This is a genomic window from Pseudoduganella dura (assembly GCF_009727155.1).
Taxonomy (GTDB): Bacteria; Pseudomonadota; Gammaproteobacteria; order Burkholderiales; family Burkholderiaceae_D; genus Rugamonas; species Rugamonas dura.
Map to the genome: position 1 here is coordinate 5281323 of NZ_WNWM01000002.1, position 55177 is coordinate 5336499.

54 protein-coding genes and 6 pseudogenes (2 of these 60 only partly in view) are annotated in these 55177 nt (G+C 64.9%); 21 read left to right on the plus strand and 39 right to left on the minus strand.

All coding sequences use genetic code 11. The annotated features are described in order from the left end of the window. The 3 genes from GJV26_RS23205 to arfB form a co-directional block, all read left to right on the plus strand. Positions 1 to 199: the final stretch of a glutathione peroxidase gene (locus GJV26_RS23205; RefSeq protein ID WP_155711044.1), read on the plus strand. The gene continues 347 nt to the left of window position 1, outside the view; 199 of the gene's 546 nt are visible here — the last part of the coding sequence; the start codon falls outside the window, past its left edge; its stop codon occupies positions 197 to 199. A 136-nt stretch (positions 200 to 335) separates the two neighbouring features. After that, positions 336 to 1271 carry a nucleoside recognition domain-containing protein gene (locus tag GJV26_RS23210; protein WP_155711045.1) on the plus strand — a complete coding sequence of 312 codons (936 nt, stop codon included), beginning with the start codon at positions 336 to 338 and terminating at the stop codon, positions 1269 to 1271. Positions 1272 to 1314: 43 nt separating this feature from the next. Next, positions 1315 to 1710 (plus strand): alternative ribosome rescue aminoacyl-tRNA hydrolase ArfB, encoded by a 396-nt coding sequence (gene arfB, locus GJV26_RS23215; protein WP_155711046.1) that lies wholly within the window; start codon positions 1315 to 1317, stop codon positions 1708 to 1710. 28 nt (positions 1711 to 1738) lie between these two features. Here the strand turns inward: arfB and GJV26_RS23220 are convergent, their stop codons facing one another. Beyond that, complete coding sequence (locus GJV26_RS23220; protein WP_155711047.1) at positions 1739 to 3568, minus strand: AI-2E family transporter; 1830 nt, start codon at positions 3566 to 3568, stop codon at positions 1739 to 1741. Between the two features lie 384 nt (positions 3569 to 3952). Between GJV26_RS23220 and GJV26_RS23225 the strand changes: the two genes are divergently transcribed. The 4 genes from GJV26_RS23225 to GJV26_RS23240 all read left to right on the plus strand — a co-directional run bounded on the left by GJV26_RS23225 (position 3953) and on the right by GJV26_RS23240 (position 8644). Next, a complete protein-coding gene (locus tag GJV26_RS23225; RefSeq protein ID WP_155711048.1) occupies positions 3953 to 4684 on the plus strand; it encodes a PEP-CTERM sorting domain-containing protein in 732 nt (243 codons plus the stop codon). Between the two features lie 45 nt (positions 4685 to 4729). Then, positions 4730 to 5569, plus strand: coding sequence for a sterol desaturase family protein (locus GJV26_RS23230; RefSeq protein WP_155711049.1), 840 nt, complete (start codon positions 4730 to 4732; stop codon positions 5567 to 5569). A 118-nt stretch (positions 5570 to 5687) separates the two neighbouring features. After that, positions 5688 to 7625 (plus strand): arylsulfatase, encoded by a 1938-nt coding sequence (locus tag GJV26_RS23235; RefSeq protein ID WP_155712671.1) that lies wholly within the window; start codon positions 5688 to 5690, stop codon positions 7623 to 7625. Beyond that, a complete protein-coding gene (locus GJV26_RS23240) occupies positions 7625 to 8644 on the plus strand; it encodes a formylglycine-generating enzyme family protein (RefSeq protein WP_155711050.1) in 1020 nt (339 codons plus the stop codon). Before GJV26_RS23235 ends, GJV26_RS23240 begins: the two co-directional genes overlap by 1 nt. Positions 8645 to 8692: 48 nt before the next feature. Here GJV26_RS23240 and GJV26_RS23245 read toward each other — a convergent pair whose 3' ends face one another. From GJV26_RS23245 to GJV26_RS23255, 3 genes are all read right to left on the minus strand, one after another. Next, positions 8693 to 9334: a Rossmann-fold NAD(P)-binding domain-containing protein gene (locus GJV26_RS23245; RefSeq protein WP_155711051.1), complete on the minus strand. Its 642-nt coding sequence runs from the start codon at positions 9332 to 9334 to the stop codon at positions 8693 to 8695. A gap of 88 nt (positions 9335 to 9422) precedes the next feature. Further along, complete coding sequence (locus GJV26_RS23250) at positions 9423 to 9809, minus strand: nuclear transport factor 2 family protein (protein WP_155711052.1); 387 nt, start codon at positions 9807 to 9809, stop codon at positions 9423 to 9425. A gap of 148 nt (positions 9810 to 9957) precedes the next feature. Further along, positions 9958 to 11061: an alkene reductase gene (locus tag GJV26_RS23255; RefSeq protein ID WP_155712672.1), complete on the minus strand. Its 1104-nt coding sequence runs from the start codon at positions 11059 to 11061 to the stop codon at positions 9958 to 9960. A 224-nt stretch (positions 11062 to 11285) separates the two neighbouring features. On the opposite strand from GJV26_RS23255, the gene GJV26_RS23260 reads away from it, so the two are divergent. Beyond that, positions 11286 to 11432: a LysR family transcriptional regulator gene (locus GJV26_RS23260; RefSeq protein WP_155711053.1), complete on the plus strand. Its 147-nt coding sequence runs from the start codon at positions 11286 to 11288 to the stop codon at positions 11430 to 11432. 60 nt (positions 11433 to 11492) lie between these two features. Here the strand turns inward: GJV26_RS23260 and GJV26_RS23265 are convergent, their stop codons facing one another. The 5 genes from GJV26_RS23265 to GJV26_RS23285 form a co-directional block, all read right to left on the minus strand. Next, positions 11493 to 12203: a potassium channel family protein gene (locus GJV26_RS23265; protein ID WP_155711054.1), complete on the minus strand. Its 711-nt coding sequence runs from the start codon at positions 12201 to 12203 to the stop codon at positions 11493 to 11495. Beyond that, positions 12193 to 13524, minus strand: a complete 1332-nt coding sequence (locus GJV26_RS23270; RefSeq protein WP_189441686.1) for a TrkH family potassium uptake protein — start codon at positions 13522 to 13524, stop codon at positions 12193 to 12195. Before GJV26_RS23270 ends, GJV26_RS23265 begins: the two co-directional genes overlap by 11 nt. Before the next feature lie 243 nt (positions 13525 to 13767). After that, positions 13768 to 14547: a hypothetical protein gene (locus GJV26_RS23275; RefSeq protein WP_155711055.1), complete on the minus strand. Its 780-nt coding sequence runs from the start codon at positions 14545 to 14547 to the stop codon at positions 13768 to 13770. A gap of 65 nt (positions 14548 to 14612) precedes the next feature. Beyond that, positions 14613 to 16022: an alkaline phosphatase gene (locus GJV26_RS23280; RefSeq protein ID WP_155711056.1), complete on the minus strand. Its 1410-nt coding sequence runs from the start codon at positions 16020 to 16022 to the stop codon at positions 14613 to 14615. A 32-nt stretch (positions 16023 to 16054) separates the two neighbouring features. Then, positions 16055 to 17524 carry an alkaline phosphatase gene (locus GJV26_RS23285; protein ID WP_155711057.1) on the minus strand — a complete coding sequence of 490 codons (1470 nt, stop codon included), beginning with the start codon at positions 17522 to 17524 and terminating at the stop codon, positions 16055 to 16057. Between the two features lie 290 nt (positions 17525 to 17814). Between GJV26_RS23285 and GJV26_RS23290 the strand changes: the two genes are divergently transcribed. From GJV26_RS23290 to GJV26_RS23300, 3 genes are read left to right on the plus strand one after another with little or no spacing between them, the layout of a single operon-like run. Continuing rightward, the gene (locus tag GJV26_RS23290; RefSeq protein WP_155711058.1) at positions 17815 to 18861 is read left to right on the plus strand and encodes an NAD(P)-dependent alcohol dehydrogenase; all 1047 of its coding nucleotides are present in this window, start codon (positions 17815 to 17817) and stop codon (positions 18859 to 18861) included. 8 nt (positions 18862 to 18869) lie between these two features. Beyond that, positions 18870 to 20060: an MFS transporter gene (locus tag GJV26_RS23295; protein ID WP_155711059.1), complete on the plus strand. Its 1191-nt coding sequence runs from the start codon at positions 18870 to 18872 to the stop codon at positions 20058 to 20060. 21 nt (positions 20061 to 20081) lie between these two features. Beyond that, complete coding sequence (locus tag GJV26_RS23300; RefSeq protein ID WP_155711060.1) at positions 20082 to 20507, plus strand: (R)-mandelonitrile lyase; 426 nt, start codon at positions 20082 to 20084, stop codon at positions 20505 to 20507. 7 nt (positions 20508 to 20514) lie between these two features. Here GJV26_RS23300 and GJV26_RS23305 read toward each other — a convergent pair whose 3' ends face one another. Together GJV26_RS23305 and GJV26_RS23310 are read right to left on the minus strand one after the other, a co-directional pair. After that, a complete protein-coding gene (locus GJV26_RS23305) occupies positions 20515 to 21408 on the minus strand; it encodes a LysR family transcriptional regulator (RefSeq protein ID WP_155711061.1) in 894 nt (297 codons plus the stop codon). A 72-nt stretch (positions 21409 to 21480) separates the two neighbouring features. Beyond that, positions 21481 to 22155: a hypothetical protein gene (locus GJV26_RS23310; protein WP_155711062.1), complete on the minus strand. Its 675-nt coding sequence runs from the start codon at positions 22153 to 22155 to the stop codon at positions 21481 to 21483. 196 nt (positions 22156 to 22351) lie between these two features. Between GJV26_RS23310 and GJV26_RS23315 the strand changes: the two genes are divergently transcribed. Both GJV26_RS23315 and GJV26_RS23320 read left to right on the plus strand, forming a co-directional pair. Continuing rightward, on the plus strand, positions 22352 to 23155 hold the full coding sequence (locus GJV26_RS23315) for a ThuA domain-containing protein (protein WP_173346251.1): 804 nt from the start codon (positions 22352 to 22354) through the stop codon (positions 23153 to 23155). 362 nt (positions 23156 to 23517) lie between these two features. Beyond that, positions 23518 to 24363, plus strand: coding sequence for an NERD domain-containing protein (locus GJV26_RS23320; protein WP_155711064.1), 846 nt, complete (start codon positions 23518 to 23520; stop codon positions 24361 to 24363). Positions 24364 to 24729: 366 nt separating this feature from the next. Here the strand turns inward: GJV26_RS23320 and GJV26_RS23325 are convergent. From GJV26_RS23325 to GJV26_RS30320, 3 genes and pseudogenes are all read right to left on the minus strand, one after another. Continuing rightward, positions 24730 to 25038, minus strand: a pseudogene (locus GJV26_RS23325) (SDR family NAD(P)-dependent oxidoreductase); the annotation flags it as partial. Between the two features lie 26 nt (positions 25039 to 25064). Then, on the minus strand, positions 25065 to 25919 hold the full coding sequence (locus GJV26_RS23330) for an alpha/beta fold hydrolase (RefSeq protein ID WP_155711065.1): 855 nt from the start codon (positions 25917 to 25919) through the stop codon (positions 25065 to 25067). A gap of 50 nt (positions 25920 to 25969) precedes the next feature. Then, positions 25970 to 26179, minus strand: a pseudogene (locus tag GJV26_RS30320) (alkene reductase); the annotation flags it as partial. 141 nt (positions 26180 to 26320) lie between these two features. Between GJV26_RS30320 and GJV26_RS23340 the strand changes: the two are divergent. Next, positions 26321 to 26893: a TetR/AcrR family transcriptional regulator gene (locus GJV26_RS23340; RefSeq protein ID WP_155711067.1), complete on the plus strand. Its 573-nt coding sequence runs from the start codon at positions 26321 to 26323 to the stop codon at positions 26891 to 26893. An 84-nt stretch (positions 26894 to 26977) separates the two neighbouring features. On the opposite strand, the gene GJV26_RS23345 is transcribed toward GJV26_RS23340, so the two are convergent. Continuing rightward, the gene (locus GJV26_RS23345) at positions 26978 to 27241 is read right to left on the minus strand and encodes an MFS transporter (protein ID WP_189441682.1); all 264 of its coding nucleotides are present in this window, start codon (positions 27239 to 27241) and stop codon (positions 26978 to 26980) included. 99 nt (positions 27242 to 27340) lie between these two features. Continuing rightward, a complete protein-coding gene (locus GJV26_RS23350; RefSeq protein WP_155711068.1) occupies positions 27341 to 27796 on the minus strand; it encodes a MarR family winged helix-turn-helix transcriptional regulator in 456 nt (151 codons plus the stop codon). A gap of 57 nt (positions 27797 to 27853) precedes the next feature. Here GJV26_RS23350 and GJV26_RS23355 point away from each other — a divergent pair, with 57 nt between their 5' ends. After that, entirely contained in the window at positions 27854 to 28411 is a 558-nt protein-coding gene (locus GJV26_RS23355) for a PaaI family thioesterase (RefSeq protein WP_155711069.1), read from the plus strand. A 62-nt stretch (positions 28412 to 28473) separates the two neighbouring features. Here GJV26_RS23355 and GJV26_RS30325 read toward each other — a convergent pair. Continuing rightward, a pseudogene (locus GJV26_RS30325) lies at positions 28474 to 28644 on the minus strand (IS5/IS1182 family transposase); the annotation flags it as partial. A gap of 39 nt (positions 28645 to 28683) precedes the next feature. On the opposite strand from GJV26_RS30325, the pseudogene GJV26_RS23360 reads away from it, so the two are divergent. Beyond that, positions 28684 to 28890, plus strand: a pseudogene (locus GJV26_RS23360) (alcohol dehydrogenase catalytic domain-containing protein); the annotation flags it as partial. Between the two features lie 39 nt (positions 28891 to 28929). On the opposite strand, the gene GJV26_RS23365 reads toward GJV26_RS23360, so the two are convergent. From GJV26_RS23365 to GJV26_RS23375, 3 genes are all read right to left on the minus strand, one after another. Beyond that, a complete protein-coding gene (locus GJV26_RS23365; protein WP_155711071.1) occupies positions 28930 to 29490 on the minus strand; it encodes a nuclear transport factor 2 family protein in 561 nt (186 codons plus the stop codon). Between the two features lie 97 nt (positions 29491 to 29587). Then, a complete protein-coding gene (locus GJV26_RS23370; RefSeq protein ID WP_155711072.1) occupies positions 29588 to 30052 on the minus strand; it encodes a MarR family winged helix-turn-helix transcriptional regulator in 465 nt (154 codons plus the stop codon). A 73-nt stretch (positions 30053 to 30125) separates the two neighbouring features. Further along, positions 30126 to 30878 (minus strand): alpha/beta fold hydrolase, encoded by a 753-nt coding sequence (locus GJV26_RS23375; protein ID WP_155711073.1) that lies wholly within the window; start codon positions 30876 to 30878, stop codon positions 30126 to 30128. A 143-nt stretch (positions 30879 to 31021) separates the two neighbouring features. Between GJV26_RS23375 and GJV26_RS23380 the strand changes: the two genes are divergently transcribed. From GJV26_RS23380 to GJV26_RS23390, 3 genes are all read left to right on the plus strand, one after another. Beyond that, positions 31022 to 31927, plus strand: coding sequence for an alpha/beta hydrolase (locus GJV26_RS23380; protein ID WP_229419407.1), 906 nt, complete (start codon positions 31022 to 31024; stop codon positions 31925 to 31927). A 46-nt stretch (positions 31928 to 31973) separates the two neighbouring features. After that, on the plus strand, positions 31974 to 32375 hold the full coding sequence (locus tag GJV26_RS23385; RefSeq protein ID WP_155711075.1) for a tautomerase family protein: 402 nt from the start codon (positions 31974 to 31976) through the stop codon (positions 32373 to 32375). A gap of 662 nt (positions 32376 to 33037) precedes the next feature. After that, positions 33038 to 34567, plus strand: coding sequence for an aldehyde dehydrogenase (NADP(+)) (locus tag GJV26_RS23390; RefSeq protein WP_155711076.1), 1530 nt, complete (start codon positions 33038 to 33040; stop codon positions 34565 to 34567). Between the two features lie 130 nt (positions 34568 to 34697). Here GJV26_RS23390 and GJV26_RS30330 read toward each other — a convergent pair. Both GJV26_RS30330 and GJV26_RS23400 read right to left on the minus strand, forming a co-directional pair. Continuing rightward, a pseudogene (locus tag GJV26_RS30330) lies at positions 34698 to 34964 on the minus strand (IS66 family transposase); the annotation flags it as partial. 140 nt (positions 34965 to 35104) lie between these two features. Continuing rightward, a pseudogene (locus tag GJV26_RS23400) lies at positions 35105 to 35389 on the minus strand (transposase); the annotation flags it as partial. Between the two features lie 1283 nt (positions 35390 to 36672). Between GJV26_RS23400 and GJV26_RS23405 the strand changes: the two are divergent. Both GJV26_RS23405 and GJV26_RS23410 read left to right on the plus strand, forming a co-directional pair. Next, a complete protein-coding gene (locus GJV26_RS23405; protein WP_155711077.1) occupies positions 36673 to 37893 on the plus strand; it encodes a cation:proton antiporter in 1221 nt (406 codons plus the stop codon). A 31-nt stretch (positions 37894 to 37924) separates the two neighbouring features. Then, positions 37925 to 38545, plus strand: a complete 621-nt coding sequence (locus tag GJV26_RS23410; RefSeq protein ID WP_155711078.1) for a DNA-binding protein — start codon at positions 37925 to 37927, stop codon at positions 38543 to 38545. 9 nt (positions 38546 to 38554) lie between these two features. Here GJV26_RS23410 and GJV26_RS23415 read toward each other — a convergent pair whose 3' ends face one another. The 17 genes from GJV26_RS23415 to GJV26_RS23490 form a co-directional block, all read right to left on the minus strand. After that, positions 38555 to 39901, minus strand: a complete 1347-nt coding sequence (locus GJV26_RS23415; protein ID WP_155711079.1) for a type II secretion system protein GspD — start codon at positions 39899 to 39901, stop codon at positions 38555 to 38557. Continuing rightward, on the minus strand, positions 39898 to 40266 hold the full coding sequence (locus GJV26_RS23420; RefSeq protein WP_155711080.1) for a hypothetical protein: 369 nt from the start codon (positions 40264 to 40266) through the stop codon (positions 39898 to 39900). The genes GJV26_RS23415 and GJV26_RS23420 overlap by 4 nt, the downstream gene beginning before the upstream one ends. Next, the gene (locus GJV26_RS29985) at positions 40263 to 40808 is read right to left on the minus strand and encodes a hypothetical protein (RefSeq protein ID WP_189441680.1); all 546 of its coding nucleotides are present in this window, start codon (positions 40806 to 40808) and stop codon (positions 40263 to 40265) included. Before GJV26_RS29985 ends, GJV26_RS23420 begins: the two co-directional genes overlap by 4 nt. Further along, complete coding sequence (locus tag GJV26_RS23430) at positions 40805 to 41434, minus strand: PilN domain-containing protein (protein ID WP_155711081.1); 630 nt, start codon at positions 41432 to 41434, stop codon at positions 40805 to 40807. Before GJV26_RS23430 ends, GJV26_RS29985 begins: the two co-directional genes overlap by 4 nt. After that, the gene (gene pilM / locus GJV26_RS23435; RefSeq protein ID WP_155711082.1) at positions 41427 to 42557 is read right to left on the minus strand and encodes a pilus assembly protein PilM; all 1131 of its coding nucleotides are present in this window, start codon (positions 42555 to 42557) and stop codon (positions 41427 to 41429) included. The genes GJV26_RS23430 and pilM overlap by 8 nt, the downstream gene beginning before the upstream one ends. Then, complete coding sequence (locus GJV26_RS23440; RefSeq protein WP_155711083.1) at positions 42554 to 43795, minus strand: GGDEF domain-containing protein; 1242 nt, start codon at positions 43793 to 43795, stop codon at positions 42554 to 42556. Before GJV26_RS23440 ends, pilM begins: the two co-directional genes overlap by 4 nt. Positions 43796 to 43812: 17 nt before the next feature. Further along, positions 43813 to 44700, minus strand: a complete 888-nt coding sequence (locus tag GJV26_RS23445; RefSeq protein WP_155711084.1) for a DNRLRE domain-containing protein — start codon at positions 44698 to 44700, stop codon at positions 43813 to 43815. Further along, positions 44697 to 45143, minus strand: a complete 447-nt coding sequence (locus GJV26_RS23450; protein ID WP_173346252.1) for a PilW family protein — start codon at positions 45141 to 45143, stop codon at positions 44697 to 44699. Before GJV26_RS23450 ends, GJV26_RS23445 begins: the two co-directional genes overlap by 4 nt. Next, on the minus strand, positions 45140 to 45583 hold the full coding sequence (locus GJV26_RS29820; protein WP_173346253.1) for a prepilin-type N-terminal cleavage/methylation domain-containing protein: 444 nt from the start codon (positions 45581 to 45583) through the stop codon (positions 45140 to 45142). The genes GJV26_RS23450 and GJV26_RS29820 overlap by 4 nt, the downstream gene beginning before the upstream one ends. A gap of 6 nt (positions 45584 to 45589) precedes the next feature. Further along, positions 45590 to 46141 carry a pilus assembly FimT family protein gene (locus tag GJV26_RS23455; RefSeq protein ID WP_155711086.1) on the minus strand — a complete coding sequence of 184 codons (552 nt, stop codon included), beginning with the start codon at positions 46139 to 46141 and terminating at the stop codon, positions 45590 to 45592. Between the two features lie 11 nt (positions 46142 to 46152). Beyond that, complete coding sequence (locus GJV26_RS29990; protein WP_216643156.1) at positions 46153 to 46716, minus strand: prepilin-type N-terminal cleavage/methylation domain-containing protein; 564 nt, start codon at positions 46714 to 46716, stop codon at positions 46153 to 46155. A gap of 138 nt (positions 46717 to 46854) precedes the next feature. Next, positions 46855 to 47961, minus strand: a complete 1107-nt coding sequence (locus GJV26_RS23465; RefSeq protein ID WP_155711087.1) for a type II secretion system F family protein — start codon at positions 47959 to 47961, stop codon at positions 46855 to 46857. Between the two features lie 26 nt (positions 47962 to 47987). Further along, a complete protein-coding gene (locus GJV26_RS23470) occupies positions 47988 to 50027 on the minus strand; it encodes an ATPase, T2SS/T4P/T4SS family (RefSeq protein WP_155711088.1) in 2040 nt (679 codons plus the stop codon). Beyond that, positions 50024 to 51556 carry an HD domain-containing phosphohydrolase gene (locus GJV26_RS23475; RefSeq protein ID WP_155711089.1) on the minus strand — a complete coding sequence of 511 codons (1533 nt, stop codon included), beginning with the start codon at positions 51554 to 51556 and terminating at the stop codon, positions 50024 to 50026. The genes GJV26_RS23470 and GJV26_RS23475 overlap by 4 nt, the downstream gene beginning before the upstream one ends. After that, positions 51546 to 51959 carry a response regulator gene (locus tag GJV26_RS23480; protein WP_155711090.1) on the minus strand — a complete coding sequence of 138 codons (414 nt, stop codon included), beginning with the start codon at positions 51957 to 51959 and terminating at the stop codon, positions 51546 to 51548. The genes GJV26_RS23475 and GJV26_RS23480 overlap by 11 nt, the downstream gene beginning before the upstream one ends. Further along, a complete protein-coding gene (locus GJV26_RS23485) occupies positions 51956 to 53782 on the minus strand; it encodes a PAS domain-containing sensor histidine kinase (RefSeq protein WP_155711091.1) in 1827 nt (608 codons plus the stop codon). The genes GJV26_RS23480 and GJV26_RS23485 overlap by 4 nt, the downstream gene beginning before the upstream one ends. Before the next feature lie 248 nt (positions 53783 to 54030). Further along, positions 54031 to 55177: the 3' portion of an acyltransferase family protein gene (locus GJV26_RS23490; protein ID WP_173346254.1), read on the minus strand. 32 nt of this gene lie beyond the right edge of the window; the window shows 1147 of its 1179 coding nt (coding positions 33–1179); its start codon lies beyond the right edge, outside the window; the stop codon is at positions 54031 to 54033.

Below are 55177 nucleotides of genomic sequence, written 5' to 3' on the forward strand. Positions count from 1 at the left end.
AGCCACCGGCGACGGTCCGTTCCGCGAAAAGCTCACGCAATACGGCGTGCACCCGGCCAGCAGGGAAGACGTGCTGTGGAACTTCGAGAAGTTCCTGATCGGCCGCAACGGCGACGTGGTGGGCCGCTTCGCGCCGGATGTCACCGCCGACGACCCGCGGCTCGTTGCCGCGATCGACGCCGAACTCGCCAAGGCTTGAGCGCCGCGGCGATGCCCCTGCCGCGTGACCGCATGCGCCCGCGCGCAGGCGGGCGGGATGCTGCCCGCGCCGGATGCGCGGGATGGCCGTCGGCGCGGCATGCGGGCAACGGATCCGCCCGGACCGCCGGCACGCCATGGAACTGATCGATCTCGTCCTGAAAGCCGGCCGCTCGGCCGTCGAGCTGTCGCTGTTCGTCCTGCTGCCGATCATGGTCGTCATGCTGTGCCTGATGCGGCTGCTGGAAGCGCGCGGCGTGATGGACTGGGCCGTCGCCAGGCTGGCGCCCGTGCTCAGGCCGGCCGGTCTCACGGGCCTGAGCGTTTTCGCCGCGCTGCAGATCAGCTTCGTCAGTTTCGCCGCGCCCGTGGCCACGCTGGCGATGATGGAAGGGCGCGGCGCATCGGACCGGCACCTCGCCGCCACGCTCGCGATGGTCTTCGCGATGGGCCAGGCAAACGTGATGTTCCCGATGGCGGCGCTGGATCTGCGGCTCGGCCTGGCACTGGCGTTGTCGCTGGCCGGCGGCCTGCTCGCCGCCGCGGCCACGTTTTACTGCTTCGGCCGTGGCCTGTCCACGGCCGAAAAGCCGATGGACGAAACCCTGAAGCATCCGGTGGCCGAGGATGGCAAGGGCATCCTCGACGTCATCAACCGGGCCGGCGCGGAGGCGTTCAGGATCGCCGTGGGCGTGATACCGATGCTGGTGCTGTCGCTGGTCGCCATCACCTTCCTGCGCCAGCTCGGCCTGTTCGCCTGGCTGACCGGCCTGCTTGCGCCGCTGCTGGCGGCGGCGTCCATCGATCCGGCCATGATCCCGCTCACGCTGACCAAGGCGCTGGCCGGCGGCACGGCGGTGCTCGGCCTGATGAACGACATGCACCGCGACGGCACGGCGAATGCGAGCCTGGTCAACGGGAGCGCGGGCTGGCTCATCCACACGCTGGACGTTCCCGGCGTCGCCATCCTCATTTCCGCGGGCAAGCGCGTGGCCAGGGTGTGCACGCCCGCGGTGCTGGGCGGGTGCGTCGGCATCGCCTTGCGGACCGCCGGCCACGCCGCGCTGGGCTGACCCCCTTGCCAGAGCGGCATCTTCAACCTACAGGAACGCCGGCATGGCAACCATCAATCCACTGGAAGTCGAATTCACCGCCATCCGCGCCCAGGGGCCGGGCGGCCAGAATGTCAACAAGGTCTCGTGCGCCGTGCACGCGCGCTTCGACATCGCCGCATCGTCGTTGCCGCCCGCGGTCAAGGAACGCCTGCTGTCGCTGCGCGATGCGCGCATCACGCAGGAAGGCGTGCTGGTACTGAAGGCGCAGGGTTCGCGCAGCCTCGAACAGAACAAGGAAGATGCCTTGCGGCGCCTGCAGGCGCTGGTCGACCAGGCGGCGTTCGTTCCCGTCGTGCGGCGCGCCACCCGGCCGACACGCGGCTCGCAGGTGCGCCGCGTCGATGCCAAGGTGCGCAGCGGGAAGATCAAGGCGTTGCGGGGCAGGGTGACGGACTGACCCCGACGTCGCGACCCTCTGGCTACCCTCAGGCTGCACGCTTGGCCGCGCCGACCGGCGCGACGAACGCCAGCGCCTCCTCGAACGACTGCAGCACCATGTCGACGCGCTCGGCCACGAGAGCCGCATCGGCCTGCACGTCCTCCCTCGGCCGTATCGTCAGCAGCGGCGCATCGGGCAGGTTTTCGCGCAGGGCGGCCACCGCTTCGCTCCACGCGTCGAACGCCGTGTCCATCGGATACGCCACGAACACGGTCGACACCAGGTGTTCGGCATCCGGGCGCGCTTCCTCGTCGCCATCGTCGAGCACGATGCTGCGCGCATCGATGCCCGCTTCGCGGAACGCCAGTACCAGCAGCTCGCAGCGGAATTCCTCGCGGATGTTCGGGAACCCCACGCTGAGGATGATCGAACGCGCCGGCACGTCGAGCGAGCCTTGCCAGCGGCCAAGCCGCTCTTCCCGCTTGTGCCGCAGGTGCGCGCCGATGCTCTCGTTGAGCATCGATACGTTCAGGCGGCGCGCACGCGCTGTCTTGCCGGCCGCCAGCGTATCGGCCACGGCGGCGATGGTGGCGCGCAGGCGCTGTTCCTGTGCCTTGTCGGCCAGCCCGGCGCGCAGGTCGGCGACCGCCAGCGTCAGGCCGGGCAGCAGGACCTGGTCGCAGTAGCGGGCCAGCGTGGATTTGCGCAGGAACACGCGCGCGTCCTGGATGATCGCAGCCGCATCGCCGGAGAGGGCGCGGTGATAGAAGCGCTGCGCGGCGCTGGCGTCCGGCGACTCGGCCAGCAGGATGCTGACCGGCTCGAGCCCCTTCACGTAGCGTCCGGCCACCACCAGGCACAGCGTAAGCGGCGTGGACAGCAGCAGGCCCACCGGCCCCCATACCGCGCTCCAGAACAGCGCCGAGACGATGATCGCCAGGGCCGACATGCCCGAGCTGTGCCCGTAGACGCGCGGCTCGATCACGTTCGCCAGCACGACTTCGAGTGCGACGAACAGCCCCAGTGCCAGCAGGGCCAGCGACCAGCCGGGGTCGACCGCGGCGGCGAACACGGCGATCGCGCCGCCGGCGATCAGCGCGCCGATGTAGGGAACGAAGCGCAGCACCGCGCACAGCGCCGCCCACAGCACCGCATGCGGGATGCCGATCAACCACAGGATCAGGCCGATGACCGCGCCGAACACGATATTGACCACGAACTGGGAAAAGAAAAAGCGCGATACGCCCTGCGCGGCATCCTCGAGCCCCTTCAGCGTGCGACTCACCTCGCGCTGTCCGGTCAGGCGGATCACCCGGTCGCGCAGGTTTTCCTGGTCGAGCAGGATGAAGATCAGCAGTACCAGTACCAGGCCGATCGCGCCGAGCGGGCCCGAAACCACGCCAATGGCCCTGGTCAGCGAATCCTGCGTCGAGACGGGCTCCCGGATCACCACCGGAACCGGCTGGGTGGCGCCGCGGCGGGAGCGCAGCGAGGTCGCGGCGGGCGGCGCGGACTGCACGCCTTCCAGCAGCTCGGTCGGCAGGCGCGACAGGGGCTGCTCGGTCAGCACCTGCACTTCCTTGAGCTTGGCGCGGATCTCTGCCCGGTACTGGGGCAGGTCCGTCGTCAGCGCGAACAGCTGGGCCGCGAGCACGATGGCCGCGCCCGCGATCGCCGATATCACGAGGCCCAGCGTGATGAAGATCGACGTGGTTCGCGACAGGCCCAGAGTGCCGATGGCACGGATCAGCGGCGCCAGCGCGAGGCTGAGCACCAGCGCCAGCGTGATGGGTTGCAGCACCTCGCGGCCGAAGTGCAGCAGCGCGATTGCGCAGGTGACGGTGACGAGGAAGTTGGACGGGCGTTTCGGGAACATGGAGGGCCGGTATCGACATCCGCCGCGCGCCGCGCCGGACGGGCAGGGCGCGCAATGGACGAGTTGAACATGCCGGGATGATAGTGCACTTCCGCCCCGGCGCGCGCGGATGTCGGCGATGGGAGTGGTGCGGGCGCACCGTGCACGCCCGGGCAGCAGCGCCGCCGGAACGGAAAGTCATGCGTCGTCGCGGCTCCCGGCAAGACTTGGTCACTTTTTCCAGGACTCTGCTACAATAACTAAACGCAATACATATTGATTCATATCAATGAATTATTGTCGTGTTCCAGTTCGACAACGAGTGCCATCGTCGAGCTGTCGTCGGCCCAAACATCGCCGGCAGTTTAACCATCCATCACCCGCCATCCACTGGAGCCTTGAGCCATGCGCATCAAATCCGTACTGCTGTCCCTTTCCGCCCTGATCGCGCTGCACGCCGGCGCCGCCACCAATCTGGTCGCCAACGGCAACTTCGAAAAAACCACCGGCGGCACCAACAAGCAGCTGTCTTCCACCGTTACCAGCGAAGCCAACCGCACTACCCTGGAAGGCTGGACCAGCAGCAACGGCAACGACGGGGGCTACAACTTCGTGCTGGACACCAAAATCGCCAACACCTGGGACTCGGCCATCTGGCTGGAGGACAACGGCAATGGCTACAGCGCTTCGCTCGGCCACGGCAACGTTTTCGCCTCGGATGCGCTGTATTGGCCTGGCACGCTGTCGCAGGCCATCGACGGCCTGACGGTCGGCAGCACGTACACGCTGACGTTCGAGTATGCCCTGGCGCAGCAGGTCGGATTCGCAGGGGCCAACAGCGACAATTACTGGCAGGTGGGCTTTGGCGGCAGCACTGCGAACAGCACCGCGCTGAGCATTGAAGACAATGGCTTCAGCGGTTGGAAGACGGCGAGCATGACCTTCACCGCCAGCAGCGCCAGCCAGGCGTTGTCGTTCCTGGCCAAGGGCACCGCGCCCGGTGCCCCGCCGTTCCTGCTGCTCGATGGCGTGTCGCTGGTGTCGGCCGTGCCCGAGCCGTCGACCTGGGGCATGCTGCTCGGTGGCCTGTGCCTGGGCGGCTTCGCGGCGCGCCGCCGCGCTGCGAAGCGGGCATGATCGGGGCAAAGGCGCAGCAGTAAACCGCCGTACCGGAGTACCGCCATGCACGTTTCCCTCGATGAATTCGCCGCCACGGCACTGCGCCTTGCCATCTGGCTGGCATTGCTGACGGCGCTGTTCGTGCCCCTCGAGCGCTGGTTCGGCGCGCGCCATGCGCCGCGGCCACGCCGCGAACGGCTCCACGACCTCGCGTATTACGTGACCAGCAGCCTGGTGCCGGCCGTGATGCTCGGCGTACCGGTGGCCATGCTCGCCGCCGCCGCCCGGCACCTGGTGCCGGTCCCGCTGACCACGGCCGTCCAGGCACTGCCGCCGGCGCTGCATGTCGCGCTGGCCTTCGTGGTCGCCGAAACCGGTTTCTACTGGGGGCACCGGCTCAGTCATGAGCTGCCGTGGCTATGGCGTTTCCATGCGCTGCACCACGCCACGGAGCACATGCACTTCCTGGCCAATACGCGCTCGCATCCGGTGGACATGGTCGTGACCCGGCTGTTCGGCCTGGTGCCGTTGTATCTGCTGGGCCTGGCCGGACCGGGTGCCGCGGGCACCGCCGCGCCGGCGCTGTTGCTGGTAGCGGGCACGCTGTGGGGGTTCTTCATCCATGCCAACGTGCGCTGGCGGCTCGGCCCGCTCGAATGGGTAGTAACCACGCCGGCCTTCCACCACTGGCACCACAGCCGCACCGACCACATCAACCGCAACTATGCGTCCACGCTGCCGTTCCTGGACCGGCTGTTCGGCAGCCACTATCTGCCGCGCCACTGGCCGGCCGAGGTGGGCACCGATACGCCGCTGGCCACCACGCTGGCCGGGCAGGTGTTTGATCCGCTGCTGCCTCGAAAGAAGGGTGTGTCCCCACCGCCGGTGGAACGGCCGCTTTGAACGGTATGCGAAAAGCGCATGAGTTAGCGTGAAATACTTCGTTACTTATAATTAGGGCAGCAATTATTCTTTGCGCACTTTTTCACGTGCAAGGAAACCCATGGCAACTGCTCCCCGCATGCAGCGCGTTTTGCAACGAAGCCTGCTTGGCCTGTTTCTTGGCCTGCTTACCGCCAGCGCCCTGGTCCTGGCAGGCTGTGGCAGTTCCGATTCGCCGCCCGACGTTGCCGCGGCGCCGGTGGCCGCCAAGAAAAAACCGAACATCCTCTACATCATGGCGGACGATCTCGGCTATTCCGACATCGGCGCCTTCGGTGGCGAGATCGACACCCCCAACCTCGATGCGCTCGTCAGGCAGGGGCGCCTGCTGACCAACCACCACACCGGCACGGTGTGCGCGATCACGCGCGCCATGCTGGTTTCGGGTACCGACCACCACCTCGTGGGCGAAGGCCACATGGGTGCGCCGAACGACGAGCGCAAGGGCTTGCCCGGCTACGAGGGCTTCCTGAACGAAAGCTCGCTGTCGTTCGCCCAGCTGCTGCGCGACAACGGCTACCACACGTACATGGCCGGCAAGTGGCATCTGGGGTCGGCCATCGCCGGCGGCGCCGTGACCACCGCCGGCAAGACGCCGGACCAGTGGGGCTTCGAGCGCAGCTACGCGCTGCTGGGAGGCGCCGCGGCCAACCACTATGCCCATGAAAGGGCGAACTCCAGCAATTACACGGAAGACGGCAAATTCGTGCAGCCGGGCCAGCCGGGCCAGCCGGGCGGCACCGGCGCCGAACCGTTCTATTCGACCGATTTCTATACCAGGCGCCTGATTTCCTACATCGACCAGAACAAGGGCGACGGCAAGCCGTTCTTCGCCTATGCCGCCTACACGTCGCCGCACTGGCCGTTGCAGGTGCCGGAGCCATGGCTGTCCAAGTACAAGGGCAGGTACGACGCGGGCTACGAGGCGGTGCGCGACGCGCGCATCGCCCGGCAGAAGCGGCTCGGCATCATTCCCGCCGACTTCAAGCCTTACGGCGGCGCGCCGGAGACGCTGGCGAGATCGCCGGCCACGGCCGGCTTCAATACGCCGGGCGCGAAGTACATCAACGCCAACAACGGCCTCGCCCAGGGTTACACGGAATACGGTGCGGGCAAGGTCAACAAGAAATGGGCGAGCCTGACGCCGCTGGAGAAGAAAGCCCAGGCGCGCTACATGGAAATCTACGCCGGCATGGTCGATAACCTCGACCACAACATCGGCCTGCTGATCCAGCACCTGAAGGACATCGGCGAATACGAGAACACCTACATCATGTTCCAGTCCGATAACGGGGCCGAGGGCTGGCCGAACGACGGCGGCGCCGATCCGCGGCTGGCCGACGAAGCCAATGCCGCCGAACCGGTCTATTCCACCCTGGGCACCGACAACGGCGCGCAGGCGGCGAAGCGCCTGCAGTACGGCCTGCGCTGGGCCGAGGTCAGCGCCACGCCGTTCCGCCTGACCAAGGGCTACGCCGGCGAAGGAAGCGTCGCCACGCCCGTGATCGTGCGCCTGCCGGGGCAGACCGCGCGCCTGCCCGACCTGAACGCGCTGACCCATGTCACCGACAACACCGCCACCTTCCTGGCGCTGGCCGGCATCGACTTGCCGGGGCAGCCGGCGCCCAGGTCCATCGACCCTGCGACCGGCCTGGACCGCAACGCGGGCAAGGTCGTCTACAACGGCCGCAATGTCTATCCCGTCACCGGCAAGTCCCTGCTGCCGCTGCTGCAAGGGCAGGCGCTGGCCGTGCGCAGCGAACCGCTGGGACACGAGTCATACGGCCGCGCCTACCTGATCAGCGCCGACGGCAAGTGGAAGACCCTGTGGAACGAACCGCCGGTGGGCCCGCTCGACGGCCACTGGGAGCTGTTCGACCTGACGACCGACCGCGGTGAAACCACCGACCTGTCCGCGCGCAATCCGGGCCTGACCAGCACCATGGTGCTGCAATGGCAGGAATTCATGAAAGGCGTGGGCGGCGTCGAACCGTTGAAGCCGCAAGGCTACTACTGATGCGCGTGACAACACGCGGCCCGGCACTGCGGCTGGCAATCGGCGCGGGCGTGCCGGCGCTGCTGGTCGTGCTGTTCCTGCTGGCTCGCCCCGGCACCGGCGCCGAACCGGCGGGCAAGGCGGCGCCGGCCCGGCTCGGCGACGAGCAGGCGTGCGCCGCCTACGGCGGCCTGCCGGCGGGCTGGGGCAGCGATGCGCATGCGGGCATGGTGCATGTCGACGGCGGCAGCTTCGTCTTCGGCAGCGAGCGCGGTTATCCGGACGAGCGGCCGGCGCAGCCCGGCCTCACGCGCGTCAAGGGCTTCTGGATCGACCGCACCGAAGTCACGCTGGCGCAGTTCGCCGCCTTTGTCGCGGCAACCGGCTACGTGACGGAGGCGGAACGGCAAGGCGCGGCCGCGGTGTTCCATGTGCCAACAGCCGGGGAGCTGGCCAGCCGCCCCTATGCATGGTGGACGCTGCAGAAGGGCGCCCAGTGGCGCGGGCAGCCGCCAGGCAATGGCAACCTGCCGGTGACGCTGGTGACGCAGGCCGACGCGCTGGCCTATGCCCGCTGGCTGGGCCGCGACCTGCCCACCGAAGCCGAATGGGAATATGCCGGCAAGGCCGGCCGCAGCGACGGACAGCTCGACACCGCGCCCGCCGATGCGCAGGGCAAGCCGGGGGCCAACTATTGGCAGGGGGCGTTCCCGCAGATGGACGCGGGAACCGACGGCCATGCCGGCCTGGCGCCCGTCGGCTGCTACGCGGCCAACGGCTTCGGGCTGCACGACATGATCGGCAATGTGTGGGAGTGGACATCCGATCCCTACACGGGCCCGCGCCAGCCGCATGCGAACGGCGATACGGCCGTGGCGGCGGGCAGCGCGCGCGCTGCCGCTGCGGCGATGGTGATCAAGGGCGGTTCGTTCCTGTGCTCGCCGGACTATTGCGTGCGCTATCGCGCCTCGGCACGCGAGTCGCAGGAGCGCGACCTGGCGGCGGCGCACATCGGCTTCCGCACGGTGCGCCGGGACTGAGGGGGGCGAGGGACTGTTACGGGAAAACGCTCGCCGCTCCACCGGGCGTCATATCAGCCGATCTGCTGTCACGATATGCGTGCCCGGCTGCGGGCATAGCGCTGCCGCCAGCAAGGCCTGGGCAATACGCGCCGCCGGATTGACCCGCCAGCGCCTCGGCAGCAGCGGGCCGGCCAGCGTCAATCCCGATACAAGAAGCCGCTCGCCCAGCCGGAACTGCGCGCGCTCGCCGCCGATGACACCGGGCCGCACGAACGTCAGCGACATGAAGGATTCGCTGGCCAGATCCTGCTCCAGCTCCCCCTTGACCCGGTTGTAGAAAAAGCGCGAGCCGGGATCGGCGCCGATCGCCGAATTCAGTACGAAGGTCGGTGTGCCATGCATGCGGGCCAGCCGTGCAACGGCCAGCGGGTAATCATGGTCGACAGTGCGAAAAGCGGCCTGCGACCCGGCCACCCGCATGGTGGTGCCGAGGGTGCAGATCACGGCATCGGCGCGCCACCATGAGGCTTCCTGGTCAAGATGGCCGAAATCCACGCGTGGCGACGACAGCTTGGGATGCGGCGGCAGCGCGCCGCGGCCGGGCGCAATCACCGCCGCGATTCGCGGATCGGCAAGCGCCAGGTCCAGTGTGTGGCGTCCCACCAGGCCCGTCGCGCCGACCAGCAGCAGTTTTGCGTTGGCGGTCATGAGGCGCATCCCCGCCTGGGCAGTTGCGATGCGGTGAATGGCTTCGACAACGTATGCGGCGCCATGGCCTGGACAGGGATGCAGTGAATCATTTCTCGAACTGGTGGTAAACCTTGGCGATGACCTGCCAGTCGCCGCCGATCTTGATCAACGTCAGGTAGTCATTATAGTCGGCGCCGATGGCATCCTGTTCCATGTCTACCCGGACGACGGCCGTGGTCGGAGTGATCGCGAGAACGTCCAGCCGCGTAGTAATTGCCGGCGCCTTGCCGTTCTTCGTCACGAAATCGTACAGATTTGCAATGGGACCGCCAAGCAGGGCGCCATTCGTGAAACCATACATTACCGCATCCTTGTGAAACGCCTGGGCAATATGCTCGACGCTGCCGATGCGCAGACCGTCAACGTATTTCTGCGCTACGGCAATCACGCCGTTGTAGTCAGCCGTCGGTACCGCCTTGATATTGGTGTTCATTACTTGCTCCTGTCCAGTTAAAGCGCTTGCGGCGCGGGCGTTACGGTGGACCTGCCACGCATCGGGAAATGCGGCGAGGCGGGTCATCAGGGCGCGGCGTGGGTGTGGTGAATCTTGCTGACAACCGTCCACTCGCCTTCGACTTTCATCAGCAAGTACCGGCCGGCCAGTCGGTGTAGCCTTTGGCGCCGCCGTTGTAATAAGACTCGCGCGGCGCGATCGCCAGCTCCTTGCCGCGGCGCAGGCGTTCCACCAGGTCCGGGTTGGAAATGAACAATCGCCCGAACGCCACTGCATCGATCTTTTTATCGGCCCGACGCGCGATGGCCAGATCCAGGTCGTAGCTGTTATTGCCGATGTAGGCGCCCGTGAACAAGGCACGCAGGTGATCCAGGTCCACCCCGGCTGAAACATTGCGCGAACCGCCCGTCGCGCCTTCGACGAAGTGCATGTAGGCCAGCTTGAAGCGGTTGAGTTGCTGGATCAGGTGGCCGTAGGTGGCCATCACGTTGCTGTCCAGTGGCGTATTGCCGGCATCGGGCGACACGGGCGACAGGCGAATGCCGACCCGGTCGCTGCCCCAGATCTCGGCGACCGCTTCGGTTACTTCGAGCGTCAGGCGGGTGCGGTTCTCGACAGAGCCGCCATAATGGTCGGTGCGATGATTCGTCGAGTCACGCAGGAATTGATCCAGCAGGTAACTATTGGCCGAGTGTACTTCCACGCCATCAAACCCGGCTCGCCTGGCATTCCGGGCGGCATGCCGGTATTGCTCGATAACGCCAGGAATTTCGTTCGTTTCCAGAGCGCGTGGCATCGATACCGGCACGAACCCGGCGGTGGTGTAAGTGTTACCTTCGGCCTTGATCGCCGAAGGCGCAACGGGCGCTTCGCCATCGGGTTGCAGTTCCGTGCTGGAGAATCGGCCGACGTGCCACAGCTGCAGCACGATCTTGCCACCGGCGCCATGCACCGCATCGGTAACCTTTTTCCATCCTTCGACCTGCTCATCGGTCCAGATGCCCGGGGTGGCGGCGTAGCCGCGGCCCTGCGCGGAAATGTTCGTCGCCTCGGCCACGATCAGGCCGGCGCCCGCCCGTTGGGCATAGTAGGTGGCGTGCAGTTCACCCGGGATGCCGTCTTCACCGTAGCGGCTGCGGGTAACCGGTGCCATCACGATCCGGTTGGCGAGTGCGAAGGCGCCCATCCGGGCAGGAGAAAACAGGTCGGTACGTGTTTGGTTATCAGTCATGTGAATCCTTGGTTGACCAGGCGTCCATGCTGGTCTGAAAATGTGGCTCATTCGATGAGCTGCCGGCTTGTAGCGATTGTGTCCCGCAGCGTGGTGCTGAATCCACTGCCGGAGCCACTGCCACAGCTCGGGAAATCTTTATGTGCCCAGTGCCTTGTTCAAAGTGTCCGACCAGCTTAACAGGTGCATAATCCGAAATAATTACCCTTGCAGGCATTTAACTCATGCAGAAAACGCAGGAATACCGTGGGCGTGCCAGTATTGAAGAGCTCGATGCGTTTATCGCTGTCATCGAGACTGGCAGCTTTACCGAAGCCGCCAGGGCGCTGGAACGCGATGCCACGATCATTTCACGGCGGGTGTCCCGGTAGCTCCGCCAGGACAGGCGTCGAGACTTTGCACAGCGCGACCCCCGCCCTGGGGGGCAGACCCTAGCGCTTCCTGTCTTTCACCTTCCCGCCGGCGGCGAACAGCTCGATCTTGCTGGTCGGGCCGGAAACGATCAGCAGGTCGGCCGGCAGGATGCGCGTTTCCGGCAGCGCATGCTGGAAATCCTCGTTCGCCCGCTTGACGCCCACCACGGTGACGCCGAAACGCGAGCGCACGTGCGATTCGGACAGCATCTGGTGGTGCGTGTCGGCGGGGGCGTGGATCTTGGCGATGGCAAAGCCGTCCTCGAACTCGATGAAATCCATCAGCCGGCCGGTGATCAGGTGCGCCACGCGCTCGCCCATGTCGGCCTCCGGGTACACCACGTGGTGCGCGCCGACGCGCTGGGCGATCTGCCCGTGCTCCGGCGTGAGCGCCTTGACCCAGATATCCTTGATGCCCAGTTCGGTCAGCACCATCAGCGTCATCAGGCTGGCCGACAGGTCCGAACCGATGGCCACGATGGCATGGGAAAAATCGGCCACGCCCAGTTGCAGCATCACGTTTTCATTGGTCGAGTCGGCCTGCACGGCATGCGTGAGCCGGTCGCCCCATACCTGCACCAGTTCCTCCTTGTTGTCGATGCCCATCACGTCATGGCCCAGCTGCATCAGCGACCGGGCGACCGCTCCGCCAAAGCGCCCCAGGCCGATCACCACCACGCTGTCGCTGGCGGAAAACGCGAACTGCTCCGTAAAAATCCTACCCCACAATTGGATGCTCCTCAGGATAACGATAAGGCATGCGCCGTTCGCCGATGACCAGCGACGTCGCGAGAGTGATGGTGCCCACCCTGCCGAAAAACATCAGCAGGGCCAGCACCAGCTGGCCCGCCACCGGCAGGTCGGCCGTGATGCCGGTGGACAGCCCGGCGCTGCCGAAGGCGGCGATCACCTCGAAGATTACCTGATCGGTGGGGAAATGCGAGATGCGCAGCAGCAGGACGGTGCCGGCCGCCACGATGGTGCTGCCGACCACCAGCACCGTGATGGCCTGCCGCTGTGCCGATGCGCCCACGCGGCGGCCGAACGCCTCGGTGTCGGAATGGCCCTTGGCTTCGGCGATCACCAGCAGCGCCAGCACCGCCACCGTGCCGACCTTGACGCCGCCGGCGGTGCCGGCGCTGCCGCCGCCGATGAACATCAGCGGATAGTGCATGGCCCAGGTTTCCCGCGTCAATGCGGCGATATCGACCGTGTTGAAGCCGGCGGTGCGGGCCGATACCGAGATGAACAAGCTGTTCAGCAGCTTGCCGGCGACGGAAAACGGGCCGATCGTCGCGGGGTTGCTCCACTCGAACAGCAGCACGGCGACAAAGCCCCCCAGGATCAGCACCAGCGTACCGGACAGCGTGAGCTTGGTGTGCAGCGACCAGTGCCGGGGATCTCGGCAGCGCTGGCGCAGGTCGTTCAGGATCGGGAAACCGATGCCGCCGACCACCGAGGCGAGCATGACCGGCAGCAGCACCAGCGCGTCGCCGGCGTAGCGGACGAAGCCATCGGCATGGATCGAGAAACCGGCATTGTTGAAGGCCGATACCGCGTGGAACACCCCGCTCCAGGCGGCCTCGCGCCATTCCATGCCGTGCCCGAAGCGCATCCGCAGCGTGAGCACGGCGGCGATGGCCAGTTGCGACAGCGCCGTCACCTGGAAGACCAGCTTGCCGACGCTGGACACGTCGCCGACCCACAGCGAGCGCGTCTCGGTCTGCGTCACCAGCCGGGTGCGCAGCCTGGGCGAGCGGTTGACCATCAGCCCCAGCAGGGTGGCCGCGGTCATCATGCCGAAACCGCCCAGCTGGAACAGCACCATGATCGCCGACTGCCCGAACACGGACCAGTAGGAGCCCGTGTCGACGAGCACGAGGCCGGTCACGCAGACCGCCGATACGGACGTGAAGAACGCCACCATCAGCGGCGCGGCCTCGCCGGCGGCCCGCGCGGCCGGCAGCGTGAGGATCACCGTGCCGGCGAGGATCGCCAGGAAGAAGGCGAGGACGACGGCGCGCGCGGGGTGGACGACGGTTTGTTTCACGGTTCGGTATCCGGTGAGCGCTTCGCCCGATGCGGGGCCCGGCCAGCGGAAGCAAGCTTGGTGAAGGGGGCGGCCGGGTGGAACCGGTGCCGCCTGGCGGGCCTGTCACGAAGTATAGCCGCCGGGCGGGGGGAGGGAGAACCGGAAAGCGTGGATGTTGCCGCGAGGATTTGCTGCAGGACGGTCATGTCGCGCATCCCGGCTGCGAGGCGCACACGGCCGGGACGGTCGGGGAACGGCGGTTCAGTCGAGGAAGTCGGCGTATTCCCGCTGCGCATAGCCTTTCAGGTTTTGCCAGGGCAGGTCGCGCGTGACGTTCGATGCAACTTTCAGGTCCGTGCGGTTGTAGAAGGTGCCCGCCTTGTCGCCGCTCTCGATCACGAGCGGAATGCCTTTCCGGTCATCCCACAGCACGCGTTCGAACAGGCCGCTGCGTTCGCGCTCGCGCCAGCGCGCGCCGGGCACGGGCGATGCGCGGTCCGACACGCGCATCGACTGCAATCCCTTCGAGTCGAGCAGGTAGTACGCATGGTCCCACGAGCCGTCGAAACCCACGTTGTCGTATTCGCCGGCCGGGATCGCGATCACTTCCTTCGACTGCGCATCGATGTACGTGAGGCGCGGCTTGCCGCCTTCGAGCACGATGTGCCGCGGCAGCACCACGGGATTGAAATGCTTGTGGCCCACGCTCTTGCGCGCCGCCACCTTGTGCGGCCCCGCCTTTTGTCCGCTCCCTTTGCGGTCGCCATCCTTGCCGTGGTTGTGCTGATCCTCGTGGTCGTGTTCGTCCGCCGTGGCGCCGGCGCCCGCCGGCAGCACGCGCGCGGTCCACACGTGGCCGGCGCGGCGCAGCATGGTTTCCTCGTAGCGGGCTTCGCGCGTCACGCCTTCGGCGGTCACCACCTTGCTGTAGCGGGAGATGTGCAGGTCGAGCTCGGCGTCCGCATGCGCCGCGCCCGGAAGGGCCAGTGCGCCGGCCAGCGCGGCTGCCAGGGTTCTGGCCACTAAGGTGAATGCTTTCATGTGTTCTTCCATCGAAAAAACGAAAAACGGGAAGCGGCGGTGCCGCTTCCCGTCCATCCCGGCTGTTACAGGCCGAATGCGGTTTTCAGCAGGCCGAAGACCCTGGTGTTGTCCAGCGTGCCCTTGAAGGTTTTCGCGCCGGCGCCGGTGGCGAACAGCTTGACGTCGCCGCCGCCGTGGGTCTCGCTGGACAGGCGCACGCCTGCTTCCTGCAGGTAGTTGTCGGCTAGGACCGTGGTGCTGTCCAGGTTCGTGCGCAGGTTCGGGCGGTTCGGGCCGTTGCCAAATACCAGCGTGGTGTAGGTGTTGCCGTCGGCATCCCGGTTCGGCTGGTTGTCGGTGTAGGCCCGGTTGATGTCCAGGATCGGGTTGCCGCGCTTGCCGTAGCCGTTGATCGCCAGCGTGTGGTCATGGTCGGCGGTGACCACGATCAGCGTGTTGGCCAGCGTGGGGTCGGTCAGCTTCGCCTTGGCCAGCGCCGCCTTGATCGCGTCGTCGAAGGCGATGGTGTCGGTCAGCGCGCGCTTGGCGTTGGTGCCGTGCAGCGCGTGGTCGATGCGGCCGCCTTCCACCATCAGGAAGTAGCCGTTGGCATTCTGCGACAGCAGGTCCATCGACTTGACCGTCATCTCGGCCAGGCTCGGCTGGTTCGCGCCTTCGCCGAGCGGCGGCGTGGCGGTGCGGTCCAGTTCATATTCGAGGTGGCTGCGGCTGCTGTACAGACCGATGAATTTCTTGCCGGCCGCCGCCGCGTTCATCTCGGCCTTGCTGGCGGCCACCGTGTAGCCCTTGGCGGCCAGTTCGGCCAGCAGGTTGCGGCCATCGGCGCGGCCGGTGGTGTTGGTGCCGGCGGCGTATGGCGTGAAGTGGTTGCGCCCGCCGCCCATCAGCACGTCCACGCCGTCGAGCAGCGCGGCGTTGAAGCCGGCGCCGCCCGGCACCAGCTGGGCGGCGATCGCGTACTGCGCGTTGCGGTTGCAGATATGCGACCAGGCCGTGGCCGGGGTGGCGTGCGTCAGCTCGGTGGTGGTGATGGTGCCCACGGCCTTGCCCTTGGCCTTGGCCAGTTCCAGGATCGTCACGGCGGCGGTGCCGTTGCCGGTGGCGCAGTTGTTGATGCCCAGGTTGCCGTTGGCATCGCGCCCCGGGTTGGTGGCCACCGTTTCGGGCGACATCGAGATGACCTCGTTGTTCATCTTCACGCCCGTCATGTAGGCCGCCATCGACGGTGCGCTGTCGGTGGTTTGCGCATCGTGCGAATAGGTCTTGATGCGCGCGGTGCGTTCCAGCGTGTCCATCGTCAGGCTGCCGTCCTCGCCGTACTTGTAGATGCGCGCGGCGGTGATGGTGGACGGGCCCATGCCGTCGCCCAGGAAGAAGATGATGTTCTTGGCTTCGCCGGCGGCATGCGCAGCGGAAAAGGAGAGCGCCAGCGCGGCGCCCATCAGGCTACGTTTCAGCAGAGTGCGTTTCATGTTCGGGATTTCCGTATCGGGTTGTTCTTGGCTTACAGGCCGGCGGCGTTCTTGACCAGGCTGAACACCCGGGTGTTGTCGATGGTACCGGTGAACGTGTCGGCGCCCTTGCCGATGGCGCCCAGGAACACGTCGGTGCCGCCGTGCGTTTCGCCGCCCACGCCCATGCGCACCACGGCTTCCTGGTGATACGTGTTGGCGCTGGTGGCGGTGTCGTCGAGCGCCGCCTGGCCGGCGCGGCTGGCCTGCACGCGGTTTTCGCCGTTGCCGAAGCCGATGATCGAATACGGTGCGCCGTCGAGATCCTTGTCCACGGCGCCGGTCACGTAGTTCTTCACCACGCCCAGCACGCCGGCGTTGCCGGCCGCGGTCTTGCCGGTGCGCTTGGCGTAGCCGTTCAGCACCAGCGTGTGGTCGTGGTCGGCCGTGACGACGATCAGCGTGTTCTTCAGGTCCGGGTCGGCGACCTTGGCCTTGGCGATCGCCGCCTTGATGGCGTTGTCGAAGGCCACCGTGTCCTGCAGCGCCTTCTTGGCGGTGGTTTCATGCAGCGCGTGGTCGATGCGGCCGCCTTCCACCATCAGGAAGTAGCCCTTGCCGTTGCGGGCCAGCACATCCATCGCCTTGGTGGTCATGTCGGCCAGGCTCGGTTCCTTGGCCGGGTCGCGGTCCAGGTCGTAGCTCATGTGGCTGGACGTGAACAGCGCCAGCAGCTTGTCCGTCTTGGTGCCGTCGATGGCGGTGAACTCGGTGGTGTTGCCAGCGTAGGCGTAGCTCTTGGCCTTCAGCTCGGCCACCAGGTCGCGGCCGTCGGCACGCCTGCCGCCATCCTTGACCGGCTTGAAGAACTGGCTGCCGCCGCCCATGATCACGTCCAGGCCGGTGGCGCCCAGCGCGCTGTTGTAGCCCGCGGCGCCCGGCACCAGGGCCGCGGCGATGTCGTTTTCCAGGTCGCGGTGGCAGATGTGCGTGTAGGCGGCGGCCGGCGTGGCGTGCGTGATGCGCGCGGTGGATACCACGCCGGTGCCCAGCCCCTGCGCCTTCGCCAGTTCCAGCAGCGTGGTGGCCGGCGTGCCGTTGCCGGTGCCGCAGTTGTTGCCCAGCCGGTTGCCGGCCGAATCGAGTACCGGGCTCACGGCCTTGGTGTTCTGCGACATCGAGATGACTTCGTTGTTCATCTTCACGCCCGTCATGTAGGCGGCCATCGATGGCGCGCTGTCGGTAACCTGCGCATCGTTGGAGAAGGTCTTCACGAAGGCCGTTTCCGGCAGCGTGTCCATCGTCAGCTCGCCGTCCTCGCCGACCGAGTAGATGCGCGCGGCCGTCATCGTGGTCAGGCCCATGCCGTCGCCCAGGAAGAAGATCACGTTCTTCGGTTGCGGCACGTCGACGCCCGGTGTCGGCGTCGGCGTCGGGGTCGAGGCGGTGGAGTCGTTGTCGCTGCCGCAGGCGGCCAGCATTGTCAGGCTCAGTCCGGCGATTAGGAGAGACTTGCGGTTCATGTGATGGAATAGGCTGTTGGAAAAACCGCAACTGTAGCAACCGAACATGACCGGAAGATGACCTGGCAAGCGTTTTGAAAGGAACACGCAATCGAGCGCGCACCGGGCCTGCCAGCCAATCCCATGAGGCATCTTCATCAATCGACGCGGTGCCATTCCCGGACCATTCATGAGCCCTATTCATAAACCTATCCAGATTCCGCCGGTTTCCTGCCCCGCCTTTGCCGTTACCATGCACAGCCCCGGCAACCAGTGCCGCGCAACGCAAAGAACCGGAAAAGGAATTACCAATGACCGTCAAAGCCTATGGCGCCCACGCCGCCGACCGACCGCTCGAATCGATGGACATCGCCCGCCGCCCCCCGGGCGCGCACGACGTGCAGATCGACATCGCCTTCTGCGGCGTATGCCACTCCGACCTGCACACTGTGCGCGGCGAATGGGCCGGCACCGTGTTCCCGTGCGTGCCGGGCCACGAGATCGTCGGGCGCGTGAGCGCGGTCGGCCACCACGTCTCGCACCACAAGGTTGGCGACCTTGTCGGCGTCGGCTGCCTGGTCGACAGCTGCAGGCATTGCGCCGACTGCGAGGAAGGCCTCGAGAACTATTGCGACAACATGACCGGCACCTACAACTTCCCGACCGCCGACGCGCCCGGCCACACGCTGGGGGGCTATGCCGAGCAGATCGTCGTGCACGAGCGCTACGTTCTGCGGGTGCGCCACCCGGAAGCGCAGCTCGCCGCCGTGGCGCCGCTTCTGTGCGCCGGCATCACCACCTATTCGCCGCTGCGGCACTGGCATGCCGGCCCGGGCAGGAAGATCGGCATCGTCGGTATCGGCGGCCTCGGCCACATGGGCATCAAGCTGGCACGGGCCATGGGAGCGCACGTGGTGGCGTTCACCACGTCCGCATCGAAGCGCGGGGATGCCGAGGCGCTCGGCGCCCACGAGGTGGTCGTGTCGACCGATGCGGCCGCGATGGCGGCCCAGGCCAACAGCCTCGACCTGATCATCAACACGGTGGCGGCACCGCACGACCTGGATGCCTTCACATCGCTGCTCAAGCGCGACGGCACGATGACGCTGGTGGGCGTGCCGGCTTTGCCGCACCCGTCCCCGGCGGTGTTCAACCTGGTCGGCAAGCGCCGCTCGATCGCCGGCTCGATGATCGGCGGCATTCCGGAAACGCAGGAAATGCTGGACTTCTGCTTCGAGCACGGCATCGTCGCCGACATCGAAATGATCCGCGCCGACGAGATCAACGATGCCTACGAACGCATGCTCAAGGGCGACGTCAAGTATCGCTTCGTGATCGACAACGCCACGCTGGCATGAGTGCTGAAATGACCGCGAGCCGCGACCACGGCCTGGAAAAGCCCGCGGCATGGGGCGCGGTCTGCGCCATGGCGCTCGGCGCCTTCGCGCTGATCGCTTCGGAGTTCATGCCCGTCAGCCTGCTGACGCCGATCGCCGCCGACCTGCGCATTACCGAGGGCCAGGCCGGCCAGGCGATCGCCATTTCGGGCGCGTTCGCGTTGCTGGCCAGCCTGTGCGTCGCCCCGCTGGCCGGGCGGCTCGACCGCAAGACGCTGCTGCTGTCGTTGACGCTGTTGATGATCGCTTCCGGCACCGTCGTGGCGCTCGCGCCCGATTACCACGTGTTCATGTTCGGCCGCGCGTTGATCGGCGTGGCAATCGGCGGCTTCTGGTCGATGTCGGCCGCGACCACGATGCGGCTGGTGCCCGACCGCGACGTGCCCCGCGCGCTGGCGATCCTCAACGGCGGCAATGCGCTGGCGGCGATCGTGGCCGCGCCGCTCGGCTCCTTCCTCGGTTCCATCATCGGCTGGCGGGGCGCATTCTTCTTCGTGGTGCCCCTTGCCGCGCTCGCGCTGGCTTGGAAGTTCGTCAGCCTGCCATCGATGCCCGCGCAGGATGCGGCGCGCGGCAACGGCGTGGTGCGGCTGATGAAGCGGCCCGCCGTCGCCCTCGGCATGGCGGCGGTCAGCCTGTTCTTCATGGGCCAGTTCGCGCTGTTCACCTACCTGCGGCCGTTCCTGGAAACGGTGACCGGAGCGGGCGTCTCCACGCTGTCGTTCATGCTGCTCCTGCTCGGCGCCGCCGGCTTCGCCGGCACGACGCTGATCGGCGGATTCCTGGGAAAGGGCCTGTACCGGACGCTGGTCGCCATTCCCGCGATGATGGCGGCGATCGCGGTGGCGCTGGTCGCCTTCGGCGGCTCGACCGCGGCAACGGCGGCGCTGCTGGCCGCCTGGGGCCTGGTCGCCACCGCGGCGCCCGTCGGCTGGTGGACCTGGCTGGCGAAGACGCTGCCGCGCGACGCCGAAGCGGGCGGCGGCCTGATGGTGGCCGTGGTGCAGCTGGCCATCATGCTGGGCGCCACCGCCGGCGGCCTGCTGTTCGATGCCGGCGGCTACCGGTCCACTTTTTACATGAGCGCCGCGGTGCTCGTGGTTGCGGCCGTCCTGGCCGCGCTGGCTGCCCGCGCGGCATCGCATGCGCAGGCTCGCTGATCGTTGATGAAAGGATTCAAAATGGAACTGAAACGTGCAGGCTCGCAGCCTTCGATGAAAGGGCCGGACGACTGGTTCACCGGCACCGTGCGGATCGATCCGCTGTTCGCCGCGCCGGCGCCGTCGCGCGTGTCGACGGCCAGCGTGACATTCGAACCGGGCGCCCGCAGCGCCTGGCACAACCACCCGCTGGGCCAGACGCTGATCGTGACCGCCGGCTGCGGCTGGACCCAGTGCGAGGGCGAAGCCAAGGTTGAAATCCGCGCCGGCGACGTCGTCTGGTGTCCGCCCGGCCACCGGCACTGGCATGGCGCGACCGCCACCACGTCGATGACGCATATCGCCGTGCAGGAGGCGCTCGATGGCGTCAACGTCAACTGGATGGAGAAAGTGGCGGACGCGGATTACCTGTCCGCGCTGGCCGACGGCGCTTCGCACGACCATTGACGGCCATTCAGCCCTTGTAGCGGATCGCGTCGATCACCAGCCCCAGCGCGCGCGACGAATTGCGGCGGCTGGGGTAGTAGGCGTGCAGGCCGGGGAAGGCGGGGCACCAGTCCGCCATCACGCTGACCAGGCTGCCATCGCGCACGTGCCGGCCGACCAGGCTCTCGGGCAGGAATGCCAGGCCGATGCCGCCCAGCGCGGCATCGCGCATCGGATACACGTTCGTGAACACCGCCTGACCGCGCACGCGCGCCTCGAGCGCTTGTCCCTCATGTTGCAGTTCCCATGCATACAGGCCGCCGCTGCTGGCCAGCCGCAGGCAGATGCAGTTGTGCTTCAACAGGTCCTGCATCGAGGCCGGCACCGGGCGCCGCGCGAAGTAGGCGGGCGAACCCACGATCATCATCGGCTCGTCGCCCGTCAGGCGCACGGCGATCATGTCCTTTTCCACCTGGTCGCCGTAGCGCACGCCGATGTCGTAGCGCTCGGCGGCGATGTCGACCAGGCGGTAATCGGAACTGATTTCCACGTGCAGGTCGGGATAGAGCGGCAGCAGCGGCGCGATGCGCGGCCACAGCACCGCATCGACCACGTGGTCGATCGCGGTGATCCGCACCGTGCCGGAAGGCTTGTCGCCCATGTCGCTGATGGCCGTGAGTTCGGCTTCGATTTCCTCGAGCCGCGGCGCCACGTTCTGCAGCAGCCGTTCGCCGGCTTCGGTGGGCGACACGCTGCGGGTGGTGCGCGTGAGCAGGCGCACGCCCAGGCGGGTTTCCAGCGCGCGGATGATGTGGCTGAGCGCCGATTGGGTCATGCCGAGCTTGGCCGCGGCGCGGGTGAAACTGCGTTCGCGGGCGACCGCCAGGAAGACGAGGATATCGTTGATGTTGTCGCGGGCCATCGGGCGCCTTCGGGAAACGAAGCGGCCGATGATACACGCTCTATAATTCTCGCGCCGATTGATGAAGGGGATTCATTGAACGTTGGCCCGGGCGTGAGGCGCATCCTTCAGCACCGCCTGCCCGTTGACCAGCCACGCCACCGCGAAGGCGATCACGGCGCATGTTTCCGGCCAGAACACGGACTGGCCTTCCATCGCCAGCCCGAGGATGGCGATCGCGGCGAACGACAGCAGCATGACGCCGCCGCAGATCTTGTAGACGACGTTGCGCCTGAGCGCCTGCCGGCCCGCCGGCGGCGCCGCGCCGAACCGGAAGAACACCAGGTAGAACGACAGGGCCGCGAACGTGATCGCGAAGACCAGGTGGAAGCCCAGGATGCCGTGGTTCGAGTAGTGCGCCCGCGTGCCCAGCTCGGGGTAGCGGGCCAGCAGTTCGGCTGCATAGGTGGGGTCCATCGGGAACAGCGCCGCGCCGATGGCCGCGAGGCCGGCAAGGGTCGCCACGATATTGTCGCGCACGTGGGCCGTGCGGTAGCACGCCAGCAGCGCTCCGGTCAGCACCGTGGTCGAGACGAAGATGTCGCGCATGCTGGTGTAGTAGTAGGCGCTGAGCGAATCGGTGGTGCGGATGCCTTCAATTAACAGGCCACCGCCGCGCACCGCCAGCGGCATCAGCAGGCCGGCCCAGCCGATCATTCGCCGCAGCGTGAGCCAGGACGCCACGTAGTCATTCTCCAGCGCATGCATGTCGTTCTCCATCTCCTCCAAAAGGAAAGTCTACTCCTGAGTTGGCGCCATGGCGCGGCCGATTGCGTACCGGATCGCGCCCGCGTCAACCGGGCCTGCCGATCTTGCAGGACGGACAGAAAATCAGCGAATTGACCATCGGCGGATCGCCGCCGCCCTACAATCGCCATTCCATTCATCGAAGGAAGTCGAAGCCATGCTGAAATCCATCGCGGGCGCCATCGCGCTCGGCACCGTTGCCGTCGCGCCGGCCGGCGCCGAGGCCGTCAAGCCGGTAAAGATCCTGATCGTCAGCGGCGGCTGCTGCCACGACTATGCGCGGCAGCGGGCGCTGCTGGAGGAGGGCCTGAAGGCGCGCATGGCGGCGGAGGTCAGCCACGTCTATTACGATCCCAAGCCGGGCGAGAAGGCCACGCGGCCGGCGCTGCCAATCTACGGCAACCCAGCCTATGCGGACGGCTTCGACGTGGTCATCCACAACGAGTGCGCCGCGGACGAGGACAGCGCGGCGGCGCTGGACGCGGTACTGGCGCCGCACCGCCGCGGCGTGCCGGCGGTGAACCTGCACTGCGCGATGCATTCGTACCGTTCCGGCGACTGGAAGCAGCCGGTGGCGGCCGGTGCCGCGAATGCCAGGTGGTTCGAGTTCACCGGCATCCAGTCCAGCGGCCACGGCCCGCAATCGCCGATCCGGCTGAGCGCCGCCGCCACGGGCCATCCGGTGGCCGAAGGCTTCAGGCCGTACACCACCGGCAGCGACGAGCTCTACAACAATCTCACCAGTTTCAATGTCACCCCCGTGCTGTACGGCGTGCAGCCGGAGGCGAAGGTGGAGGCCGACCGCGCGAAAACCTATACCGTGGCGTGGACGCATAGCTATGGCCCGAAGAACGCCCGCGTATTCAGCACCACGCTGGCGCACAACGAAGCGGTGATGGCCGATCCGCGCTACCTCGATCTCGTGGCGCGCGGGGTGCTGTGGGCGACCGGAAAACTGTAATTCGTCCGATCATGGCTGCGGATTGAACGATCCGCAGCCGGCTTCACGTCCTTCGGCTCCGGACATTCCGGGCTGCAGCCTTCCTGGCTCCCGTTTCCGATTTCCTTGCTCTACATTTCCTTGCCAGACACGCCTGATAAAACCGGTGACTTGTCTTAAGAATAACAGCATCGTACACTGAGGCAATGCGACCGGCATTTTTCGGGCCAAAAGCAGACATCTGAAACACGAAATCCGTCTTGCATGAATGATGCCTGCTGTGACGGTGCGTGAATAGTGAATTTTCTTTCAATATTCAATGCCGAGCCCACAGCAGATTCGACCAATGGCGGATGCTCGACAATAAACTTGGGGAATCGTAAATGGGTCTTGCATCGGCTTTGAAGGGATGGATCGGTGAAATAACGTTAACCATTGCCAAAAAAATTGTCCTCGATGGGGATGTATATCGTGACCTGAACAACGTCACAATCCCCACCTCCAATGGCACGACGCAGATCGACCACATCATCGTCTCGCGCCATGGGATTTTCGTGATCGAAACGAAGAACATGGAGGGCTGGATCTTCGGCGACCCGAAGCAGCCTCAATGGACTCAATCGCTATATGGCAAGAAATTCCGTTTCCAGAATCCTCTGCATCAAAACTATCGTCATACCAAAGCTCTTGAAGAGTTTCTTGGACTGCCCGCCGAGTACTTCTGTTCCGTCGTATGCTTCGTTGGCAGGACTTGTCAGTTCAAGACCGAGCTGCCATCCAATGTGATCTGCGGCGGTCCATTCCGCTTCATCAAGGCCAGGACGGAAGTGCTTATGTCCGATGAGCAGGTAACCGGGATCGTCGAAGCTATCAAGACCGGCATGCGTCCCAAGAACTTCCTGGGGCTGTCGACGCGCGAGACCAGGCGGGAGCATCTGGAGTCTCTGAAGGAGAGGCATGGCAGCATTACCACGTGTCCCAAGTGCGGCGGCGAACTCGTGCTTCGCACGGTAAGAAATGGACAAAGGGCCGGGCAAACGTTCTACGGGTGCCAGAAGTATCCTGGGTGTCGTTATGTGAAACCTGAAGTAGTGCAAGCAATGATTCATGCAGGCTCAACGGCGCGTTGTTGCAATTGCGAAGATAATTCCGCTATCGGGCCAGGAGCAGTCATTCCTATAGCAGCCATTGTTGAGCAGCGATTGCCGAACTGCTCCACTGTTCGATAAACGCTTGATTGATAATCCCTATTATCATGCAAGACGCCGTGGCGGCCGAGCCTGCCAAGTTGTGGTCGCCACACAAGGCCTCTAGTGACAACGCGGCTGTCCCTGTTGCATTTGCGGCGCAGATGCAAACCGTCCTGCTATGGCGACTGGGATGACAACAGCGGCGTAAAGTTCTACTGATCTAGCAGCAGATATAAAAATCGGCACGGCGTCACATTCGTTCAATGCACGGACCAGGAATCATAGCGATCGACCTATCACGGCGCCCCCCCAAATATCGGGGCTCAGCCAAGCATGCCAAGCCCGGAATATTTGGATGGCCTAACTGCCGCGTTTGGTGGATTGCGACAGGCCGCCAGATGAGATTCAGCCACCCTCACGGTAGCGTTCTGCAGCTTGCTTCTGACGCAGATCACCCAGCAGGGCCTGACGCGCGGTGTCCAGTGCGTCCCAGCGTTCAGAAACATGTAGCGGCGGGTTGGTCACACCCTCGTGGCGATCGAAGCCGACCAGCGCGGCATCCACCAGTTCGCCAACATCCATCATGTCCGGGAGGATTTGGATGCCGATGCCGGCGCGCATCCAAATCTCGGTGCGTGTGCTAGCGGGAAATACTGCCTGCACATAGACACCCTTCTGTCCCCGCTCAAGGGTCAGCCCCCGGTCGAGCACGATCGAAACCTGCAATGAATTCGCGGTGGTTACGCCGGCTCGGCAGGCGGGTCCAGGAACAAGGCGGTTTGTTGCACAAACTGCAGCGGGTACTGGAACTGCGAGCCATGCCCCGAATCCGGATACAGGATCAGCTGTGCATTGGGAATGTACTGCTGCAAGGTAAATGCGTTGATGGTGGGAACCATGATATCGGTATGGCCGTTGACCACCAGGGTGGGCTGCATGATCTCCTTCAGGTAGGCGAAGTCATCGTCTAGCGGTGCGCCCCATTCCGTAATGGCAGCGACCTGCGCTTTCAACGCATCCACCGAGGACGGCAGATCCTGGTCCAGACGCTGGTGCCGCCGCTGCCAGAAGGCGCGACCGGCGGCTTGGCTTTTTTCCGAAGACGAGAAGAACAGGAAAAGGAAGTCTTCTTCCCCAGGCACAGGATTCCCCGCGACCTGCGGAATCTTCGGATCGTTTGCTGGCTCACCACCGCGCGGTCCCGTGCCCACCAATACCAGCTTGCGCACCAGTTGCGGGTAGCGGTACGCCAGGCTCTGAGCGACGAAGCCGCCGATGGAGAAACCCAGCACGTCCACTGCCGAGGGCAGGTTAAGAGCGTTGATGAAATCGGCAATGCCATCGGCCATACCATCCACCGTTTGGGCCGGTTCGCCGCCGGAGCTCGCTACCCCTGCGTAATTGACAAGGATAACGGGCCGGCCCTTGGATAGCCCGTCGGTGACGAGCGGATCCCAGTTGTCCATCCCGCCGCGGAAGTGTTGCAGAAATACCAGCGGTGTCCCGGTTTCGGCCCCGAAGCGGCGATAGGCATAGCGAACGCCTTTGGCTTCGAGCAATTGAGTGGATGCGGTCACATGCGTATAAGTCGTCATATCAAAAACCTTTGAAAGAGTGTTGATCGCTTGGGCTGCGAAGCCTGGATTCAGCCGGCCAGGGTCGGATAGTCGACATAGCCCTCCCCACCACCGCCATAGAGCACGGGAGGTGAGCTACGTCAGCGGCGCACCAGTCTTCAACCGTTCGACCAGGTCGGGTTCGCAATGAACGGTCGAGCGAAGGCGTAAAAGTTGGGCTTGCCTTCATTCAGGCGTGTCGTGGCCACTTCCAGGTCGTAGCCGTTGTTGGCCAGATGTTGGGCAATACTGGAAGCACAGCCTAAAATTTGACGCACTTTTATGATGACTGTCATAATAAATACTGTCAAGGTTTTGATGTCGAGCATCATATAAATAACTTTGACTTTTAACATTGCTCAACAGTAGAGGTGCGAGAAATGAGAGTTAGCAAAGCGCAGGCACAGGAGAACCGCGCGCGCGTCGTCGAGACCGCGTCGGCGCTGTTTCGTGAGCGCGGCTACGATGATGTGGGCGTCGCTGAGCTGATGGCTGCAGCTGGTCTAACCCACGGAGGGTTCTACAATCAGTTCGAGTCCAAGGCGGCGTTAATGAGCGAGGCCACAGCGTGTAGTCTTTCACGTTCGAACATGCGAATGGCCGACGTCGATGTGCGTCGATTCATCGAGCACTACCTTTCGCGCGAGCATCGCGATTCGCGCGGCGACGGCTGCACGATTGCGGCACTCAGTGGTGATGCGGCACGCCAGGACGATGGAATCAAAAACTTATTTGAAGCAGGTATCGCAGGACTGGCGAAGGATCTGGGGGATAAGCTGGGAGCAGATAACCTGCCGGATACCCGCGCCAAAGTGCTTTCCATGGTGGCTCACCTGGTAGGCGCGGTTATGCTGTCTCGCGCTTGCACTGACGATGCGCCGATCGCCGATGAAATTCTGAAAGCCTGTCGCGCGGACCTGCTCGCGCAACTATCGGGCACGATATCGAAATAAACCCAGGTGCAATTTGCGCCGAAGCACGGAACGTTAGAGTGGGGAGCGTTTCGGATGGATAGTGGCCATAGCAGGTGATGACATCTACGGCTTGGGGGTACTGGTTTGGTGAGAAACTTGCGCCAAATATGACAAGCCGATGAGCACCAGACGTTGGCGCCCGAAGCGATCCGACAGGGGGCCGACGAACAACTGGCCCAGCGCGAAGGATAGAAAGAAGCTCGTCAGCGTCGCGCTCAGCTCCCGGACTGAGACACCAAGGTCTTGGCCCATCGCGGGAAACGCGGGAAGGATGATATTGGTGGCCAGAGCCCCGAGGGCTGCCAGCGCGGCCAGCAGGAACAGCACGCTTGCCGTGAGCCTTGGATTGGCAAGCTAAGGGCGTCCTTGCGACGATGCCAGTTTCTGTGTCATTCAGTAGGCCCCGAGCAGTTAAGCCGATAGCGATCACGCATCGGCTTGCTCATCAGGATTATCATCAAGGAATTCGATACATGTATCGAGCAGGTCATGCAGTACGGCGACCCTCTCCACACCCAAGTGCTTATTGAGTGCCATTTGTGCCGTTTTCCACGCACGCTGTCCCTCAGCTTGTTTTATACGTCCCGCGTCGGTCGCCTCGACTAGGCGGCTACGTGCATCCTTGCCTGCACCGATCTGTAAGAACCCCTGCGCAATCAGCGGCTGTAGGTTGCGCGTCAATGTCGAGGCATCCATCTGCATGCGCCTAGCCAGATCCCCTGGCTGGATGGGACCGAGTCTGACTACGTGCGACAGCAGTGCGTACTGTGTGTTCTTCAGCCCCGTCTCTGCAACATAACGATCGTAGTGGCGCGTCACCATACGTGTGAGCTGCCGAAGCTTCAGATTCGTGCAACCCCGCGGCTTGATATTGTCCGTCATATGCAATATTGTACCTGCAACCATTGCATATACAAGATTTTTAAACAGGAGTGGACGATGGATGTTGATCAGATTGTGGCGAGTTGGGAGGCGGACGAAGCGCGTGTCCGCGTGCGCTGGAGTGCGCCTGATTCTGAGCCTAAGGGACAGGCCTTTGGGCGCTCTGGCATGGAAATGTTCGAAGCAATCTTCTCTGGCGAATTGCCACCACCGCCAATGGGCGACACGCTAGATTTCGTGCCGATTCACATGGAACCGGGAGCCGCGATCTTCCAGGGCCGACCTCAGCGCCGGCACTACAACCCGCTGGGCACCGTCCACGGTGGCTGGTTTGCCACACTGCTTGACTCTGCCGTGGGCTGTGCAGTCCATTCGATGCTACCCGCTGGCACAGGGTATACCACCTTGGAGCTCAAGGTGAACATGGTTCGCTCCCTGAATGAAGGGGTGCCGCTGGTTCGCGCCGAAGGCAAAGTAATCCACGTAGGGCGGCAAGTGGCAACGGCTGAGGGCCGCATCGTCGGACCAGACGGAAAGCTGTATGCGCATGCCACCACGACATGCCTGATCTTCGAGCATTCCGCCCAACCGGTTGGCAACGCCAGGCTAAGGTAATTGGTGGAGTAAGCAAAGATTATATGGCGTGCTTATGGTGCACTTAGAGGGTGTACACGAAATCAAATGTGATAAGCGAGCCTGTTGAGTAGCATACGCGCCTCGGCCAGCCATACCCAAGCCGCCGAGACAGCGAGTTTGCGGTCGTGATGCATCACCCTACGACGCTAGCGTTCAGTCCACGTTTGAGTTCGTTCGAAGACCCAACGCATGGGCAAGACCATGAACCCTGTATTTCAAGTTCCAGCAACATCAGTCGCGGAGCAAGATAAATGAAGGCCTTCATCATTGAACGCTATGGTAAAAAGGAAATCGGCCGGATCGCCGATATGTCGGAGCCAGCACTGCAGGACGATGATGTCCTGGTCGACATTCCCGCAGCCGCCGTCAACGTTCTCGACATCAAGATCAGGAGCGGCGAATTTAAGCTCATCCTGCCGTATCGCATGCCGGCGATACTGGGCCACGACGTCGCCGGCAAGGCTAAAAGCAAAAAGGGAGCTCGCGCTCCCTGTGTATCATTCCAGAATCAGCTTTGGATACTTGCGCGGCTGACGTCCTTCTAGCACATCGCGACCGCGTGCCGTGTCTGCGTAGATGCGGCCGTAGACGATTTTTTGGTTCTTGACCCGGAACAGGAATAGGTGCTCGTTTTCCATCGAGAAGCCTGTCTTGGTTTTGGCGCGCGCTACCACTGGCACGATGATGTAGTCGCCTGCAGCCAAGACGGCGCGCGCATCATAGTTGAAGTACTCGTACTCCTTATAGACGTGCTTCCAGAAGGCGAGGAACTCCTTCTTTCCCTTGTATGTACCCCCATAGGGGAGGGAGTCGGAGAACTCAAAGACCACATCCTCATCGAGCGCGGCGATCATGTCCGTCCGTTCGTTCTTGTCGAAGCCAGTAAGGCCCTTCCGTACGGCTTCCAGCAAGGGCGCCTGTATGGTGGTGCCTACGCTGGTTGGCTGGATTACGCTGACCTCATTGAGTTCCGCCGCCTCGGCCACGCCTGCCACACCGGCCGAACCAATGAACGCTATCGCCAATGCGACACTGGAACCAGCAAAACCTCTTTTCATTTTTTATCTCCTCTATATAAGAGCATATGCTCATAGTTTTTTTAAAAAAATCGCCCAACCTATCAGCTGAGCGACTACGCTGAAGTTGCTCTATTCCTTAAGTCCCTTCGGACCAGGGATCGAAGCCACTATGCAACACCGAGCGCGCCGCGCTGCGCAAGGACTTTGCCTCCTTGGCACCATAGGCCCGCTCGAAGTCATCCTGCACACCCTGCCACAAAGGGAATGCTCTGCGATAAGTTTGCATTCCGAGTTTGGTTATCCTTACATCCTTGCCACGCCTGTCTACTTCGGATGGCATGATCTCCACCAGCCCGTCCCGCTCCATCGGCTTCAGGTTGGTCGAGAGGGTAGTCCTGTCCATCGCCATCAATGCCGCCAGCTCGCCGATGAGAATCGATTCATGCGACGACAGCTTGTAGAGGATGGAGAACTGCGTCGCCCGCAGCCCCACCCCGGACAGCGCACGGTCATACAAGGCGGTCAGGTAACGCGAAGCCTGGCGCAATGCCAGGCAGTTGCAGCGACCGTCGATATTCTCGATCGGTTTGGTAGTTGCCATATGAGCAGAAGAAGTCGGATTCGAATGCCTCTAGTATACGCTCATATGCTCTTACTTCCAATTTCGCCGCCGGTCAAACCACAGATGTGAGGAATTCCGCAATAATTTCGGCGGTCTCTTCGGCCTGCTCGATATGAGGCCAGTGTCCGGAATTTCCGACCAGTTCAAGCCTGCTCCCTGGAAATCGACCTTGCTGGATACTCCGCACAAGATCCTCGGCAATTACCGGATCAGCTTTGGCGCCGATGATCAGTACCGGGCATGCGCAGGCTGTGGCTTGTTCGCCAGTCGGGTCACCACCAGTAAATGCATCGTAGTAGTCCTGGACCGCCTTACGGCCCATGATGCTCTTTTCATTCGTAGCAAGGACAATCTGCTCGTCGCTGAGATTGTGCGAGAAGGCGCGGCGAATTCCCGCTTGTGCCACGCTATCGCCACCGCTGTTTCGCAGCATCGACCTTACTTCATCCGGCAGCGCATTTCCTTGCAGAGGGGTAGGCGTGACCAATATCAGGGCGCGCACCTTGCTACCAAGTCGCGCAGCGGCAAGTTCGGCGATCTGCGCCCCCATGCTATGTCCGATCAGCGTCACCGGGGCGTCAGACGACTTGACGAAATCGACCACCTCATCGGCCGCACGGGCAAGTGAATAGGGACCACTCTGGTCCTGGCGGGTGCCAGCACCCGCCAGGTCATTCGCTGCCCACTGGAAGCCCTTTTTCTCCAACGCTGCTCCTAGGGTAGACCATAGGCTGGCGTTGTCGATGAAGCCATGGATGCAGACCAACTTGGTTTTGCTAGCTGCTGTGCTGTAAGGGTTCGTCATTTGATCGTCTCCTAATTTGTCTTGCTAAGTTGGGGTGTGTGGCGATAATATGAGCATATGCGCGTAAAGTCTAGGAGAATTTTTCAGCCTCGATTTCTTCCTCTCTTATGCATCTACATCAACGTTTTCAATTGGAGAGAAGTATGGTCTCAAGATATGACATCGAGTTTGTCGGCGAGCAGGATGTCACCATCAGAGGTTGGCTGTTTGCCCCCGCGGCAACCTCTTCCAAACCGTCGCCCGCCATTTCCATGTGCCATGGTTTCGGCGCCGTAAAAGAACATGCGCTGGAGAAGTTCGCGCAGGCTTTCGCCGAAGCTGGCTTCGTGGTACTGGTGCACGACCATCGCAACTTTGGCGCCAGTGATGGAGTGCCACGTGGTGATATCGACCCCTGGATGCAAATCGCCGACTGGCGCCGCGCCATTAGTTTTCTGGAGACAGTCCCTGAAGTGGATGCCAGCAAGATCGGTATCTGGGGATCGAGCTACAGCGGTGGCCACGCACTGGTCTTAGCCGCTACCGACAATCGGGTCAAGTGCGTGGTGTCGCAGGTGCCGACCATCAGCGGTTTCGAACAGAGTCGCCGGCGTATATCGCCTGATAACGTCGCGGCCTTCTTGGAAGGCATGACCGCTGACATGCGGCTAACCCATCGAGGTAAAGCGCCGGCCACCCAGTCGGTGGTGAGCGATGACCCAGGCACACCCGCCGCTTACAGGACCAGGGAAGCCATCGACTTCTATATGCGCGACATAGGCACTGCGAACTGGAATAACACCGTGACCATCAGGTCCAGCTTTGCGGCCCGGCTGTATGAACCAGGTACATGGATCAGCAGGATTTCACCCAAGCCATTGCTGATGGTAATCGCCAATGATGACTGCGTCACATTGACCGATTTGGAGCTGCGTGCCTATGAAGATGCATTGGAGCCCAAGCGGCTGGTGATCATCGAAGGCGGACACTTTGCGCCCTATGACATTGAATTCCCAACAGCAAGTTCGGCAGCAGTGCAATGGTTCCAGCAGCACCTACCAAGTTTTTGACATCGATCCGGGCCAGCGAGCCCCTCATTTTTCTAGGAGATAAAACATGCCAGTATTTCACGCCCACATCCCAAAAGGCCGATTCACCAGCGAGCAAAAGAAAGCCATCGGCGACGCACTCAATCAGTCCCTAGTCCAAGGACTGGGTATTCCCGAAGGCGACCGCTTCATCATCATCAGCGAACATGGCGAGGATGAACTGTTCATCGATCCAACCTTTATGGAGATGAATCGTACCGCCAACGCTATGATCATCAGCGTGATGGTTGGTGCCCATCGCCCGCTGAGCGACAAGCGCGCACTGATGGCAGCCATGACCCGCTTGCTGGAGGAATACGCCGGTATCTCTCCCGACGATGTCTTCATAAGCCTGGTGCCTGTCCCCAACGAGAACTTCTCGTTTGGCAAGGGCGTCCCGCAACTGGCTGAAGGCGGACCCAAGTGGTAAGCGCTCGCTGACGGCAGTAAAACAATTGGCGGCCATGTAAAGGACAAGAAGCTCAAGACCGAAATCATGGGCTTTTGTTCATTAGGATGACCACAATGGCGGCTTGTTCGTGAGTGCCGTTCAGTACTGTCTTGAATGCCGTGGAGATTTGATCGATGATGGCATCACACCGCTGGGAAGCGGCGTAATCTGAAAGGGCTGGTGGGATGCTGCAGTTCCAATGCAGGAATTGATCAACCCATTGACGGGATGAGCGCGTCAGTACGTGACGCAATCAGGCTTCAGGGTCGACGGTTCCTAAGCGGTGTTATTTGCTGCTGCTACGATTCGCGGAAGAGAGCTCACGCATCGCATTCGCAGAGTCAAGTTCGACGTGAGGAGCATGGCAACTGAAGCCCGCACGGCGCCTGCATTTGGGCGCCGACCTTACTCGCGTGACCTTAGCCGGCAAATTGTCGAGCAGGCGTGCTCATAATCACAGTTGGGAGCACAGCCCCAGAATTACGGCAGTGAAAAACGTTCTGCGCGGGACAGTTAACTCAGTCTTGGATGGCCGTATCTTCCGTGACGGCATTCATCTCTATTCAAAGATAAGCTGGATTCGCTTTAACAGTCCGACTTTTTGAACAATTACTAAACAAGAATTGGGAAGGCAAGTACTCATGACAATCACTGGAAACCAGCTCATCGGCGGTAGTGATACCCCTGGTAAGGAGGCAACGTTTTTCGCCGTCAATCCTGCGACTGGCGAGCAACTGTCGCAGCCTTTCACCGGCGCGGGCAAAACCGAAGTGGAATTAGCTTGCGCCTTGGCCGCGGAGGCTTTTAGCACTTACCGCCATACCTCGCTAAGCGAGCGCGCATCCTTTCTGGAACAGATTGCCCAGAATATCTTGGTCATTGGGGACGAACTGATCGACGCTGCAATGAGCGAATCCGGCTTGCCGCGCACGCAATTGGAAGGGGAGCGCACCCGTACAGTGAACCAACTGAACTTGTTCGCGGCAATGGTACGCTCAGGTGACTGGCTAGGCATGCGTCACGATCCCGCGCTGCCTGATCGGCAGCCACTACCGCGCCCAGACATTCGCTTGCGACATATTGGCATTGGTCCGGTGGCGGTCTTCGGAGCCTCCAACTTTCCACTTGCTTTCTCGGTCGCCGGCGGCGATACCGCCTCGGCGCTTGCGGCGGGCTGCCCGGTCATTTTGAAAGGCCACCCAGCCCATCCAGCAACCTCTGAGCTGGTCGGTCGCGCAGTCCAGAAAGCAGTGTTCGATTGCGGTCTACACGTCGGGGTGTTCGCGCTTCTGGTCGGCCCATCGATCGAACTGGGCGCTGCGCTGGTAGCCGATCCTCGTATCAAGGCCGTAGGGTTTACCGGGTCGCGCGGCGGTGGCATGGCATTAATGCGCATCGCCGCCTCCCGTCCTGAGCCTATTCCGGTGTTTGCCGAAATGAGTAGTCTCAACCCAGTAGTATTGTTGCCGGGCGCCTTGGCGACACGCGCGGAAAGTATCGCCAAAAGCTTCGCGGTTTCGCTTACGAAGGGAGCGGGGCAGTTTTGCACCAACCCCGGTCTGTTGCTGGCAATCGAAGGCCCCGGCTACGACGCCTTCCTGCATGCTGCCACCGAGGCCATAGAAGCGGCGCCTGCTGGCACGATGCTGACTCCCGCTATTCATGGCGTGTACACGCAGCAGACCGCCAACCTTGCCAAGCACGGAGCGCTGCGACAAGTAGTGCGCGGTCAGCCGGGCACCGGACCGCATGAGTGCCAAGCCGCTTTGATGGTGGTCGATTCGAGCGACTTCCTCCTTGATCCGGTGTGGCACAACGAGGTATTCGGAGCCTCATCGGTATTGGTGCGCTGCCCGGATCTGGCTACCCTGCAGGACGTGATCGGCCATCTGGAAGGCCAGCTGACGGCGACCCTGCAAATGGACCCGGCGGATCTACCTATGGCGCAGCAGTTGGTCCCGAAGCTTGAAGAAAAGGTCGGGCGCATTTTAGTCAACGGTTGGCCGACCGGCGTCGAAGTGGCGAGCGCCATGGTGCATGGTGGTCCCTTTCCTGCCACATCGGACGCCCGCATGACGTCAGTCGGTACGCTGGCGATCACTCGCTTTCTGCGCCCTGTTTGCTATCAGGATTTTCCCGAGGCGCTGCTGCCCGAGGTATTCAAGCACTGATCCTTCGCAATAGCGGTGGGCACTGTCGTACCAGTGTAAGCGATCACATTGCGGTGCCAGCCCGTCGGCCACCCAGATCATGCAGGTCCGACCGTAGCGGATTGTCGGCAAACATCTCGTTCCAGATTCACGGCATCAGGTGATGCACCAGTGACACCGGGTGGTAGCCGATACGCTGCAGCACATCAACGAAGTAGTCGTACGGAGTGATGTCCTGCAGCCGGCAGGTCGCCAGCAGACTCTGCACAATGCCGACATGCTTGGCGCCCAGGTCCGTCCAGCTGAACAGCCAGTTTTTTCTGCCCATCCGGATGACTCGCAGGGCGCGCTCGAGGTGATTGGCATCGATCGATACGTCCCGATCGTCCAGCTGCCAGAACCCGACGCTCGCCCTTCTGGCCGAAAATCTCCCGCTGGAACCACGCTACCTGACGGCGCAAACGGATGATTTCGCGCTCCTTCGCGTCGAGCAAAGCGCTCATCTTCGGCGGGGGCAATCCCACTGCTGAACTGGCGATTGGAGAGGCGGAATGCGGCGAAAAATGTACTCGCCAGACGCAGGATCTCGTTCGTCTTGCGCAGCTCACGATTTTCTCGCTCGAGCGCCTTGATGCGCTCTTCTTCAGCATTGGTCGGGCCGTGACGCTGACCAGTGTCACGTTCCCGCTGCCGCACTCAGCGCCGTAGCGTCTCTGGTGTGCAGCCGTTCTTGGCTGCGATGGATTCGATTGCAGCCCACTGCGAGCTGTACTCACTGGCTGCCTCGCCGACCATGCGCACGGCACGCTCGATGACATCAGGGAAATATTTGGATTGCTTCATAGATCCATTCTCTCAAACAATGGAGCCTCTACAAAACCCGGGGCGATTCAATACGACCGGATAATCGTATCTGCAGTCCCGGCACTATTACGCCCGCGCCGTATGACCCGACAGACGCTCTCGAGGTTTGCGCTCGCGGTACTCAAGGGGTGTCCGTTGCAATGCATGCTCCTGATGTGCTTACGCAACGCACGCTCGTGAACCGATGTTCGACCACAATACTTACCTTCTCGCTCATTTCGTGATGTCATCTCTACGGATATTTTCGTTCGCTTCCTAGAATTATCCGTAGAGAGCTCTTCAGCCGCCGCACCCTACCGCTGGGAAACGTCAGCAATCCTGCCCTCATCATGGGACGCAAGATCGCACCTGCCTTGCATGATAACCCTAATTATCACGTAAGCATTCTTCGCAAATCAGTGCTCTTCAACGAGGATAGTATGTCCGCTCTGGGGCAGGCTGGGTAAGAAACGTGAATCGGGCGGCACTCTCAGGAAATCCGACCTCCTAGAACGGCTGCTACGGCGTTTTCCAAGTGGGCAATGGCAAATGGACCCCTGAAAACGCGCGGTTCTCGCGTTTTTGCACAGCCTTGGGCGCAAGCGGTCGTACGCGACCACGGGTCGGGCGCCGAGATGACGATCGTGGCCTTAGCCGCACCGATGCCATGGCCGAAGCACTTCTCCCCGAAGACTTTTTGTTGCTTACGAAAGCTCATCTTCCAACTCACGGTAAATATCCAAGACGGTAAACGGTCGCCAGTCAATGATCATACAGCCGTGACGGGAGTCCTGGTTGCCCGAAAAAACAGGAATAACTTTGGAGTACCTTCTGCATGAGCTTGGATGCGGCAGTGGCATTGCGTGTAAGGGTGCGCCTTCACGAACGAACGCAGGCTCGGCTGGTAGCGCATCGGGCGTGACGGCGCCGGCGAAGAATCACGACACGCAACGCACGCTACGGCATCGAGTCGCGCGGAACGCCTGGACATGGTAGTGGGTCCTTCAACGCCCCACGGGTCGCTACACCATTTTCGCAGACTGCGCGCCCTTCCACACGGCGATCCGCTCCCCATCAAGCCTTTCTTCGCGCGCCTGCTCACTCATCCGTTGGCGATACGTCGAAAGGCTTTGCAAGGCCGTCTCAATCTTCCTCCTGTTTTCACGCCCTTGTGGAAACGGTACCACTATCGTCCTGAAAACGCTTTCAAAACTACCAACTCTCCGCTAACATCGCCGACAGTACGTAATTACATAACAACCAACCAAGATGCTGGGAGACCTATGAACACCACGGAAGTGTTTTTGCTGGCGATGCTGCTGATCTTCGTTGTGCCGTTCCTAATCTGGCGCCTGGGCAGGACCGACTATTTCGCGCCGCTGGTGATCGTGCAGATCATCATGGGCATCGTGCTGGGCCCCGGCGTGCTGGGCGTGGCGATGCCGGAGTATTACAAGTTCGTGTTCCAGCCGGATGTGGTGAAGACGCTGAACGGCATCGCGCTGTGGGGCGTGATGCTGTTCGTGATGCTGGCCGGCATCGAGCTGGACCTGAAGAAGGTGTGGCAATATCGCCGCGAAAGCGCCACCACGGCCAGCCTGTCGCTGGCGATGCCGCTGCTGTTCGGTTGCGGCGCGGCCTTGCTGCTGCTGGCGTATCCCGGCTGGATCGGGCCGAAGGCGGCCACGTGGCAGTTCCTGCTGGGCACCGGCATGGCCTGCGCCGTGACCGCGCTGCCGGTGCTGGTGCTGCTGCTCGAAAAGCTCGATATCCTGCGCCAGCCGATGGGCCAGCGCATCCTCCGCTATGCCAGCCTCGACGACGTGGCCATCTGGGGCGTGCTCGCGCTGATCATGCTCGACTGGGAACGCGTGGGCCGCCAGATCGGCTTCCTCGTGGCGTTCGGCGTGCTGACGTTCCTCTATCGCCGCCTGATGGTGCGCCTGCAGCAGAGCGACCGCTGGTACGTGGCCCTGATCTGGCTGGTGGCGTGCGGCTTCGGCGCCGACTGGGCCGGCCTGCACTTCATGGTCGGCGCCTTCCTGGCCGGCGTGGTGATGGATGCCGACTGGTTCGGGCAGGAGCAGCTCGATACGCTGTTCAAGAATGTGCTGCTGGTGATGATGCCGGTGTTCTTCCTCAGCACCGGCCTGCGCACAAGGTGGGAGATCGGCGGGGATCAGGGCGGCTACCAGGTCTTCTTCGTGGCCGGCCTGCTGTTGCTGGCGTCCGTGGGCGGCAAGCTGGCCGGCGCGCATATCGCCGGGCGCATGCTGAAATGGAAGAGCGGTGAAGCCTCGATCATCGGCTGGCTGCTGCAATCGAAGGGCCTGATCGAGATCATCTTCGCCAACATCCTGCTCGACAAAGGCATCATCACCAGCGAAACCTTCACGGCCTTGCTGCTGATGGCCGTGGGCAGTACCATGCTGACGATCCCCGTGGTGCACCCGAAACTGAACCGGGCACAGAACCGCGGCCTGGTGGGGCAGGCCAGTTCCTGATGACAGGGCAATAACGAAAAGGCACAACGGCATGGCGCGTAACGGGCTCACGAAACAGCAGGTCAGGGCGATCCGCGACGAACTGCTGGCGGCCGGATCGTATCCTTCCGCCGACGCGGTGCGGCGCGCGCTGGGCGATACCGGCTCCAAGTCGACCATCCACAGGTACCTGAAGGAGCTGGCCGGCGAGGAGGCGGGCGGCGCCATCCGGCGCGCCGATACGGAACGCTCGCTGCAGGCCATCGTCGCGCAGCTGGCCGACACGCTGCATGCGGATGCCGAGCGGCGCCTGCAGGCACTGCTGGCCGAGCGCGACGCCCTGCTGCGCGCCAGGGATGCGGAACTGGCCGACCTGCGCGGCACCGTGGCGGCGCTGGCCGCGCGACTCGAAACGCTCGAAGGCGAGGCGGCGCCGGCACGCCCGGCGGATGCGCCCCGCGAGCGGGGTACCCCGCGTGGCGGGAACGCCGGCGGTGCCAGGGTGGGAAAAGAAGGCTTCGGCAAGGAAGGCTTCGGCAATTTCGGCGGTCTGCTGTCGAACTCGCGCTGCGGGCACCGCGACAGTTCGCCGTTCACCATCATCCTTGCCGGCGCCCGCTCAGAAGTGTTCGACCTGGAAAGCGTGCATCCGGCGGGGTTGCTGCCGTCCTGAGGGAACCGCTCAGGGTCTCGACGGCGCGATGCGCTCCAGCTTGCGGTCGAGCGCATCGGAACGCTGTTCCATGCCGTGCTCCGCCTGGTGCAGTTTGCGCTCGGTCACATCGTCGATCGCCGCGCCGCCCGCCGGCACGATGCGCGGCGTGATGACCACGATGGTCTCGGTGGTGCTGCCGCCGTCGTCGGTGCTGGAGAAGGCGCGGCCGATCACCGGCAAATCGGCCAGGATCGGCAGGCCCTGCCGGCGGTAAGTGCGGCTGTTCTTGATCAGGCCGCCGATCAGCACCGGCTGGCCGTCGTTGGCCACCAGCTGCGTGTTGACCTCGGTGGTCTTCTTCGACGGAATCCCCGCCGACACCGAGCCCGAGCTCACTTCCGGCCGCACCTTCAGCATGATGCGCCCGTCGGCATCGACCGATGGCGTCACCCGCAGGATCACGCCGGTATCGAGGAACTGGATCGATTCGGTCGTCACGTTGTTGATCGTCGTCGTCAGCCGGTAGCCAAGCTGGTCGCCCACGTTCGTCGTCGCTTCCTGGTCTTCCAGGGCGAGCAGGCGCGGCGTCGCCAGCGTGTGCACGCGGCCCTTGTTGCTGAGGGCGCTCAGGTAAGCCTCGATGCTGTTGTTCACCACGTTCAGGTAGAAGCGCGGCCCCACGCGGCTGGCGAAGTCCGTCGCGCCCACCACGTCGGGGCCGTTGCCGTTGAATACGCGCGACCAGTCGACGCCGAAGTTCTCGTTCTGGTCCAGCGTGATCTCGAGGATCTTCGCCTCGATCAGGATCTGCTGCGGCGCCGTGTCGATCGCGCGCAGCGCCAGCGTGGCGCGGGCGATGCCCGCCTCGGTCGATTCGATCACCACGCTTTTCGTCTGCTCCAGCACCGTCACGGTGCCCAGCTCGCCCACCTGGCGCGCCAGGATCTCGCCGACCTTCTTCACGTCGGCATAGCGCACCTTCAGCGATTTCACCAGCGTGCCGGCGGCATCCTTCGTCACCGATTTCGGGTCGGCGATGAAGAAGCCGCCGGCCCGCTCGCTCACCGCGTAGCCGCCGGCTTCGGCGATGGCGTACACCGCCTGGCGCACAGTCAGGTCGTACAGGTTGATCGAGACGTTGCCGGCAACGCCGCGGCCCAGCACGATGTTGACCCGCGCGGTGCGCGAAATCATGTTGAACAGTTCGCCGATGGGCGTGTCGCGGAACGTGTACGACATGACGGCGGTCGAAGCGACGTTCGCCTGCGCGGCATTGGCGGCGGGGGCCTGGCCTGACGGCGAGGCCGGGGCGGCGAAGCAGGGGAACAGCGCCGGCAGCATGGCCAGCAGGAGCAGAGAGTGCCGCGGTGTCATTCGGAATCCTTGGTTTGCGGGCGTGCCTGCCCGGGGTCGCTCATCACGAGCAGTTGTTGCCGGCCGTTGCGCACGACCAGCGCGCCGCGCGCATCGATGCGCAGCACGGTATAGCCGGCGCCGCGATCGCCGGCGGACAGGACGTCGCCATCGATGTTCGCCAGCGAATGCGCGCCGTTGAGGATCAGCGCGCGCAGGCGCAGCGGTGCCGGCGGCGCCTCTTCGACCTGCGTGGACGCCGATGCGGCCGGCGCAGGGCGCGCGAACGGGTCGCGCAGCGGATGGCCGGCGGGCGCGGCGGCGGCCATGTCCGCCACGGCCGGCAGCAGGGCCAGCGCGAAAATGGTCGTGAAAGCGTGCTTCATGGCCGGTCCGCCGGTGCGTAGATGGCCAGCTGCAGCGTCACCTTGCGGCGCCCGCCGCCATCGCCGCCATCGCGGGCATGCAGGCCGAGCTGCACGATGCCGGCCGCCGGCTGGGTGCGTTCGATATCGTCCAGCCAGGCGAGGATGTCGCCATAGCCGCCGGTGGCGGCGATGTCGATCACCTGCTGGCGCAGCCCGGCCACGCTGCGTTCCGCGCCTTGCGCCGCGGACGATACCTCCACGCCGGCCAGCCTGGCACTGCGGCTGACCTCGGCCACCAGAACGAGCGGCGCGGGCACGGCAGCCGGTGGCGCGGGTGCATGTGCCGGTGCCGGTGCCGGTACGGTCCCCCGGGCCGGCACGGCGGCCGCGGAAAGTTCCAGTGCCGTCAACGCCGCGCGCTGCTGCCGGTAGGCGGCCAGCGGACCGCGCAGGCCCGCCGTCCACGCCAGCATGGCGGCAATCGCCACCACGCCCACGCAGAGCAGGTTCAGCTGGCGCGCGGGTAGCGCCGCCAATGCGGCATGCAGGCGTTCGTTCATGGCCGGTCCTTCCAGGCCAGCGCGACGACGGCATGAAAACCGATGGCCTGCGCCCCAGTGCCCGCGCCGCTCGACCGCAGCTGCACCGTGGCCACGCCGGGCGCGCGGCCCAGCTGCGCGAGGAATGCGGTCACGGCCTCGTAGTTCAGCGCTTCGCCGGAGAGTTCCACGATGCTGCCCGGCGGCGCGTCGTTCCGCGCCGGCTCCTGCCCCGGCGTGGGTGGCTTGTCGCCCGAGCCGGCGGCCGCATCCGGCTCCTGAAGATCGCGACGCAGCACGATGCCCGTCAGCCATGCGTCCGGCGGCAGCGCCGTGTCGATGGCCTGCGCGAACGCGGCAAGCTCACCCTGGCGGCGCAGCGTGCGCAGCAGCGCGTCCTGCCGCATGCGGCGCTCGTGCGCCTCCAGCAGGGTGGCGTCGCGGGCCTGGTCGGACAGGGCTCGCGTAGCTGCGGCCTTCAGGGCGGCGGCCTTGCGGTCGAACTCCGCGCCGCGCCAGCGCAAGGCCGCATTCCCTGCCGCGGTGGCAATCGCTACGACGGCCAGCGCGATCGCCGTGCGGCGTATCGCGCGGCGCACGCGGATGGCGTCGCGCCAGCTGCGCGGGATCATGTCGATATCAGCCATGCAGGCCTCCCCGCAATGCCAGGCCTGCGGCCAGCGCGACCGGCGTGGCGAGCTCGGTCGCGCGCGCTTCCGGCAGCGCGTGGTCGAACGCGCCCAGCGGATTGAGCAGGTGCACCGGCACGTCGATCAGTTCGCCGATGCGGGCCTGGATATCCGGGTAGCGCGCCAGGCTGCCGTTGAGGTAGATGCGGCTGATCGAACTGCCGCGCGTGCGCGACGCCACGTAGACCTGGGTATGCGCCAGCTCGTCGGCCAGTGCCTGGCAATCGGCATGCAGGATTTCCCGGATCGCCCGGCCCAGCTCGCCGTGCGCGCTGTCCGCGCTGTCCGTGTCATCGGCCGCGGCACCGTTGCGGGCGCCGATGCCATGCTCGCGCAGCAGGTGCGTGGCGGTTTCGGGCGGCAGTTCGAGCGCCGCCGCGAGACTGCCGGACAGGCGTTCCTCGCCGAAGTCGATCTCGCGGTCGAGCATCAGGCGGCGGCCCCAGATCACGGTCAGGTAGCTCTTGCCGGTGCCGAAGTTGAGCAGGGCCACCGATTGCCCCACTTCGTTGCCGTGCATGGTCGCCAGCAGGCGGCTGATGGCGGTGGGGCCGATGTCGAGCGCCTGCGGGGCCAAGCCGGCCGCCTCCAGCGTCGCCAGGTAACCGAGCACGCGCGGGCGCAGCGCGGCGGCCACCAGCACCTGCCGTTCGGCGCCGTCCGCATCGGCGCCGCGCACCTGGTAGTAATCCAGCACATACTCGGCGGCGGCCTCGCCGAGCTGCTCGGCCGCCGCCTTGGCCACGGCCTTCGCTTCCGGCTGCCCCTGCGCCAGGTGCACCGTGAGCGGCAGGATGCGCACATCGGCCGGCGGCAGCGCCGAGACCACGCGCCGGCCCTGGAACGGCGCCGAGCGCAGCGCGGCATCGACGAAACGGGCCAGCTGCTTCGGCGCGGCGAGCAGTTCGGCGCGCGGCACCGGGTAGGGAACCGATGCCGCGGCACGCAGCCGCCAGCGGCCGTCGTGCACATCAGCCTGCACCAGGTTCAGGCGGGTGGCGGCGAAGTCGGCCCCGATCGGCCGCACCGCCGGCCGCCGGCCGCGCGCGCCGATGCCCGCCAGGAGCTCGCGCAGGCTCATGGCGCGTCGGCTTTCGCCGCCGGGGCGGGCAGCGCGGCGACCGCGATGGTGGCGCGCGCATTTGCTGCCGCGTCGGCAACGATCTCGTGCCGGATGCGGGCGCCGCCGGCGCGCTTCGCTTCGTACAGCAGTTCGTCCGCTCGCGCATAGGCGGCATCGAGCGTGCAGGCTCTGGCCTCGTCCAGCAGGATCATCCCAGCGCTCACGGTAGGGGCGGGCGCCGCGTTCCCGGCGGCGGCCAGCGCGCGTTCCGAGGCGTCGTCGAGCATGCGCTGCAGCCGCGCCACCGGCGCCGGCGTGCCTGTGATGATGAACGCGAATTCGTCGCCGCCCAGGCGCACCAGGCACTCCAGGTCGCCGTCGAGGTCGCCGAACGCCGCGGCCAGCGCCTGCAGTACGCGGTCGCCATGGCGGTGGCCGTAGGTGTCGTTGAGCGGCTTGAAGTGGTCGATGTCGAGCAGGCCGAAGCAGGCGGGCGTGCCGCGTGCCGCATGGGCCGCCACCAGGCGTTCGAAGCCGCGCTGCAGGAAGCGCCGGTTCCACGCGCCGGTGAGGTGGTCGCGCTCGGCCAGCGCCGCCATGTCCGCGCTCACGCGCTCGAGCCCGAAGCGCATCGCCAGGTCGTGCTTTCGCAGCCCCAGCGCGCGCGCCACCAGTGCCAGCGAAAGGATCGATGTCGTGAGCATCGTGAACTGCAGCGCCCATGGTTCCACGTTGCCGAAGTGCCGGTGCGAGAAGAACGTGAGCGATGTAAACATCGTGTAGATGGCCAGGCTGGTCGCCGACGCTTCGCGCAGGCCCCACGGCATCAGCGGAATCAGCATGTGCAGCGTGGCCACGCTGAGCAGCACCATCACGTGCAGCCTGCCGGCTTCGCGCGCCAGCAGCACGAGCGCGGCGGCGCAGATGATCAGGAGGGCCATCGCCAGCAGGTTCAGCGCCTGCACGTCGCGCACGCGCGTCGCCGAAAAGCGGATGTGCAGCGCCAGGGCGACCAGCAGCACGTAGGTATCGGTGTAGGCGCGGCCCAGGTCGAACCAGGCGGCGAAGGCCCAGGCCTGGGCCAGGAACAGCAGCGCGGCGGCGGCAAGCAGGGCAACGCCCTGGCGGGTATCGCGTTCGATGTGGGGCGTGGCGTAATCGGCCAGGTCCTGCGCGGAGAACCGCGTGGACGACCAGATCATTGGCAGCGTACCCAGCAACGTTCGCAGCGGGGTCGGGGCGGCGAAGAATGGCATCGGTTGTGTCATGAGGGTTAACAGGCTTTGGCGGTAACGACCCGCAGGATGGGGCGACGGCTTTCACTCGCGTCGTGGCTGTAGAACACAACGGCCTGGCCGGGATTGACCAGGCGCAGCAGCATGCCGTAGTTGGCCAGTCGGCCGGTGACCCAGCCGTCGACGAGACTTGTCACGTCCCACGAGTAGGAGCCGGCGCCGGCGACGCCGGTAGTGGCGGCGGCGGTAGCGGCATAGTTGCCACCGGTCCACCACGCGTAGAAGCGGGGCATGAACCAGGTGGCGTTGGCGTCCCACTGCGTGGTGACGCGGTGCACGCCGACCGGCCGGGCGACGGCGCTCGAACCGTTCTGCGTGAGGATCAGCGTGGCGGACAGCACCCGTGTATCGCTGCCGATTTCGCTGGCCGGCCAGTACAGCAGCGCATGGGCGGTACCGGAGGCGAGCGACAGGCTGGCAGCGGCGCTGTCGGGCGACGCGCTGCCGGCATCGATTGTCGTGTCGAGGGCGGCGGCGCCCAGGTCTGACGAGCTCGTCTTCGCGTTGAAGTCGACGATATCGACGCCGTTGCGCGTTACCGTGCGCACCACGCCGTTGCCGGCTGTGCCGGTCGCGAAAATGTTCAGCCGCTTCGAACCGGATTTCGTGACGGACGCCTCGAAGTTCCCGGTGCCGAATGCGGTGGGCAGGATGGATGCGCTGGTGCAGCCCTTGACCTGGTTGCTCCAGCGCGCAGCCGCCACGCCAGCTTCGGCCAGGTAGCGGGCGGCACGCACGTCGTAATCGTTCTTCACGGCCACGGCATCCATGCCGGCCGCGCGGTTCAGGCCGAACGACAGGGCGGCGATGATGGCCAGCAGCAGGGCCACCATCAGCAGCAGCGCGCCGGATTGCCTGCGGATCATGGCTGGACCTTGAGGCGGAGGGCGCGCGCGCGCGTGATGGTATTGCCGTCCGCGCTCAGCGTCATCTCGACGGAAAGCAGCGGCAGCCCGTCGACGACTTCCGGTGCCGCCAGCTTGAATGCCGTGACGTTGGCGGCGATCACACCCTTGCCGGTTTCCACCAGGTTCGTGCCTTCCGTCGCAAAGCCGAGGCGCGTCTGCAAGGCTGCCGGCGTGAGGCCGGCCCCGGGCGGCTCGACTATCGTGTCGGCGGCGCGTGCGGCAATGCGGCCCAGCGCGAACCGGGCATCGTTGTTCAGGTCGAGCGCGGCGCGCACGCTGCGCGCGCTCTTGGTGCCGGCGCGCAGCATGTCCACCAGCGGCAACACCAGGATCGCCGCGATCGCCAGCCCGCCGAGCAGCTCGGCCAGCGTGAAGCCGCGTTGCATGCTCGCCGGGGTCATCGCGCCACCAGCGTGGTCAGGGGGAAGGTGTTGCCGGCCTTCGTGTCGGCCAGGCGCGCCTGCACATACAGCAGGTTGTCGCCCGCGCCGGCCGTGCCGATCGCCTTGGTGGTGTCGTTGCCGTAGCGGGCAATGGACACGCCGACGGCGGGGCATGCCGCCGTTTCCCGGGCGGAGTAGGCGGACAACGCCGTGGTCGTGCCCGCCGCGGCCAGCAGGCGTTCATACGGTTCCGCCAGCACCGTTTCCATCCGCGCGCTCACGCAGTCCAGGTCGCGGCCCGCCAGCGCCGTGTTGCCCGGCGCGGCAATCGCCCCGCGCAGCGCGTTGGCGGCCGGGATCAGGCACACGGACAACAGGAGCAGGGCAACCACGGCTTCCACCAGCGTCATGCCGGCGGCTGCCCGCTGCTTGGGGCTGGAAGGAAACGGCTTGGACATTTTTACTCAAAAGGTGGTAACGCGGCCGGTGACATCGACCGCGATCGCGCGTGTGACGTTGCCTGCGCCGAGCAGGATCGTTCCCGCGGCCAGGCCCTGTGCGCGGGCGGTGGCCGAGCCGGTGCCGCGCACCGGGTTGCCGGCTTCGTCGAACGCGACGGTCGATGCCGTCGCACCGTCGGCGAAGGTGAAGCTGCAGGCGGCAAGCGACACGTTGCTGCCCAACGGGGCAGCATTCATCGCCACGACATAGGCCGCCCGGTTGCCCGGATGGAGCACCGCAACGTCGGAGTCCTGCACATTCGTGCCGCTGGTATCCAGGCCGACGATGCTGATCCGGTTCTGCTGCACTTCGCAGCCGAAGCGTCGCCACTCGCCGGTTCGCAACGCTTCTTCACGGGCGAACCGCAATGCCAGCACGACTTCGCCGGCGGCGGTGTCGGCGCGGAATTCCGCCACCGGCTGGGCCGACGGCAGGGCGACGGCTGCGGCGATCGACAGCACCGCGCAGACGGCCAGCATTTCGGCCAGCGTGTAGCCGTGTGATCGCCTGCTCATTGGCTGTAAGGTCAGTGTTCTGAATACTTCTTGTTGCTCGGATCGGTTTTTTGGCTGTTCATGATGAACTGGCCTGACTTGGTATCGTATGCCCAACCGCCGGCGGTAGCTGTAGCAGCTGCAGCCGTGATCGGCGCGCCCGTCTTCGTTACTACTACTACACTGGAATTCCAGATCGGTTCAGCAGGAATGCCTTGACGAAGATACGGACCATAGCGATAAGTTGTGTCGGCCAGCGAGCAAGTATTGCCAGCAGCGTCAGATGGCATTTTCAGTTGATCTTCAAAAGCCTGAAGCGTGCCCGCAGCGCCAGTCCCTTTCGTAGCCGTGCAAGTTCCGCCATCTGAGGCATTGTTGCCTGGATATGGGTTACCGGTATGCTGCGCCCGGTATTGTTCCAGCGAATTGCGTATGGTTGACAGGTTGGCATCCAGTGCCGCCTGCTGCGCGTCAGCTGCCGAAGCCGAAAACTGCGGAATCGCAATCGCCGCCAGGATCGCCAGGATGATAACCACGATCAGCAGTTCGATCAGGGTAAAGCCGGCTGCCGCCGCGCGCTTGAAGCTCTTGGTCATGTTGTTCTCTATGGTGAAAAAGTCACTTGTGATGACTTTATGAGTAGAAATACGTAATGCAATAGAGTAACACGCAAGTCATTTCCGTCCGGCACTAAAATTCGACAGATTCCTCTATCTGTCGCACGTGCGAAACATTCAATGTGCAACCCGTGACAATTTGAATATAGGTAATATCAACGAACTGACGATGGTGCCCACCATCACGCCCATCACCAGCAGCATCACCGGTTCGGCCAGCTTCGACAGCTTCGCCAGCTGCTGCGTCAGTTCCCGGTCGTACGCGTCGGCGACGCGGCTCATCACGCGTCCCAGCGTGCCGGTGGACTCGCCGGTGGCGATCATCTGCTGCACGGCAACCGGCACGAATGCGCTGTTCTGGAACCCCGCGGCGATGCCTTTTCCTTCCGTCACATCGGCTTCCAGGTCGAGGATGAAGCGCTGCACGTCGGCGTTGGGCACCACGGCGCGGCAGGCTTCCAGCGTGGCCAGGATGGTCACGCCCCGTTCCAGCGAAATGCCCATCACGCGCAGCAGGCGGGTCAGGTAGATCTTGGCGAAGATATCGCGCAGCAGCGGCGCGCGCAGCTTCAGGCGATCGATCTTCACGCCCGCTTCGGGCCGCCGGAACAGCAGCCAGCCGCCGGCGCCGAGCAGCGCCACGGCGCCGGTTACCAGCGCCCCATGCTGCGTGAGCGTATTGCTCACGGCGAGCAGCACGCGCGTCGTCCACGGCAGCTGGTCGTGGATCGAGGCGAACATGACCGAGAATTTCGGGAACACGGAAACCAGGATGAACAGCACCACGCCGCCCGAGAACGCCATCAGGAACAGCGGATACGACAGCGCGGACACCAGCGTGGCGCGCAGCCGTTCCTCCTTCTCGTCCATCTCGACCAGTTGCGCCAGCACCTCGGCCAGGAAGCCGCCGGCCTCGCTGGCCGCGACCAGGTTCACATAGGTGACCGGGAACAGCCGGTGCCTGCCCAGCGCCGTGGAAAAGCGCTCGCCGGCCAGGATGTCTTCCGAGATCGTGGCGATCATCTGCCGCAACTGCGGCTGGCCGGTCTGCTGGAGCAGCGAGCCCAGCGCGGCATGCAGCGGCACGCCGGTTTCCAGCAGCAGTGCCAGCCGCTCGGTGAACAGCACCCGCTCGCGCACGCCCGGCGCCCGCTCGCCGAACGGGACGCGCATGGCGGCTTTCGGCGCGGTGGCGGATGCGGGCGGGTCGAGTTCGATCGGCATGGGCGGGAAAAACGGGATGCGGTGGATTACAGCGAGTGCACCACGCGGGCGATTTCTTCCGGCGTGGTATGGCCGTCGAAGGCGCGCGACATGCCGTCCGCATACAGGTCGTGGTGGCCGGTGGCCTGCACGTGCGCGGCCAGCTGGTCCTTGCTGGCGTTCGCCACGATCATCCGCTGCAGGTCATTGCCCACTTCCAGCAGTTCGTAGATGCCCATCCGGCCCTTGTAGCCGGAGTCGTAGCACGCCGGACAGCCGCGCCCGCGCATCAGGCGCAGGTCGCCCTTGCCGCGCCAGCGCCAGGCGGCCGCCGCTTCCGGCGTGGCCAGGTAGCTGGTGCGGCAGCCCTGGCACACGCGCCGCACCAGGCGCTGCGCCATCACGCCGATCAGCGCGGACGACAGCAGGTAGGGTTCCACGCCCATTTCCACCAGGCGCGACACGGCGCCCAGCGTGTCGTTGGTGTGCAGCGTCGTCAGCACCAGGTGGCCCGTCAGCGCGGCCTGCACCGCGATCTCGGCGGTCTGGCGGTCGCGGATCTCGCCGATCATGATGATGTCCGGGTCCTGGCGCAGCACGTGTTTCAGGATCTTCGGGAATGTCAGCCCGATCGCATCGTTGACCTGGTTCTGGTTGATGATGTCGAGCTGGTATTCGACCGGGTCCTCGATCGTGACGATGTTCTTCTCGATGCTCTTCAGGTGGCTGATCGCCGCATACAGGCTGGTGGTCTTGCCGCTGCCGGTCGGCCCCGTCACGAGGATCAGTCCGTGGCTGCGGCCCAGCAGCCGCTTGAACGCGCTCACGGCGGTGTCGTTCATGCCCAGCTTGTCCACGTCGAGGATCGACTGGTTCTTGTCCAGTACCCGCAGCACCACCTTTTCGCCGTAGATACCGGGCAGGGAACTGAAACGCAGGTCCACGGTGCGGCCCTGCGTGGCCACCTGGATGCGGCCGTCCTGCGGCAGCCGGCGTTCGGCGATGTCGAGGTTGGCCATCACCTTCAGGCGCGACACGATGGCCGGGTGCTGTTCCACCTTCGGCGTCATCACTTCGTACAGGATGCCGTCGATGCGCAGGCGGATGCGGGCGCGGTTGCGCGAGATCTCGATGTGGATGTCGCTGGCGCTGTCGCGGATCGCGCGCTGGATCACGGCGTTGACCATGTTGATGATGGGGCTGGCGCCGGCCATCTCGTCGATCTGCGTGTAGTCGTCCGGGATCGTCGATTCGATCAGTTCGAGGTCGCTGGCCTCGGTCTGCACGAACTCGGGCAGCGAACCGCCGTACGCATCGTCGGTCACGCGGCGGATTTCCCCGGGCGGCGCGATCACGATGCGGATGCGGCAGCCGGTGCGGGTGCGGATCTCGTCGATGTTGTGGATCGCCTGCGGTTCGGCGCTGGCCACCGTCAGCGTATCGCGCACCTGGAACAGCGGCAGCACGTTCAGGCGGCGCGCCACGTCCCTGTCCAGCACGGCCAGCGCCGGCGGGTCGTACAGGCCGGCGCGCAGCGTGACGTATGGCAGGTTCAGCTGGTCGGCCAGCGCGCCGTACAGCGCCGCTTCCGAAATCCACTTGCGCTCCACCATGATCAGGCCCATGCGCTTGCCGGTCTGTTCCTGCAGGCGCGCCGCTTCCGCCACCTGTTCGGCGGTGGCGGCGCCCCGTTCGACGAGGATATCGCCCAGCTTGCTGCCTGGTTCGCGCGTGCGCCGCGGCGCCGCCGCGCGCGCGTCGAACAGCGGCAGCTGTTCTTGCAGGCCGGTGGCCGCGAGGATTTCCTGCAGCAGCGCATTCGGGTAGGCGAGCCTGAGCCAGCCGCCCAGCGCGGCCAGCCGCTCGGCCGTCTCGGCCATCATGCCCAGCGCGCGGCCGCACAGCAGCGGCACCTTGCCCAGGTCGACCACGATCGACACCTGGTGCTGCCCGATGCATTCGTTCAGCGCGGCCTGCAGCGCCCGCACCGCTTCGTCGGCCACGAGCGCCGTCACCGGCGCGAGGTACGTCATCGCGCCGATGCGGCTGCGGGTGATCGTGTCCCCGCCGGTGGCGCCAGGCGTCATGCGGCGGCGTTCTCGGGTTGCGTGTCGCGCGCGATGCCGAACGCGGCGATCCAGTCCGGCTCGGCACGGCACAACTGCGCGAACGCATCGATCACGCCCGGATCGAGCTGCGCGCCGGCCACGCGGGCGATTTCCGCCATCGCCACCTCGTGGCTGCGCCCGGCGCGGTAGGCGCGCGAACTGGTGATCGAGTCGTAGGTGTCGGCCACCGCGATGATGCGGGCGTTGTAGGGAATGTCGTTGCCCTCCAGGCCATGCGGGTAGCCGGTGCCGTCGTACTTTTCCTGGTGGTGCCGCGCGCCGGGCACGGCGCCCTTCAGGCGGTCGATGTGGCGCAGGATCTCGTAGCTGCGCTCCGGGTGCACCATGATGAAGGTGAACTCGTCGCGCGTGAGCCGGCCCGGCTTGCACAGCACCGCATCCGGAATGCCGATCTTGCCCACGTCGTGCAGCAGCGAGCCCCAGAACAGGTTGTCCAGCTCGCGCGGCGGCAGGCGCAGCGCGCGGCCGATCTCCATCGAAATATGGTGCACCCGTTCGGAGTGGCCGCGCGTGTACGGGTCTTTCGCTTCCACCGCCTCGATCAGCGCGGCCGCCATCTGCTCGTTGAACTTGCTGGTCTCGGCCAGCATGCTGTGCATCCGCGACAGGCTCGACAGGTGATTGGCCAGCACTTCGCCCAGCTTGCGGTCGCTGTTGGTGAAATCTTCCTTGTCGGCGTGGTTCAGCAGCACCAGGATCGCCACCACGGATTTGTCCTGGAACACCGGGCAGCACAGGATCTTGAACGGCATGTCGGTGAAGATGTAGGCGCGGCGCGAGTCGTTCGCCTCGTTCATCACGAGCGGCTGCCGGGAGGAATGCGTGAAGCGATACAGGTCGCCGCGCATCTCCACCAGCACCAGGTCGAGGTTGTGGATCGGCGCGGACAGGTTGGTGGCCGACACGCACAGGTTGTCGCCCGGCTTGATGAAGGCGGCCACGTCGGCGTTCATGTGCTCGGCCCAGCTTTGCAGCAGGTCGCCGAACACGTCTTCGCCGCTCGTCATGTCCTGCACCTGGCGGTCGATCGCGTACACCAGGTGCAGTTCCTCGTAGCGGTCCGACAGTTCGCCGGCCATCGCATCCAGTTCGCCCTGCGTGCCGTATTCGTCGCCGATCGCGGCGGCCACGTCTTCCAGCGCCTCGGCCAGCGCATCCCATTCGAACGGTACCGCCGCCGTGTCCGGAACTTTCGTCACGCGCACCGCGAGCCAGCCAAGGCGCCGGCCCTTCGACATGACGGGCTGGTACAGCAGCGTGGCGTCGGGCGTGTCGTGCCGCTGCATGCCTTCGCCATCGGCCTGCCACACGAATCCTTCGGGATTCAGGTGCAGCAGCCAGTGTTCGAGGTCGGCGTGTCCCGGCGCCGTCCAGCAGGGCACGCCGGCCGCGTCGCACACGGCCAGCGCGTGGTCGCTGCCGGTGATGCGCTGCAGCCAGCGGGCATGGCGGGAATAATCGAGGCTGGACAGGAAATTACGAGGCATGACGGGACTCCGGCTGGTTGCTTGCCGCCGCCGGGGCGGCGAAATGGCGTGACAGCCGCGCCACCAGCTGGCGCGGGCTGAGGGGTTTTTCAAGGAATTCGGTATTGGCGAGCGCCCGTGCCCAGGCGCGCTCGTCGAGCGCCGTCATCGACGTCATCACGAGGATCAGGAACGGGTGGTCGGGGTACGTGCTGCGCGCCAGCGGGCACAGCGTGCGCCCATCCATGCCGTCCATCTGGATATCGCTGATCAGCACGTCGGGCAGCAGCTGCGCCATGGCCGCCAGCGCGGCATGGCCGTCGCCGGCGGTGGTCACGTGGTAGCCTTCGCGCTCGAGCGCCAGGCGCAGCACGCGCAGCACGTGGGGCTCGTCGTCCACCAGGAGAATGTGTCGCTGGGTCATAGAACGGCCGCGCCAGTGGTAACGGGCGCGCTTTTCAGGTGAATGGAGAAGGTGCTGCCGACACCGGGTTCGCTGTCGACGGCAATGCGGCCGTGGTGCAGCTCGACGATCTGCGCGGTAAGGTACAGCCCGAGGCCGTGGCCGCCGCGGACCGTCGGCGCGCCGCTTTCGCTGACGCGCCAGAATTTCTCGAAGATGCGGTCGCGGTCGGCCGGCGCGATGCCGATGCCCGTGTCGCGCACGCTGATCACGATCTCGTGCCCCTCGTTGCGCGCCGCCAGCGTGACCGTGCCGCCCTCGCGGTTGTACTTGATCGCGTTCGTCAGCAGGTTGTTCAGCGCGATGCGGAACAGGTCCTTGTCGATGGTTACGGCATCGAGGTCGCGCGGCAGGTCGAGCACCATGCGCAGGCCCTTGCCCTCGACCCGCGCCAGCGCCTGGTCGTGCGCATCGCGCAGCATGTCGTCCAGGCGCACGCGGTTGCGCTCCGGGCTCATGCTGCCGGCGTCGAGCTTGCTCACGTTGAGCAGGTTGCCGACCAGCGCGTTCATGCGCTCGATCTCGTCCTGGATCACGTTCAGCGACTCCACCCGCAGGCTTTCCTCGTCGCTGTCGGCCAGCATCTCGGCATACATGCCGATCACGTTCAGCGGCGACTTCAGCTCGTGCGACACGTGCGCCACGAAGTCGTTGCCCGCCTGGCGCGCCAGGTGTTCGCGGGTGACGTCGCGCAGCACCACCAGCGTGCCGAACGACATGGTGCCGTGGCCGCCGTTCAGGGGCTGGGCGGTGGCGCTCAGCTGCCGGCCTTCCACGTTGGCCGGCGCGAATTCCACGCTGTGCGCGCGGCCGTGATTGACCTGGCCGAAATTGCGGGCGTCGCTGCCGTAGCGTGCCAGCAGGCTGCGCAGCGCCGGGTCGACGCACCAGCTGTCGACCGGCTGGCCCAGCAGCGCATTCATGGGGATGCCGAGCAGCGGTTCCACCTTGCCGGAGACGAACGTCACGTCGCCGCCCGGGTCGAGCATCAGCAGGCCGTCCGGCAGCGAGTGCAGCGCGGCGTTGAGCTTCTTGCTGCCGTATTGCAGCAGGCGGTTGTCCGCCGTCGAATTGCGCTCGCCCTGTTCGAGGCGGGCGATGCGCTCGCCCGCCTGCGTCAGGCAGGCCTGCATGCCGGCGACCATCTCGCGCATGTCGTTGGCGCGCGCCGCCGGCTGGTCGGGGGCGGCGAGCTGCCGCAATCCGTCGTGCAGGCTGGCCAGGGGCGCCATCTCGCGCTTGATCACCAGGTAGATCACCGGTACCACCAGGAACATCATCAGCGCCAGCAGCGCCAGGAACGACACGTCGCGCGCCAGCACGGCATAGCGCGGCTGGTGGAAGCCCACGCGCACGAAGGCGGTGCCGCGGCTGCGGTCGGCCGCCGGGCCATAGAATTCGCGCAGCGCCGGGCCGGCCGCCGAGGCGGGCAGGTCGCGCTCGCCGAAGCCGGCGGCCGCGTCGGGCGGCAACGGCGCGTGCGGCATCATCGCGCCGCGGCTGGCCACCTCGGCCAGCGTACGGCCGCCGACGTCGGTGATCGTCGCGTAGGCGAAGTTGCCGTCGTCGTGCCAGGCCAGCAACGCGCCCAGCAGCCCGGCGGTCTTGCCGTCGTCCAGCTGCGCCATCGGGATGCCGCCCAGCGACCTGGCCAGGGCCACACCCTTCACGCGCACCTGCGCCGCCTGGCTGTCCTGCTGGCGCGCGACGAGCAGCGCGACAACGAGCGTGATCACGGCAAGCGCGCAGGCGATCAGGATGATGCCGATACGGTTGAGCTTCATGGGGACCTTGGGATTGAATGCGGATGCAGCGGGAAAGCTGTGCAACTATAAAACTAAAGTTGCATTGAGGCAAATTGATTCGTCCGAAAAGAACCGGGATACAACAGGTAGCGGCTTTTCGTGGCAATACGAACAAGGTTGGGCGCCGCCTGGGGCACGGTCGGGCGCGGCGCGCAAACGCACGGCCACCGGGACGGGAAAGTCTGGCAAGACGCGATGCCGGCCATGGCGCCGGCGCCGTCGCGCGGTCAGGCCCGGGTGGAGGGGCTGGCCACGCCCGGCCGGACAAGGGATGCGAGCCGCGTGCCCACGTGTTCCAGCCCCTGCGCCAGCGCATGGCAGCAGGCCAGCACGGGCAGGTAAACGATGAAGGTCCAGGTTTGCACGTCGTCCAGCAGCGCGCGATACAGCGCCACGGCGGCGAGCACGATGAACATGTGCGACAGGTAGAGCTCGTAGCTGAGGCGCCCCATTGCCGCAAGCCAGCCGAGGCCGCGCCGGGGTGCGGGCGGCCGGGCATGGAAGGCCAACAGCATCAGGCAGGCCCCGATGCACAGGACATACAGGCCGCATCCGAACAGGTGGCGGTGCACGAGATCGGACCAGCCCAGCACCAGCACGATGCTGGTTGCGCCGGCGATGCCGGCGGCCCGCCGGGCGGTCGCACCGGGGCGCCAGCGCTGCGCGAGCAGCGCGGCCAGCACGCCCCACGCAATGGCCGCCATGCCGGGCAGGTAAGCCTTTTCGAACCATACCTCGTCGCTGCGCGGCACGAGGTCGCGCAGCGGCACCATGGCCAGCGCCCACGCCAGCAGCAGGGCGACCAGCAACCGGCGCGGCAGCCAGAGGCAGAGCAGCGGGAAGCCCAGGTAGAAGACTTCCTCGATCGACAGCGACCACAGGATGTCCCAGCCGGCCGGCGCCCAGCCGGTGCGGCCTTCATACCAGTTGAACGTGAATGTCAGCGCCGAGCCCAGGAGCGCACCGACGGTCTGCTGGCCGGGTGCGGGAGCGAACCCCGGCACGCCTATGGCGGCGAACAGCGTCAGCACCGCCAGCACCACGCCAAGGAGCGGCAGGATGCGTTTTGCCCGCGCAGCGTAGAACCGGCGCAGGTCGACGCTGCCGATATCGCCATTCCGCCGGGCGATGCCGTCCGTGATGAGGAACCCGGAAACCACGAAGAACATGAAGACCGCCTCGTAGCCGTTGAAGCCGATGGCATCGGCCAGGCGCCGGGGTACCCATTCGCCGAAAAGGCTCGGCGCCAGCGGCAGGCGGAACGGCAGCGCCAGGTGGTGGACGATCACGAGGACGATGGCCAGGCCCCGCAGGCAGTCGATGCCGAAATTGCGGCGCGCGGTGCCGGCATGCGCCGTGGCCTGGAGTGGGCCG

Coding starts and splice junctions, on each gene's coding strand:
- GJV26_RS23210 (WP_155711045.1), top strand. CDS start 336: ATGGAACTGATCGATCTCGTCCTGAAAGCCGGCCGCTCGGCCGTCGAG.
- arfB (WP_155711046.1), top strand. CDS start 1,315: ATGGCAACCATCAATCCACTGGAAGTCGAATTCACCGCCATCCGCGCC.
- GJV26_RS23220 (WP_155711047.1), bottom strand. CDS start 3,568: ATGTTCCCGAAACGCCCGTCCAACTTCCTCGTCACCGTCACCTGCGCA.
- GJV26_RS23225 (WP_155711048.1), top strand. CDS start 3,953: ATGCGCATCAAATCCGTACTGCTGTCCCTTTCCGCCCTGATCGCGCTG.
- GJV26_RS23230 (WP_155711049.1), top strand. CDS start 4,730: ATGCACGTTTCCCTCGATGAATTCGCCGCCACGGCACTGCGCCTTGCC.
- GJV26_RS23235 (WP_155712671.1), top strand. CDS start 5,688: ATGCAGCGCGTTTTGCAACGAAGCCTGCTTGGCCTGTTTCTTGGCCTG.
- GJV26_RS23240 (WP_155711050.1), top strand. CDS start 7,625: ATGCGCGTGACAACACGCGGCCCGGCACTGCGGCTGGCAATCGGCGCG.
- GJV26_RS23245 (WP_155711051.1), bottom strand. CDS start 9,334: ATGACCGCCAACGCAAAACTGCTGCTGGTCGGCGCGACGGGCCTGGTG.
- GJV26_RS23250 (WP_155711052.1), bottom strand. CDS start 9,809: ATGAACACCAATATCAAGGCGGTACCGACGGCTGACTACAACGGCGTG.
- GJV26_RS23255 (WP_155712672.1), bottom strand. CDS start 11,061: ATGACTGATAACCAAACACGTACCGACCTGTTTTCTCCTGCCCGGATG.
- GJV26_RS23260 (WP_155711053.1), top strand. CDS start 11,286: ATGCAGAAAACGCAGGAATACCGTGGGCGTGCCAGTATTGAAGAGCTC.
- GJV26_RS23275 (WP_155711055.1), bottom strand. CDS start 14,547: ATGAAAGCATTCACCTTAGTGGCCAGAACCCTGGCAGCCGCGCTGGCC.
- GJV26_RS23280 (WP_155711056.1), bottom strand. CDS start 16,022: ATGAAACGCACTCTGCTGAAACGTAGCCTGATGGGCGCCGCGCTGGCG.
- GJV26_RS23285 (WP_155711057.1), bottom strand. CDS start 17,524: ATGAACCGCAAGTCTCTCCTAATCGCCGGACTGAGCCTGACAATGCTG.
- GJV26_RS23290 (WP_155711058.1), top strand. CDS start 17,815: ATGACCGTCAAAGCCTATGGCGCCCACGCCGCCGACCGACCGCTCGAA.
- GJV26_RS23295 (WP_155711059.1), top strand. CDS start 18,870: ATGACCGCGAGCCGCGACCACGGCCTGGAAAAGCCCGCGGCATGGGGC.
- GJV26_RS23300 (WP_155711060.1), top strand. CDS start 20,082: ATGGAACTGAAACGTGCAGGCTCGCAGCCTTCGATGAAAGGGCCGGAC.
- GJV26_RS23305 (WP_155711061.1), bottom strand. CDS start 21,408: ATGGCCCGCGACAACATCAACGATATCCTCGTCTTCCTGGCGGTCGCC.
- GJV26_RS23310 (WP_155711062.1), bottom strand. CDS start 22,155: ATGCATGCGCTGGAGAATGACTACGTGGCGTCCTGGCTCACGCTGCGG.
- GJV26_RS23315 (WP_173346251.1), top strand. CDS start 22,352: ATGCTGAAATCCATCGCGGGCGCCATCGCGCTCGGCACCGTTGCCGTC.
- GJV26_RS23320 (WP_155711064.1), top strand. CDS start 23,518: ATGGGTCTTGCATCGGCTTTGAAGGGATGGATCGGTGAAATAACGTTA.
- GJV26_RS23330 (WP_155711065.1), bottom strand. CDS start 25,919: ATGACGACTTATACGCATGTGACCGCATCCACTCAATTGCTCGAAGCC.
- GJV26_RS23340 (WP_155711067.1), top strand. CDS start 26,321: ATGAGAGTTAGCAAAGCGCAGGCACAGGAGAACCGCGCGCGCGTCGTC.
- GJV26_RS23350 (WP_155711068.1), bottom strand. CDS start 27,796: ATGACGGACAATATCAAGCCGCGGGGTTGCACGAATCTGAAGCTTCGG.
- GJV26_RS23355 (WP_155711069.1), top strand. CDS start 27,854: ATGGATGTTGATCAGATTGTGGCGAGTTGGGAGGCGGACGAAGCGCGT.
- GJV26_RS23365 (WP_155711071.1), bottom strand. CDS start 29,490: ATGAAAAGAGGTTTTGCTGGTTCCAGTGTCGCATTGGCGATAGCGTTC.
- GJV26_RS23370 (WP_155711072.1), bottom strand. CDS start 30,052: ATGGCAACTACCAAACCGATCGAGAATATCGACGGTCGCTGCAACTGC.
- GJV26_RS23375 (WP_155711073.1), bottom strand. CDS start 30,878: ATGACGAACCCTTACAGCACAGCAGCTAGCAAAACCAAGTTGGTCTGC.
- GJV26_RS23380 (WP_229419407.1), top strand. CDS start 31,022: ATGGTCTCAAGATATGACATCGAGTTTGTCGGCGAGCAGGATGTCACC.
- GJV26_RS23385 (WP_155711075.1), top strand. CDS start 31,974: ATGCCAGTATTTCACGCCCACATCCCAAAAGGCCGATTCACCAGCGAG.
- GJV26_RS23390 (WP_155711076.1), top strand. CDS start 33,038: ATGACAATCACTGGAAACCAGCTCATCGGCGGTAGTGATACCCCTGGT.
- GJV26_RS23405 (WP_155711077.1), top strand. CDS start 36,673: ATGAACACCACGGAAGTGTTTTTGCTGGCGATGCTGCTGATCTTCGTT.
- GJV26_RS23410 (WP_155711078.1), top strand. CDS start 37,925: ATGGCGCGTAACGGGCTCACGAAACAGCAGGTCAGGGCGATCCGCGAC.
- GJV26_RS23415 (WP_155711079.1), bottom strand. CDS start 39,901: ATGACACCGCGGCACTCTCTGCTCCTGCTGGCCATGCTGCCGGCGCTG.
- GJV26_RS23420 (WP_155711080.1), bottom strand. CDS start 40,266: ATGAAGCACGCTTTCACGACCATTTTCGCGCTGGCCCTGCTGCCGGCC.
- GJV26_RS29985 (WP_189441680.1), bottom strand. CDS start 40,808: ATGAACGAACGCCTGCATGCCGCATTGGCGGCGCTACCCGCGCGCCAG.
- GJV26_RS23430 (WP_155711081.1), bottom strand. CDS start 41,434: ATGGCTGATATCGACATGATCCCGCGCAGCTGGCGCGACGCCATCCGC.
- pilM (WP_155711082.1), bottom strand. CDS start 42,557: ATGAGCCTGCGCGAGCTCCTGGCGGGCATCGGCGCGCGCGGCCGGCGG.
- GJV26_RS23440 (WP_155711083.1), bottom strand. CDS start 43,795: ATGCCATTCTTCGCCGCCCCGACCCCGCTGCGAACGTTGCTGGGTACG.
- GJV26_RS23445 (WP_155711084.1), bottom strand. CDS start 44,700: ATGATCCGCAGGCAATCCGGCGCGCTGCTGCTGATGGTGGCCCTGCTG.
- GJV26_RS23450 (WP_173346252.1), bottom strand. CDS start 45,143: ATGACCCCGGCGAGCATGCAACGCGGCTTCACGCTGGCCGAGCTGCTC.
- GJV26_RS29820 (WP_173346253.1), bottom strand. CDS start 45,583: ATGTCCAAGCCGTTTCCTTCCAGCCCCAAGCAGCGGGCAGCCGCCGGC.
- GJV26_RS23455 (WP_155711086.1), bottom strand. CDS start 46,141: ATGAGCAGGCGATCACACGGCTACACGCTGGCCGAAATGCTGGCCGTC.
- GJV26_RS29990 (WP_216643156.1), bottom strand. CDS start 46,716: ATGACCAAGAGCTTCAAGCGCGCGGCGGCAGCCGGCTTTACCCTGATC.
- GJV26_RS23465 (WP_155711087.1), bottom strand. CDS start 47,961: ATGCCGATCGAACTCGACCCGCCCGCATCCGCCACCGCGCCGAAAGCC.
- GJV26_RS23470 (WP_155711088.1), bottom strand. CDS start 50,027: ATGACGCCTGGCGCCACCGGCGGGGACACGATCACCCGCAGCCGCATC.
- GJV26_RS23475 (WP_155711089.1), bottom strand. CDS start 51,556: ATGCCTCGTAATTTCCTGTCCAGCCTCGATTATTCCCGCCATGCCCGC.
- GJV26_RS23480 (WP_155711090.1), bottom strand. CDS start 51,959: ATGACCCAGCGACACATTCTCCTGGTGGACGACGAGCCCCACGTGCTG.
- GJV26_RS23485 (WP_155711091.1), bottom strand. CDS start 53,782: ATGAAGCTCAACCGTATCGGCATCATCCTGATCGCCTGCGCGCTTGCC.